A 56936-nucleotide genomic window follows, 5' to 3' on the forward strand; every position below is an offset into this window, starting at 1 on the left:
CCGAAGTGCACCGGCGTGCCTTCAGATGGGGAACGGATCGAACACGTCGATGGCATCTGGATTTGCTGTGGTTGTAAAAGGTAACTGCAGCGCCCCATCCCTTCGGGATGGTGGCTTAAGGATGAGCATTGGCAATGAGAACGATCAAGTGAAATAAGGGCAATTGGTGGATGCCTTGGCATGCACAGGCGATGAAGGACGTGATACGCTGCGATAAGCCGTGGGGAGCTGCGAATGAGCTTTGATCCATGGATTTCCGAATGGGGAAACCCACCTTAAATGCTTAGAAAATCCAAACTGTCAGCGATGACGGCTTGGGTTTCTAAGCATTGTGATAAGGTATCTTACCTTCGAATACATAGGGGTAAGAAGCGAACGCAGGGAACTGAAACATCTAAGTACCTGCAGGAAAGGACATCAACCGAGACTCCGCAAGTAGTGGCGAGCGAACGCGGACCAGGCCAGTGGCCTTGGGGAATAAAGTGGAACGGAATGGAAAGTCCGGCCGTAGCGGGTGATAGCCCCGTACATGTAGAACACCCAAGGTCCTTGAGTAAGGCGGGACACGTGAAATCCTGTTTGAAATTGGGGGGACCACCCTCCAAGCCTAAGTACTCGTGCATGACCGATAGCGAACAAGTACCGTGAGGGAAAGGTGAAAAGCACCCCGACAAGGGGAGTGAAATAGAACCTGAAACCGGTTGCCTACAAACAGTCGGAGCCCGCAAGGGTGACGGCGTACCTTTTGTATAATGGGTCAACGACTTAGTGTGACGAGCAAGCTTAAGCCGATAGGTGAAGGCGCAGCGAAAGCGAGTCTGAACAGGGCGTTCAGTTCGTCGCATTAGACCCGAAACCGAGTGATCTAGCCATGAGCAGGTTGAAGGTTGGGTAACACCAACTGGAGGACCGAACCCGCATCTGTTGCAATAGATTGGGATGACTTGTGGCTAGGGGTGAAAGGCCAATCAAACTCGGAAATAGCTGGTTCTCCGCGAAAACTATTTAGGTAGTGCGTCGACCGAATACCCTCGGGGGTAGAGCACTGGATGGGCTATGGGGACTCACCGTCTTACTGATCCTAACCAAACTCCGAATACCGAGGAGTACTAGTCGGCAGACACACGGCGGGTGCTAACGTCCGTCGTGAAGAGGGCAACAACCCTGACCTCCAGCTAAGGTCCCCAAGTCATGGCTAAGTGGGAAAGGATGTGAGGATCCCAAAACAACCAGGATGTTGGCTTAGAAGCAGCCATCATTTAAAGAAAGCGTAACAGCTCACTGGTCTAAATAAGGGTCTTTGCGCCGAAAATGTAACGGGGCTAAAGCCATGCACCGAAGCTGAGGATACGTAGTGATACGTGTGGTAGCGGAGCGTTCCGTAAGCCTGTGAAGGGAGACCCGTGAGGGCTCCTGGAGGTATCGGAAGTGCGAATGTTGACATGAGTAACGATAAAGGGAGTGAGAGACTCCCTCGCCGAAAGACCAAGGGTTCCTGCTTAAAGTTAATCTGAGCAGGGTTAGCCGGCCCCTAAGATGAGGCAGAAATGCGTAGTCGATGGGAACCACGTTAATATTCGTGGGCCTGGTGGTAGTGACGGATTGCTTAACTTGTTCAGCCTTATTGGATTGGCTGGGCGGGGACGCGGTTCCAGGAAATAGCTCCACCGTATAGACCGTACCCGAAACCGACACAGGTGGTCAGGTAGAGTATACCAAGGCGCTTGAGAGAACTATGCTGAAGGAACTCGGCAAATTGCACGCGTAACTTCGGAAGAAGCGTGACCCCATCGCACGCAAGTGTGTTGGGGTGGCACAGACCAGGGGGTAGCGACTGTTTATCAAAAACACAGGGCTCTGCGAAGTTGCAAAACGACGTATAGGGTCTGACGCCTGCCCGGTGCTGGAAGGTTAAGAGGAGAGGTGCAAGCTTTGAATCGAAGCCCCAGTAAACGGCGGCCGTAACTATAACGGTCCTAAGGTAGCGAAATTCCTTGTCGGGTAAGTTCCGACCTGCACGAATGGCGTAACGACTTCCCCGCTGTCTCCAGCATAGACTCAGTGAAATTGAATTCCCCGTGAAGATGCGGGGTTCCTGCGGTCAGACGGAAAGACCCCGTGCACCTTTACTATAGCTTTACACTGGCATTCGTGTCGGCATGTGTAGGATAGGTGGTAGGCTTTGAAGCGGGGACGCCAGTTCTCGTGGAGCCATCCTTGAAATACCACCCTTATCGTCATGGATGTCTAACCGCGGTCCGTTATCCGGATCCGGGACAGTGTATGGTGGGTAGTTTGACTGGGGCGGTCGCCTCCGAAAGAGTAACGGAGGCGCGCGATGGTGGGCTCAGACCGGTCGGAAATCGGTCGTCGAGTGCAATGGCATAAGCCCGCCTGACTGCGAGACTGACAAGTCGAGCAGAGACGAAAGTCGGTCATAGTGATCCGGTGGTCCCGTGTGGAAGGGCCATCGCTCAACGGATAAAAGGTACGCCGGGGATAACAGGCTGATGACCCCCAAGAGTCCATATCGACGGGGTTGTTTGGCACCTCGATGTCGGCTCATCGCATCCTGGGGCTGGAGCAGGTCCCAAGGGTTTGGCTGTTCGCCAATTAAAGCGGTACGTGAGCTGGGTTCAGAACGTCGTGAGACAGTTCGGTCCCTATCTGCCGTGGGTGTAGGAATATTGACAGGATCTGTCCCTAGTACGAGAGGACCGGGATGGACATATCTCTGGTGGACCTGTTGTGGCGCCAGCCGCATAGCAGGGTAGCTATATATGGAATGGATAACCGCTGAAGGCATCTAAGCGGGAAACCAACCTGAAAACGAGTATTCCCTTGAGAACCGTGGAAGACTACCACGTTGATAGGCCGGGTGTGGAAGCGCAGTAATGTGTGAAGCTTACCGGTACTAATCGTTCGATTGGCTTGATTGTTCTCATTGCTAGTGCTCATCGAAGCGCCCAAGGCGCTTCAATGATCCCGAGCTGTTTTGTTTTGTCCTGACGCTGTCGGCCCTTTAGGCCTGCGCTCCGGACGGGCCGGGCAACGTTGCCCGACGGCCCTTGGCCTTGCGGAGCTTTCGCTCCGGATGGGCTCAAAACAGCTCTGAAAAGACGTGTTCAAAAGATAAAAGAGGGTTTCCCTCGCCAGCTTCTCATTTTGGTTTTGCGCTGTCGCCAGCGCAATTCTTGCCCTTAGTTGACCTGGTGGTTATTGCGGGGTGGCTGCACCCGTTCCCATTCCGAACACGGCCGTGAAACGCCCCAGCGCCGATGGTACTCCGTCTCAAGACGCGGGAGAGTAGGTCGCTGCCAGGTCTATTAAAGGCAAGAAACAAACCAAACACAGGCGCCAGAAGCCGCTTTCGACGAGCCGCATGTGAAACAAAAATCTTCTCTTCAATCTCCGGCCCAGCCGAACAACCGGGCCGCCCTCAAGCGGCCTTTTTGCTTCGGTAATATATGCCGGTTAAAACCAACGGCATTTGGTTCGGCCAAATGCCGGATGCGACAAATCCCTCCGGGATTTGCACGGATGCGACAAGTCCTTCGGACTTGCACAGATAACGCGGGGTGGAGCAGCCCGGTAGCTCGTCAGGCTCATAACCTGAAGGCCGCAGGTTCAAATCCTGCCCCCGCAACCACTGAAACTTGCAAATTCTCCCACTCGGGGTATTTGCACCGAAGCTCCTCCGCGTAAGCGTCGAGGAGCTTTTTTTGTTTCTGCTCCGTGTCCAATTCGCCGGCTGCCAGCTTCTCGAGATAATCATTGTGTTTCTCGACCTGGAACCGCTTCTCCATCGCGGTTGCCGCATCCAACGCCGCCATGACGCTGGCGATACGGCCATGCACTTCGAGCGTCGCCGGCTGATGGCCGGGCGTCTTGCCGATGACGACGGTCTGGATGAGATCACGCACGATCGGCATCAGGCGTTGCTTGGCGTGTTCGTCGGCATTGTTGCGGGCGAGGAAGAGCAGCCTGCGGATGCTGATCTCGACATTGGCCGGATTGAACTGCGTCTTCAGATTGGCGATCTTCTCCTGAAAATCCTCCGCCGGCGCTTCGGCATCGGCGAGTTCCAGCACCAGCTTCTCACGCGTGACTTCCAGTTCATCGAGCTGGTCGTCCAGGATGGCGAGGCGGGGCCGGCCTTCGGCATGGCGGTCTTGGATCTGCTGCATGAGGCTCTTCTGGGTTGTCTTGATCGTCGCAAGCTCGGCGTTCAACGCATCTTTGCGGGAAGGCGCACGCTTCAACATGCCGACTTCATGCGCGATCATCTTCTCCGAAATCCGATCGAAGATGTCGAGGGAGTAGAAGGCAACGGGGATGCAGTTGAGCACCCGTTCCTCCAGGTCCTGGCGCTTGATGGTTTTGGTGTTGCGGCAGCATTCGCCGCCAAGCTCGTCGATCGGCAGCCGCTTGCGATGGTTGGTGCAGCTATAGTGGTCCTTGCCGGAGATTGCATAGGGGCCGCCGCATTCGGCGCATTCAAGCATGCGGCTGAGGAGATATTCCGGGCGCTGCGTCGCATTGAGCCGGTTACTCTGCCCGAAGTCGAACAAATCGCCGATCTCCTTTTGCCGGCTCTTCACGCGCTGCCACAGTTCGTCAGGGACAATGCGCATGGACGGTACATCACTCAGCACCCACTCGTTTGCATCGTTGACGCGGGCAGTTCTGCGCTCGGTGTCCGGGTTCTTGCGATAGTTGCGCTTGTTCCAGACCATGCGGCCGATGTAGCTCTCGTTGTTGAGGATGCCGGTGCCACGGCTGACATGGCCGCGAATGGCCGTGTCGCGCCATTTTTTGCCACGTGGACCGGTAACGCTTTCATTGTTCAACAGATGCGCGATGTCGCGCGGCGACATGCCGTCGGCACAGAGCTTGAAGATGCGCTGGACGATCTCTGCCTTGTCCGGGTCGATCTCGCGAAGCCCCCTGATCCGGTCGCCGTTTGCATCGCGCTGCTGGGACAGCATGTACCCATAGGCAAGGCAGGTGGACGCCTTGCCCTTGCGCACAGCCGTCTTCATGCCTTGTCCGGTAGCGGATCTGTTCAACCAGTTCATGGCTGAGCGCGGCACGCATCGCCAGCTCAAGGTCGGTGACCGGCGTGCCGGCATGGACGGTCCACAGCTCGACGTCACGATAGCGAAGCTTCCTTGAGGATCTTCGCGCTGTGCTCGACGTCACGCGACAGGCGATCGACAGTGACACAGAGGACGACATCGATGCGCTCACGCTTCACATGCGCAATAAGCTTCTGAATGCCGGGGCGAAGCTGATAGCTGGTTCCGCTGATCGCGGCGTCCGAATAGGTTTCCACCAGCTTCCAGCCCTGCCTTTTGGCAAAGGCCTCACCGAGTTCGATCTGCGTTTCGATCGACACTTCGTGCTGGCGGTCGGTGTAGCGGGCATAAAACAGGACAGTCTTGGTCATCGTGGTCTCTCATATCGAGATGAAAATCGGGGGACATGGTAGCCGGCGGGATGGGGTTTGGGAGCCCCGACGCCTTGCCAAGCCATCATGGCTCGGCGAGCGGCGGATGTTGGCGGCAATTATTGCCGCCGGCGCCTCTGGTGCTAATGGAGACAGGAGGCGGACTGCTCGTCAGGGATGGACTGAATATCGTCTTCGTCTACGATGCGCCCAAATGCAGCCGCAATGACTGCGTGCTGGACACCGAGCATCAGTTCCGGAAGCTCTTGCGCGATCTCCTGGACACGAGGATGTGTTTGGTCGGCTCCCGCCGCCAAAAGCATGTCCAGTTCACGCAGCAGGGATGCGATGTCAGGCAATACGAGGCTGAGCATGACCATCATGCGCTTGACGACATCATCGTCCGCAGACCCGTAGGAAAGCGAAAACGTGCAGTAAAACGTCTTCATCTTCTCGTCGATGTACGTCGCTGACATCACGGGATCGGCGTCGACTCCAGCGCCCAGTAAGTTGCTGCCGATCACGACCCAGACAGGCGATGCCAGACGGACGATGTTCGGGCGGGCTACGGGCGTGCTTGCCTTCAGCGAAGTGTGGAAGCCGGACAGAATCTGCCCGTGCTTGGCGGCGAAGGCTTCAGCCTTCGCACGCTCGAGTTCCAGGGAATACGAAGTCGATCCCAGAAACTGGGTTTTGTTCAAACGCGACATGGTTGGTCCTTTCCCTCGCGGTTCGTCGTCGTCTTCGACGACGGACCGCGCGGAGCACCTCATCGCGCATGCGGCCGGTGCAGATTCCGAAACCGGGATCATCCTCGCACTCGATGTCTCGCAACGGCTGGATCGTGGCGCCGTCGACATGGCATTCGTGAACCATGGGCGCCTCCTTTCCGTTGCGGGCTGGCCTGTTGAACACTTGCCGAACCGCTCGGATCTTGACGCTCGCCTAGCGAAATTTATCCCGAATCTCAAATTGGGACAGCGAGGGGCGTTGAGCTGCCAAGAGAGATTGCGCCGCGCCACTGCTAGTTAGTGATTTGGTAACTAGGTGCGGTTTGCGAACCGTTGTGGCTCATATGCAACGGTTTAAGCGGCGTAGCAGATGTCGAGGGGTGATCATGCCCCGCTTATGGTGCCAGCCTTCGAGCGACGAACGGTTGAAAGATCCGATTCAGAATCAAGCGGCGTTCTACGAAGTAATGGGGGGAGAAGTCAAAAAAACTATCAAACGCCGTTAGGCGTTCCAACGGCATCGTCGAGTGAAGAAGGCAGAAATCGGGAGAAGCAGGTCGCGCGCATCCGGTCAGCGCTCCTCATCGGCGCCGTCCGGATAAAGCAGGTGGACCTTGCGACGAAACGGCGAGGCGCCCGTCCGGTACTTCGCAACGAGATCATCGAAGACTTCATCCGAGGCCTGCTCATCGAAACCCTGCTGAACAAGCATGGCCACGACCCGCTGATGGAAATCGTCCAGCACATCTGTTGCACCTCTGACCGCCATGCTTGAGATCGTCATGAAGAGGGCCAACCGGCTGCATTGCGCCGTCATCCGCATCTCGTTCGCTTTCGTGATGTCGAGGCTGATCTCGATCTTTTGATCGATCGCGCCATCGCGGCGATTGCCGACGGCGAACCGGTCGAGGATGAGATCCTCGGCCATTATGTCCACATCGCCTCGCTGGTCCGTGCGGTATCGTTCCGGGAAGGCAAGCTTTTGGAGCAAGCGGTCGAACGTCTGGCGAAGGCGAACCCAAACGTCACCGTCTTGACCCAATCCTTGAAGCTGCCGCTGGTCAAGGCTGCACTCGAAGCCGTGTCCGGAAACGACTGGCAAAGCCTCGACGGGATCAAGCTTGATTGCGAGGCTCCGGCGAAGGGCAGCTACACGCCGGACCTCATTGTTGTGAACCGGGCACGGCACACGGCGTACATCCTCGACCTCAAACGGTCGCTTGCGTCCTACGGTGACACGAGCCGTCTCGAAGAGCTGAAGATGAAAATGATGACCGCGGCGATGGTTCTGCCGGACTGGCTCTACAAGAACCACAAGCGCGTGATGGTCGATACGGTCGAAGTCGCCATTGTTGATGGCGCCAGCCGTCCGAGCGATCATGCCACCGGTGTCTGGGCGGTGTCCGAGATTGACGATCTGCGGGAGATCGACGGAGTTGCTGTCTGCATGGCCGAGTTGCGGTCGCGCTTCGGCCGCCGGGTGCAGCAGCTTCTGGAAGCGGAAGCCCGAAAGGCGCTTGGCGTCGGCGACTGCGTTGCACACACCCGGCAAGCCGCTGGTCCAGTTGAATGGTCCGGCTCGCAGTTACGAGGAAGAGCAGGCAATCGCAGCGCGGGATGAAGATGGCGATCCCGATGACCTCGGCTGCTTCGACGAGGATCAGGATGACAAACCGGAACCGGTCCGCATCCGGGTCGGCTTCGCCCGCCGTCCTCGCCAGAACTGACAGGCCGTTAACCCGACGGCACTGACCGCGGCCGCGCCGTCAAGGCGTGGCCCGTTTCCTCCAGTCCTATCCATTCCAAGAACGCCGGAAGCTATACGCTCCGGCGAGGAGACAATCATGTCCACCGATAGCCACCGCCCGTCTGCGACCGGCTTCCGCTGCGAAGCGATCACGACCCATACCATCTCGCCGCCTTGCGTTCATGAAAGGCTGGAGAACGTTCGCCACCTTGAACCCCACGACAGTAAGGCCGGGCGAAGCGATTCCGATGATCCCGCCGTTCTGATCGGCCTGGCATTCGCCTTCATTCGGCAAGGCCGTTTGCTGGACGGCCATGTGCCTGAGCCCTTGATGCTTCGGTTGAGCGCGCTTGAAGACGAGGGCAACCCGGCATGCCGGTTGCTGATCGACTGGCTGCCGAATCGCAACCGGGATCTTGCTCGGCCTAAGAACGAGCGTTTGGCCTCGTCGATTCCGGCCATCGTGTCGGCAGATACCCTGCGTCTGCGCCGTTCGCCGCGCGATCGTGTTCTCGCTGCTTCCGCGAAATCTGGGCCCATTGATGGGCGCAGGCGCATCCGGAGGCGGCCGCGCGATCTGGTGCAAAATCCCGAAACGGCAATTATTGCCGCTGACACGGGAGGGCGCGTCGATGGATAAGGTCGCCCGCCTTTTTGTCAGCCGTCTTCGGCACTCGCCCGCCGCGAGGCGCGTGCTGCGCAATGGTTTGCTCGAGGGCAAGATCGTTGATGTCGATGGTCATCTGCTCTGCCGCTACAGTCCGGCTTTCGACACGGGAGCGTTGACGGGTTATCCGGCGCGTGACCGTGACTGGTTCCGGCGGTGCTTTGGTGCAGGGCTTGTTGCGCCCAAGGAGGCGTCCAGCGTTACATCCGGCATTGGTGGCGATGTCGTCGTTACGATGGAGACCGTGGACGAGAAGCGCGCATCGCCACTGGTCGCCTTTCCCCGAAAGCGTCGTGGTACGGCTGTGCAGAATGCCGCACTCGGCACAGGCGTCGATCGGCGTGCCTACGCGGTCGGCCTTGTTGGCAGGGCAGCCGATGCGCCGCTGGTCAGTCACGTTGTCGCCGCACTGGTGCTGGCGCGGAGCGTGGCGAAGGAGACGAAACCACTCCGCGACATCATTCGCACTGTGGCTCATGCGCCCCCCGTGATCACATTGAATGCACCGCTCGCCGGCTTCGAACGGGAAGTGCTGCGGCTTCTGCAGACGTCTGGGCTTGTACCCGGCAGCCCCTTCGCCATCGTCGATGCCGACCAGATGTTCGATGACAGCCATTTCGATATCTACGAAGGCGAAAGCCGCAAGCGGTTGGTCGTGTTCCAGGGCGAAGCGGCGCATCGGGTCACCGGCAAATCCCTGCGTCGTCGCGTGATCGGCGCGCTTTCCCGTGACTTTCCTATCCTCACGAATGCCGAAAAGCGATCGGCCATTCCCGCCATGCTGCAGATCTCCGCCGACCTGCCATTGGAGACAGGAAAACTTGATCGGCAGTTCGTCGGCGATCTGGTCGAAGCACTCTATCCGGGCACATTGGTCGACGACGAAGATCTCCCAGCCGATGGCGATGCGCGCTGGCTGTCGCTCGATGATTTGATCCTCGCCTTTCGTCCGGGCCGCGATCTCGGCGAAGCACTCAGCGTGCTTGCCGTGCTCGTCGAGTACAATCGCAAGGATGCGGAGGATGAGGACGGCGGCGATGCTGGCGATATCGCGACAACGTCCGGTTCCAAGGGTTCTGGATCGAAATCCTTAGCCGCGTCCCCGGAGAGAGCGGCAGGGTCGGACGAGAAGCCCAAGCCCTCCGACAGTGAGAACAACGGTCGCTGGAAGCGGGACAAGCCTTCCGGCGCCGAGGTTATCCAGCCGGAGCCTTTGCCATCAGCAGCCGAGATTGGCCACAAGCCGCCAGTGACCGTCGAGACCCTTTCCGGGTACGGCAAGGCGAAGGACTGGGCCCTCGATCTCAAGGCGGATCTGGACGATTACCAGGCGAGCGTACTGACATGGTCCGAGATGAGCACCAAGCTGCTGCTCTCAGGCCCGCCCGGCACCGGCAAGACGACCTTCGCCCGCGCACTCTGCAACAGCTTGCAGATCCCGCTGGTCGTGACCTCCGTCTCGACCTGGCTGCAGGGCGGCCACCTCAACGACGTGATCGACAAGATGAGCAAGACCTTCATCGAGGCACGCGCCATGGCGCCGGCGATCCTGTTCATTGACGAGATCGATGGCATCGGCAAACGCCAGCCCGCCGAACGCGAATATGCCGACTATTGGAATGCGGTGGTCAACAAGGCGTTGGAACTCCTGGACGGCGCGGTGAAAAGCGAGGGACTGATCATCGTCGGCGCCACCAACCGCCCCGACGATATCGACGAGGCGCTGAAGCGATCCGGAAGGTTGGAGACCCATATCGAAATCCCGAAGCCGGATGTCGCGACGCTGGCGGAAATCCTCGTCCATCATCTCGGCGACGATGTGCTGTCGCTGGTCCGCAAAACCATTCAGGACATGGCGCTGAATCCCGAGGGGCCGCGTGGGGATGAGGAGCCTTCGCTGGATGGTGATCCGCTGATCTCGAACCCGCAGCAGGACGACGTCCCGGAGAGAGAAGAAGGCCCCGGCGAACATGCCGTGGAACGAAAAGGAACAAGTCTATGACCGCGATGCAAAGCAACACCACCGTGGATTTGTCGGCAGTCGCGGATGAAGCCAATCCGGTCCAAACTATCCTAACGCGTCTGGCGACCCGAGCGATGGGTTTGACGGGCGCCGATATCGAGCGGATCGTCCGGCAGGCACGTCTCAAGGCTCGACGCGAGAGGCGGCTGATCCGTTACGAGGATATCGAGGAGGGCATCCGGCTTGATCGCCCGCCCGTCCCCTATGATCTGCGTTATCGCTTCGCCATTCACGAGGCCGGGCATGCTGTCGTCCATCATGTTCTCGACCTCGGGCCGATCCATGGTCTCAACATCGACACCGGGCAGGGCGGCTACAATCTGCTCGGCTTCAATCCGTCTGGGACTGCTACCCTGGAATGGTACAAAAACATGCTCGCCATGCTCATGGCGGGCCGGGCCGCCGAGGCCCTCGTCCTTAAGCGTCTATCGAGCGGATCCGCCGGCACGGATGATAGCGATCTGGCGCGGGCAACCCGGATGGCGATCGATATGGAGAGAACCCTCGGCTTTGGCGCCGAGCATCCGCTACTCTATCGGCCTCATCGCAGTCCGGCTGAAGTAATTGACCGCGATCCGCGGCTTGCGGCCCGCGTTCATCGCAGGTTGGAGGTGGCACTGGAAAGCGCAAGAGCGGTCCTGCAAGACCGCAGGGATGTGTTCAACGCTCTGATCCGAGCATTGTTCGATGCCCAGGCGCTCGATGGCGATGTCGTCATGAGCATTCTCAACGGCAGCGAAGACCGCGGTTGCAAGTGAGGGCAGGGAGGCTGACCGGCCTTGGCGGCTGATTGAAAGAATCCCACCGCCGATAGGCGACGGGGCTCGTGAGGAGAATAGGGGAGGACGGTGATGACAGTGCCATCGTGCTCGACGCCGAGTTTGCCGACATCGATGAAGTGCTGGCTCGATCTGATGCGGCGATCAAACGGGCAAGGGCTCTTGGAAATGCCATCGCTCGCGAAAAGGATCCGCTGGGCTATGATCTCGATTGGGATGAAGACGAGCGGCTCGACGAATGGCGCGGCGTGCTGGCTGGACGTCTATAATGGGTTACTGCTGTCGGCACTCTGGGGCGCAGCGTTTGATCGTGGGCTCGTTACCTTCGATGACGACGGACGACCGGTGTTTTCCGCTAACCTAAGTGAGATCGCGCGCGCTGAACTGCGCTGGCATTCGCCGATTCCTTTGACGGACGAACATCGCTGGCGGCTTGCGCACCATCGTGCCCGAGTTGCCGGCACAGCATTCTGAGGGGTTGTGCCGGCTTTGCGTAAGCCTCCTCACACGGCGCAGCGGACCAGTCTTCCGCGCAGTCGAGGATTTCGAGATTATGCTATTTCTGCATTTTTCAGTCCTCTTAAACTAAGGTCATTCCGCCATCGGCATGAAGCTCGATCCCGTTGACGAAGCTCCCAGCATCGGAAGCGAGGAAGAGTGCTGCCCGCGCCAGTTCTTCCGGCCGGCCCAGACGGCCCACCGGGATGAGCGAAGCCATATGATCTTCGAAGGCCGGGCGATCGTCTTCCGACACGCCGAGCTTGCCGAGGATTTCGGTCTCGACCGGTCCCGGGCTCAGGATGTTGACGCGGATCCGCCGCGACTTGAACTCGATCGCCCAGTTTTTCGCAAAGGCGGCGACAGCGGCCTTCGACCCGGCATAGATCGTATGGTCGGGCAGGACCTTTGTTGCCGCGAGCGAACTCGTGACGATGATGCTGCCTCCATCTCGCATTAGCGGCGCGATCGTCTGCACGCCGAAGAACACGCCGCGTGTATTGATAGCGAAGTGCCGGTCGTAATCTTCCGGCTTCACATCGGCGGACGCAGTAAGGTTGATGACACCGGCATTGGCCATGTAGATATCGAGCCCGCCAAAGCGGTTCTTCACAATGTCTGCCAGCTTGCCATGATCTGCAAGGTCGGCGACGTCGCCCACGAAACCAATGGTTGAATGGCCGATTTCATGCACGGCCCGGTCGATGACGTCCTGCCGCCGGCCGGTGATGACGACCTGCGCTCCTTCTTCCGCGAACAGCCGGGCAGTTGCCTTGCCGATGCCGCTATTGCCGCCGGTGATGACGGCGACCTTGTCTTTGAGGTACTGCATTGTTTATCTCCTTTTCAGCTGCAGACGAGATAATCGCTGCCACCCCGCGCCATTAGATCATGGGCGGGCACATGATCTGTGCCACGGAGAGGAAGATGCCGAACCTGTTGAACGAGACGTCGGGCTTGATGGCTTTCGTGCGGACGGTGGAGGCTGGCTCGTTCAGCGCCGCAGCGCGTAATCTGAACACGACGCCATCAGCGGTGTCGAAGAGCGTGGCGCGGTTGGAAAAGAAGATCGGCGCCCGCCTTTTCCTGCGCTCCACCCGTGCCCTCACGCTCACCCAGGACGGTCAGATTTTCTTCGAACGCGTTGCGCCATTATTGCGGGACCTGGACTCGAGCGACGAGGCGATTAGGTCTGAAGTCGCGCCTTCCGGCCGCTTGCGCATCAGCATGCCGAGTGAACTGGCACCTCTGCTATTGCCGCGTCTGTTTACCAGCTTTGCGGCCGACTATCCGAACCTGCATCTCGATATTGGTCTTACGGATCGGTTCGTTGATCTGATCAGGGAGGACTACGACGTTGCGCTGCGCGCAGGTAATCCCGCACAGGGAGATCTCATGGTTCGCCACCTGGCAGACTTGCCGATGGCGATCGTCGCGTCTCCGGTTTTTCTGGAGATCTGGGGCAATCCTGCGACCACCGAAGCCTTATCAGCTCTACCCTTCGCCCGCTATACATTGGGCGGCGTCACACAGCCTCTGCGTCTTGCGGATGAGACGAGCTTTATTCCCTCCGGGCGTATCGATTGCGACTCGGGAGCCGCGCTTATTCAGGCTGCGCTCGGCGGGTTAGGCGCGGCCTATCTTCTGCGATGCCTGGTCGCGAAGGAACTGGAGGCCGGCACGCTTGTCGCGATCGCGCCCGGAATTGCGCTTCCCAGACTCCCCTTCAATGCACTGCACGCCTTTGGCCGCACGGTACCGTTGCGGGTAAAGTTGTTTTGCGATTTCATGGTCCGCGAGGCAAGCATCGTCGAAAAGATCTGAGCAACGGGCATTATTGTTAACGCGGGCATCCGTGCGGATGTGGAGCGAGCCTGAGAACAGCCTCTTCCTTACCTACCGGATAGGTCGCTCAAAATCCGGGCGCGCCGACCTCGCGCTTCGCCGGAGGCAGGGTCTCCCACGCCCTGATCAGCTCTCCGATGGAGCCGGCCTCCATCTTGCGCATGACGTTGGAGCGATGCAGCTTGACCGTGACTTCGCTTATGCTCAGGTCGAAGGCGATCTGCTTGTTGAGGCGCCCGTGCGCGACTTCGCGAAGGATCTCGCGCTCGCGGTGTGTCAGCGTCTCAAGGCGCTCGAGATTGCGTTTGACGACCAGCGCCTCCGAGCGCCGTGCTGCATCCAGCGCAACACCGGCGATCACGGCATCGAGCAGTGTCTGGTCACGCACAGGCTTGGTGAGGAAGTCTACAGCGCCGGCTTTCATCGCCTCGACCGTCATCGGGATGTCGCCGTGCCCGGTCAGGAAGATGATCGGTTTGAGATTGCCGCTTCGTACTAGATGGTGTTGCAGATGCAGCCCGCTCGCTCCGGGCATGCGCACGTCGAGGATCAGGCAGCCTGGCCCGTCCAATATGTCGCCGTCCAGCACTTCGCGGGCCGAGGCGAAACCGACCGGCTGGAAGCCTGCCGAGAGAATCAACTCCGACAAAGCCTCCCGAACGGCTGCATCGTCATCGACAATAATGACGATCGGCTCTGTTGCATCACTCTTGCGCTGCGCTAACAACGGCGCCAATTTCCGGGACGGTTGGTCCACTCTCATGTCACCCTCCATTTCTCGATTTTTGCAAGGCCTCTGCGATGGCTACGAGCAGTGCAGGAGCGTCAAAAGGTTTGCGGAAAAAACCGCTAATGCCCTGGGCGCGGCCCTGGTCTGCGATTTCGTGGCGGCCGGTGATCAGGAAAACCGGCAGTTCCGGACGTGCCTTCTTCACGATGTCACGAAGTTCAAAGCCGTTCGTGTCGGGCATGCCAATGTCCGTTATAAGCACATCCAGGTCTGCCAATCCGCGGACAAGCAAATGCCCGGCCGAGTGGAAGGAGCAAGCCGCATAGCCGGCGGATTCCAGCAGCTCTTCCAGCGACTCGAGCAGCCTTGGATCATCATCGACAACCGCAATGATAGGTTTCTTTTTATCCATAGTTAGTTCCCTCCCGGCCAGCGCGAGTGGGTGATCGCTATTCCCAATCTCTCTGCGATACGCACGAGATCGGCGAGCGATGCTGCTCCCATTTTCTGCATCACTTTCCTTCGATGAATTTGCAGCGTGACTTCGCTGATCCCCAGTTCGGATGCTGCCTGCTTGTTGAGGAGACCGCTCACCACGAGCGGAAGCACCTCGCGCTCTCGTGTCGTCAATTCGAGATAGCGTTGCTTCAGCATGCCGAGTTCGGCTCGTTCCGAGCGGTTTTTTCGATCTTCGGCGATCGCCGTGTGGACTGCGGCCAGGACGTCGGTATCGGTGAACGGCTTGGTGAGAAAATCCACGGCGCCGTGCTTGATCGCCCGCACCGAGGACGGAATGTCGCCGTGCCCGGTAATGAAGACGATAGGCGGATGATCCCCCTCGGCGATCTGCCGCTGCAATTCGAGGCCGTTGATATCGGGCAATTCGACGTCAAGGATCAGGCAGGCGGGAACATCCGGTTTCTCGGCGTTCACATATTCGCCCGCCGACCCGAAGGCTATGGCGCGCATTCCGTGGGCCTCCAGGAGTTCGCCGAGCGCTTCCCGGATGCGTCCGTCATCGTCCACGATGAAAACAACATAGTCATCCGCCGTCATGGTGCCGCTTTCGTTGCAATCGGTAAGGTGAAAATGAATCGCGCGCCGTGCGGTTCATTCTTCTCGGCCCATAAACGCCCGCCATGTGCCTCGATGATCGAGCGGCAGATGGCGAGACCCATGCCCATTCCGTTTTCCTTCGTCGTAAAGAAGGGTTCGAAAATCCGGTCGGGAAATTCGATACCGCGCCCATGATCGTTGATTTCTGTCTGAACCTCGTTACCCAGGCGATGAGCCTGCACCTCAAGAACCTTTTCGCCTGCAATAAGATCCATCGCATCCATGCCGTTGCGGATGAGATTGATCAGGACCTGCTGAATCTGGACGGAATCCAGCGTGACGGGTGGCAGGTCGCTTTCGACGGAAATGTCCATGCGAACGCGACGCCGAGCCCCTTCCTCGGCCATAAGGCCGCCAGCCTCGGTAACGACACTCGCGAGCGTCGTGCTGTTCCTCGTCTCCGTGGATTGCCTGAAGAGGGCGCGGATGCGGCTGACAATATCGGCCGCCGCGTTGGCGTCCCGGATAATGCGCGCGGCGACGATCGTCGCGCGTTCCACGTTCGGAGGCTCGACCGACAGCCAGCGATGGCATGCATGCGAATTGGCGACGATGGCGGCCAGCGGTTGGTTCACCTCATGGGCGATCGATGCCGAGAGTTCCGCGAGGCTTGCGGCCTGCGACGCGACTGCAAGTCTCTCCTGCGTCCGGCGCAATTCCTCCTGCGTGCGCACGTCGTCGTCGATGTCGAAGCTCACTCCGTACCACTGCAGGATGGTGCCATCCGTATCGCGGAGCGGTTCTGCGCGACCGATGATCCAGCGGTAAGTGCCATCGGCCCGACGATGCCGATATTTCATGGTGAAGGTTTCGCCTGTCGTGAACGAGTGAGCGAGAGCCTGGCCGACCGAGGCGGCATCGTCGGGATGGACGGAGTTCTGGATCGCCATCTGCAACCGGCTGGCGTCGGGCGAATCGAGATCGACCAATGTCAAACCCACATATTCCGCCAGTCGCCTGTTCAAATAGGTTGGCTCTCCATCCGCAGCGGCGGCCCAGATTAATGTCGGCAGCGCATCAACGAGCCTCCGAAGCTGCCTCTCGCTCTCTCGCAGGGTTTCCTCCGCGCGGAGTTGATCGTCGATGTCGTGCGAAAGGCCGTACCACTGGACGATCCGCCCGCTTTCGTCGCGCAGCGGTTCGGCGCTACCGTCCACCCAGCGATAGACGCCGTCCGCCCTTCGCAACCGATAGCGCATGGAAAACCGCTTGCCGGTCGCCAAGCTATGGTTGAGCGCTTTCGCCATTTCCGCCGAGTCGTCGGGATGGATGGCCGATTCGATGATGGCTACTCTCCCGCTTGTGTCCAGCTTGTCCGCTTCCCTCGTGTCGACGCCGAAGAAGTCCATCATGCGTTTGTTGAAGAAGGTCGGCTCGCCGGTAGGACTAAGCCGCCAGAGAAGGCTCGGCACCATGTCCACGAGCTGCGAGAACTCTCGTTCACGGTTGCGCAACGCCTCCTGCGCCTGCATTTCGTCTTCGATGTCGATTGACGCGATGTACCATTGCACGATCGCGCCGTCGGCAGCGCGCAGAGGCTGGGCGCGCGCTTCTATCCAGCGATACACGCCATCCTTCGTGCGCCGGCGAAACCGATTCACGAAAGGCTGGCCGGTCGCGAAGCCATTCGTTGCTCTTCGAAACATGGTCGGAAAATCTTCAGGGTGAGCCACGTCTCGAGCCAGCGCATCGAAGTCTTTGATGTCCGCCGTCGGCGAACCAACGTCGTCGAGATATCGCTTGCTGGTGTAGGTCATCTCGCCTGAAGCGGCAAAGCTCAGGATATTGAAGGGCATGGCGTCGATCATTTGCTCCAATTGCCGCTTGCTGCTCTTCAGCTCCTCTTCGGCTTGCACCTGATCGTCGATGTCGATGGACACCTGATACCAGTGAACGATCGCTCCATCTTGATCGCGCAAAGGTTGCGCGCGCGCCTCTATCCAGCGATAGTTGCCATCTTTCCAACGCCGGCGATATCGCATCATGAAGGCGTCGCCAGTTTTAAGGGAGTTGGCTGACGCTCGCAGCACCGCGGGGGCATCTTCGGGATGAACCAGCTTTTGCGCCACTCGGACGGTATCTTCGAAGTTCGCCTTGGAAAGGCCGAGCTCCTCCAAAGATCGCTTATTGACGTACGCCAGCTTGCCAGCAGGCGTCCAGCTCCAGATGTGGACTGGCAAGGCGTCCACAAGCTGCGAGAGCTCCCGCTCCCGGTGGCGCAAGGCCTCCTGCGCCTGCACCTCGTCATCGATGTCGATTGAAATTGCAAACCATTGCACGATTTTGCCGCTGTCGTCCCGCAGCGGTTCCGCCCGGCCGTCCACCCAGCGATACACGCCGTCGGCGCGACGCATGCGATATTTCATCGAGTATGGTTCCCCGGTAGCGACGGCGTCGCGCACCGCTTGTAACAGGCTATGCGCATCATCTGGATGGACGAGAGTCTCAATGTTTGTCACCAGTTGGCTTGTGCCTGGCCTGTTCAACTGTTGCAGATCAAGCCCGAAAAAATCCACCAGGCGCTTGTTGAAGAAGGTCGGCTCGCCTTCGGGCGTCAGCCGTCTGATGTGGACTGGGACCATGTTCACTATCTGCGAGAGCTCTCGCTCTCTATCGCGCAGGGCCTCCACACTTTGGCGTAATGTCAGCAACGCGAGCTGGTGCTGCCGGGATATGGCGGCCACGACCAAGGCCGAAAATGCCGAGATCGCCAGGAAGAGTTGCAGCATGATCTGGTTGTGGCGTTGATTCTCGGCATTTCCGGCGAACTGGCTGGCGCCGGATATCGTGAAGATCGCGGTTATTAGCGCGAGGAGGGCGAGAGTAACAGCAGCCCCTTTAAACTCGAAACGCACGGCAGCCCAAAGCAGCGGCGGCATGATGATATAGGAAAAGGGCAGGTAGCCGCCGAGCGAAAGGGCCGCGACGCCGAGAAGGATCAGTCCCACGGCACACGCTTCTATCCATCGCGCAGCCGATAGCTCTGCCTTGCTGTTCCAGTTCTGGATCACGACCAGCGCGAGCGGCGCGACGATCAGGACGCCAGTGGCATCCCCGATCCACCAGAGAGGCCAGGCCCCCAAGAAAGTTTGCGAAAGTATGCCGAACCAGGCAAGCGTCGCACTTCCGACCGTCGCGCTGACCACCGGGGCAGCTCCAGCGCCCAATACGACGAATACAAGAACTTCCCGCAAGGTTTCGAGCCGAACCGGCCGACCCAAAGCCCGGTTTACGAGCCACGCGCCGACCATGGCTTCGAGCGCGTTGCCGGCATAAATCAGGACGGCGGCGGGCAGCGGGCTGTGGAACCACAGGACATTGCCGAACAGCTCGCCGAGGCAGCCGACCAACACCCACCACGGCCAGCTCTGTTTGGGTGCGAGGATAAGGGTCGCAATGAAAAGCCCACTCGGAGGCCATATGGAAATGCCTGTTCCGGGTACGATTGCAAGTGCCTGCGCAAAGCCGCAACCCAGGACATAGGCCGCAAAAAACAGACCCAGGTGCAGGAGTTGGGGGCGGTACGACCAGACGCGCGTCATCGGCGGCTCCTGCAGGGGAAATAAAGCTTGGGCGCCGCCAGCATATCGAGTGGCTAGCTCGATATCAGCGTCAGCGATCCCGTGTCGTACACTATTCGCGCCACTGCACGGCCGCAACCTATGGAAATCCATGTATTCGGCGATGCCGTCGCTTGGCCGCCCTGGTAGAAAACTGTCAAGCCTCAATAATATCCTACATTCGCTTGGAGGGTTCCTGTCTCAGTCCAAAAGCCGCAGGGGAGTGGCATTCTCGTCGAAATCCGGCGACCGGCTGACCTTGTTCCATTGGAGCGCGGCTGTCGATCGGACCACGTCGTTCTGGGCAATTCGCGCCAGCGCGTCGCTTCCCAGGACAAGCTGTTCCGGTAGATCATCCAAGCGTGAAAGATCGAAGATGACGGCGGCCACCTTGTCGGGATCGCCAGGCTCGGTGCCGGCATAGCCCTCCGTCATCTTCATGATCGCGCCGACGGTCGGTTCGTATTCCGGCAGCAGCGGCGGGATGTGGCCGCGAGCGACCCGCGTCCAGTTCGTGCGGATACTGCCCGGCTCGATGGCGACGGCCGTGACGCCGAACGGCTTGACCTCCTTGGCGAGCGAAGTGGTGAAGCCACTCACCGCCCATTTGGCGGCGGCGTAAGCGGTGGAGCCAGGACTGCCGAAGCGCGCCGAGCTGGACGAAATGTTGATGATATGTCCTGATTTCTGCCGGCGCATCACGGGGAGGGCGGCGCGTGTCAGATTGACAACGCCGTAGAAATTCGTGTCGATCTCGGCCTTGAAATCGTCTTCCGAGACCTGTTCAAAAGGGCTGAGATGCGCATAGCCGGCATTGTTCAGCAGGACGTCGAGGCGTCCGAACCGCTCTATTGCGGTGTCGACTGCGCCGCGCGATGCCGACATGTCCGTCACATCGAGTTCAATGAGGACAACCTGCTTGCCGTAGCGGCGCGCAAGGTCGAGGAGGCGGTTGACGTCTCGGGCTGTCGCGACAAGGTTGTCGCCGCGTGCGAGCACGAGTTCGGCCGTGCTACGGCCGATCCCGCTGGCGCTGCCGGTTATGAGCCAAGTCTTCGGCATGTTGGATGCCCTCTAAAACGGCGATGATGGAAAGGGCGTGAATGGAAATGGCGCGACTTGCCGCGCCAGGTACGGACGGGACGCGGAGCAGGGCAGCCTGCTCCGCAAGCCGTGGGGTCAGGCTTTGAGGAAGGCGAGCAGGTCGGCGTTGACCTGGTCCTGATGCGTGGCGGTAATGCCGTGCGGCGCGCCGGGATAGTAGATATCCTTGGCGCCCTTGATCAGCCGGGCAGACTTGACGGCGGAATCCTTGACCGGAACGATCTGGTCGTCCTCCCCGTGCAGGACGAGCGTCGGCACATCGAACTTCTTCAGATCTTCGGTGAAGTCGGTTTCCGAGAATGCCTTGACGCATTCATAGGCGCTCAGCAGGCCGGCTTGCATGCTCCAGAGCCAGAATTGGTCGAGCGTGCCCTGGGAAACGTTCGAGCCGGGTCGATTGGCTCCGTAGAATTGCGGGGCAAGGTCGCGGTAGAATTGCGAGCGATCCTTGACGAGGCCGGCGCGGATCGCGTCGAACGCCTCGATCGGCAGGCCTTCCGGATTGGCCGCCGATTTCACCATGACCGGTGGCACGGCGGCGATGAGGACGGCCTTGGCGACACGCTTCGTGCCGTGCCGACCGATATAGCGGGCGACCTCGCCGCCGCCGGTGGAGTGGCCGACCAGCGTTGCGTCCCTGAGGTCCAGCGCCTCGATAACGGCGGCGAGATCGTCGGCGTATCCGTTCATGTCGTTCCCCGACGTCGGCTTGCTGGAGCGTCCATGGCCGCGGCGATCGTGCGCCACAACGCGAAAACCGTGCTGGGCGAGGAAGAGCATCTGGCCGTCCCAGGCATCGGAGCTTAGCGGCCAGCCGTGCGAGAAGGTGACGACCGGGCCGGTACCCCAGTCCTTGTAATAGATTTCTGTGCCGTCCTTGGTGGTGATCGTGCTCATTGCTTGCTTTCCATGATTGATGGTGGCGGGAAGAGGCTGCTTCGAAGTCTTTGCGGCGGCAACCGCGGGCAGACCCGCTGCGATACCGGCGGTGAGGCTGCCGAGCAGAGCGTCGCGGCGTGAGAGGCTAACAGCCGATGGATTTGAAATGTCCTGCATATTTTATCCTTCACGATGGTTGAAATGCGAACGAGGATGGCGACCGCTGGCCCGGAAGACTATTGGCCGAAAGCATCTGCGGACTGTGCGAAAGTTTAGAGGCGAAACTTCTCCGGACCGACAAGGCGGCCGTTCACCGGGCGGATGCCGCTTCTTCGATGAGAGCGGTGACTTCGCCGGGATTCGAGACCATGAGCGCGTGCGAGGCCCCGTCGACCACGACAGTCTTCGCAGCGTGCGCGCGCTCGGCCATGAACCGCATGACCGCTGGCGGAATGTTGCGGTCGGCGGACCCGTAGATCATGTAGGAGGGCAGCAGCTTCCACGATGCGGCGCCGGAGGGTTCGGCGAGCGCAGCCTGGGCGACGGGACGCTGCGTTGAGGCCATCAGCGCCGCCTTGTCATCTGAAACGTCGGCGGCGAACTGGAGATGAAATTTGGACGGCTGGATGTAGAGGTCCTGCGTGCCATCCGGCAGCGTCACGGGCGCAAGCGCGCCGGCAAGTGTACCGCCCGGAAATTTACCCGACAGGGTGAGGCTGGATTCGCCGGTATCCGGCATGAAGCCTGCAACATAAACCAGGGCCTTCACGTTCGGATTGCCGTTTGCGGCTTCGGTGATGACCGGTCCACCATAGGAATGGCCCACCAGAACCACCGGTCCATGGATGGCGCGAACGACCGCCGCGACGGATGCGGCGTCCGACGCGACGCTGCGAAGCGGGTTGGCCGCCGCGATCGCAACATAGCCATCCTTGGTCAGGCGGGCAATCACAGCATCCCAGCTCGAGGATTCGGCAAAGGCGCCATGAACGAGAACGACTGTCGGCTTGAGATCGTGATCTTGGGACTGTGCGCTTGCGACAGTCAGCGTGGCGATCGCGGCGCCAAGCGCCAAGACCTTGATAATTTTGAGCATCTGCTTTCTCCTAACGCTGCGGTTGCCTATGCCGGAGAATGCAGGGGTTTGCGGTCGCAAACCATTCTACGTGGGACGCGCCTATCCACTGCCGAAGTATAGGAGGAGCTGGCCCAAACGGCGAGAAACCTGATCGATAGGCAAGGCTCAGCTCCATCAGATGTTAACCGGGCGTGCCTTCCGGACAGATGGATGATCCGCGATGCCGGGGATAGTTGGTGATCGGGGCGACGCGCGTAGCTTCGACCCGATCGCAATCAATCCACGGAGAGCAGGATGACCAAACGCTTGAACATATTGGCCAGGAAGAATGACGGCATCGATGGCCTCGTTGCCGTCGAGGCCTGGATTGCCAAGAGCTTCGATTCCAAACTGATGGAGCTCGTCAAGGTGCGGGTGTCGCAGATCAACGGCTGCGCTCATTGCCTGCACATGCATCGTCATGACGCGCTGAAACAGGGCGAGACGGAAGAGCGTATGCTTCTTCTGAGCGCCTGGCGCGAATCGCAGCTCTACAGCGACCGGGAGCGCGCAGCACTCGCCTGGGCCGAGTCGCTGACCAATATCGCCGAGAGCCGTGCGCCGGATGCGGATTATGAAGTTGCCAAAAGCACTTTCTCGGAAGACGAACTCCTGGCGCTGTCTATCGGCATCGCCATGATCAATGCCTGGAACCGGCTGGCAATCGGCTTTCGACTGCAGCATCCGGCAGACCACAAGCGCGCCGCTTGATCGTCGAGCAGACGCGAACGCGCCGGGCGGTTTCATCCGCCCGGCAAGGTCCAATGCAAAGCTCTGCTCCTTCGTGCCAGCCTCTTCACTGCCAAATCTCCGCTGCGACCGCATTGAGAGCATAGGCTACCCTATCCTCAGGTATGGCCTTTCCTCTTCCTTGGCCGGATCGACCGCCAAACGCGCCTCAGCATAAAATCCGCGCCGTGGCTTGTAACCGACACATTTCAATCACCCAAAACAGGAGCGCATTATGTTGCAGACAGAAACGAAACTCCCGATTGCTCAGCAGGAGACCAACATGAGCTTGGACAACAACTCACAACTCGGCAGAACGGGACCCGAAGAGTTGGTCCCGTCGCGCTACGCGGTGCGGGTCGGCGAGATTGACGTGCTGGTGGTCAGCGATGGAGTGCTACCGCTCCCAACTGAAATGCTGGGACACAACGCTGATCCAGCCGCCCGGGCGGCCTGGCTGGACGAGATGTTCTTGCCAGCGGATGCTTTCGACTGGTCGCTCAACGTCGCCCTGGTGCGCAGCGGGGATCGGACCATCCTGATCGACGCCGGGCTGGGACTGGATCCGAATTTGAACCTCCCGCGAGCTGGCCAGTTGGTCAGGCGACTGGACTCAGCCGGCATTGATCTTGGGTCTGTGACCGATATTGTGCTTACCCATTTGCACATGGACCATATCGGCGGTCTCCTCGTCGAAGGTGTGAAGGACCGGCTGCGACCAGATCTGCAGATTCATGTGGCAGCCGCTGAGGTCAAGTTTTGGGAGGCGCCCGACTTTACCCACGTCCACATGCCGCAGGGATTCCCGGACGCGCTTAAGGCAACCGCCAAGCGTTTCATGGAAGAATACCGGAGCCATCTGCGGCAGTTCGATGAACGACATGAGGTGGCACCAGGCGTGGTCGTTCAGCGCACCGGCGGCCATACGCCGGGGCACAGCGTAGTTCGTCTGGCATCTGGTGGTGACCGGCTAACATTTGCTGGCGATGCCGTTTTCACGGTCGGCTTCGATCACCCCGACTGGTTCAACGGTTTCGAGCACGATCCCGAGGAGGCGGCTCGCGTTCGCGTCCGTCTTCTGACGGAGCTGGCACGGACTGGCGAACAGCTCGTCGCCACTCACCTGCCGTTCCCGTCCGTTGGCCGGGTGGCGATCGACGGCGATGCGTTTCGCTGGGTTCCGGTCTTCTGGGATTACTGACCACTTATTGGTTCAGAGCGCGCCCGGCTCTGCCGACAGATCCACGGCTTCGCAGGGCCGGCCTGGACCAAAGACCTTCGAAAACGAACAAACAAAGCGGCGCATCGAGTGGCCGCGCATGGAGAAGCTCATGAAAATCGTCATCATCGGCGGAACCGGCCTGATCGGTTCAAAGACAGCCGACCGCCTTCGCAAGCAAGGCCATGAAGTCATTGCCGCCGCTCCGAACACCGGCGTCAATACGATCACGGGTGAAGGTCTCCCCGAGGCTCTCGCCGGGGCCTCCGTCGTTATCGACCTCGCAAACTCGCCGTCCTTCGAAGATAAGGCCGTGCTCGAATTCTTTGAGACGTCGGGCCGCAATCTGATGGCTGCGGAAAAGGCAGCCGGCGTAAAGCACCACATCGCGCTTTCCATCGTCGGCGTCGATCGGTTGCCGGACAGCGGCTACATGCGGGCCAAGGTCGCCCAGGAAAAGATCATCCGGGAATCCGGCGTCCCCTATACGATCGTCCACTCGACGCAATTCATGGAATTTCTCAGCGGCATCGCCCAGTCCGGCACGATCGGCGACACGGTGCATCTGTCGCCAGCCTACGTCCAGCCCATCGCCTCGGACGATGTGGCCGACAACATGGCCGCCATTGCGACGGTCGCGCCGATCAATGGCGTTGTGGAGATCTCGGGGCCGGAGCGTGTCCGGCTGAACGAGCTCGTCGCCCGCTACCTCAAAGCAATGGGCGATGCCCGCAAGGTCGAGGCAGATCCGGAGGCGCGCTACTTCGGCGCCAAACTGGAAGATGGCTCGCTCGTTTCCGATAACAATCCTCTCCTCGGCCGGATCACCTTCGAGCAGTGGTTCGCAACCTCTGCCCGCAAATGAATGGATGACGGTGTGCCGCCCCATGCGGTGCACCATCCAGCCCTCAAGAAAGGAATTCGACATGATGAAGCCAATCCTTGCCCTTGCCGTAGCTGCCCTCTTGTCTACGACGGCTACTGCCCACGATGCCGGTGAGAAGGACGCCAAAGTCACCCTAGTCTACGAGCACGAATTGCCGAACGCCCGGGGCAAAAGCATGAAAAGTGTTCTCGTTGAATATGGTCCAGGCGGCTTTTCCTCGGCCCACACTCACCCAAGCTCCGCCTTCATCTATGCGACTGTCCTAGAGGGTGCCATCCGCAGCCAAGTCAATGACGGTCCTGTAAAGGTCTACAAGGCGGGCGAAAGCTTCTCCGAGATGCCGGGCGATCGGCATGGCGTCAGCGAAAATGCCAGCACGACCAAGCCTGCCAAGCTGTTGGCTGTTTTCGTCGTCGACAGCAGCGAGAAGGAACTGACTTTCCCGATCAAGAAGTAGGCGAAAGGGCCAGCGGTTGTCTGCGGCATCCGGCCCTTTCCCCATCGTTAAAAATCACCGCTGGTGAGCTCGGCCATGTTCGGCGAAGATCATTTCCTGCCGCTTGTCCTGATCAATATTCTGGGGCTCGCCGGCATTCTCATATGGCACATTCAGGGACGCAGCCGTCCGACCGGACGGCTGATCGTGCAAATTCTGTTCTTCGCCACGATGAGCCTCGTGCTCGGGCTGGGCGGAATTTCACCTTACCAGCTCGACCAGACCGAGCTTGAGGGCACCGGCCCATTAATTGCCAAGTCGGCGAGGATCCTCTGGTGGACCCATCTTGCGTGGACGATCATCGGCTTCGTGCACATCTATATCGGTCTCAACCGTAGGCCGCGGGAGGCACATCTCCTGCAGGATCTGATCGTCGCCGTCGTTTATCTCGGCGTGGCGCTGTCGATCATTGGCTTCGTCTTTGGCGCGCCAATAGGCCCATTGGTTGCCACCTCGGGCGTGGTCGCCGTCATCATCGGCCTGGCGCTGCAGAATACGCTTGCCGACGTCTTTTCGGGGATCGCGCTCACGCTCGGGCGGGCTTATGTCATCGGCGACTGGATCCGACTCAGCGACGGCACGGAAGGGCGCGTCGCCGAAACCAACTGGCGCTCGACGAATCTGCTGACCGGCGCGCACAATGTGGTGGTGGTACCCAACGGCGTCCTGGCGAAGCAAGGGGTAACCAATCTCAGCCGTCCTGACGAAACGCACTGGATTGCGTTTACCGTGCACATTGCCGCCACTCACGCGCCGTCCGTCGTTGAAGAAGTCATGCTGGGCGTTCTGCGGGACTGCGAGCGAATCGTCAAGGTTCCGCCGCCGGCCATCGCGCTCAAAGCGATTGATGCGATGGCTATCGAGGTCGAGCTGCAGTTCTGCGTGGCGAGCCCGGCGAACCGAATGCCGGCCAAAAATGAGGTCATCGATCTCGTCTATCGCGATTGCGAGACGAACGGCCTTTCTCTGGCAATGCCGCCCGAGAGCCTGCTCTGGGGGCCAGCCGTTAGGGGCGGTGAGCCCGCAGCTATCGTCAGGCCGCTCTCATCCGGCAATGCGCATGCTTCAGACTATAAATGATCAGCCATGGACATCGAACTGAGACGCAGGATTGACGAGCTTGAGCAGCAACTGCGCTCCGCAGCGGCCGAGAATGCCAACCTGCAATCGGAGCTTGCGATTGCGCTGGAACGCCAGACCATCACCGCGCAAATTCTCAACGTCATCTCCATGTCGCGAACCGACGTGCAACCGGTTTTCGACGTCATTTCTGAGAGCTCCCGGCGGCTACTCGGCGGTCAAACGGCGCTTGTGACGCGCGTCGTAGGTGGCATGCTTCATCTGGCGGCATGCACGGCGGGAAGCCGGGCCAGCCACGAGGAGATCCGGGCCTCATTTCCTACTCCGCTGACATCCTCAGGGATCCACAGCCGAGCCGCAATGAATTCGGCCATGGCGTTCCGCTCCGATATCGAAACCGAACCCGGCGTCCCTCAAGCGGTCAAGGAGATGGCGCGCGTCAGGGGATACCGAAGCATCATCGTAGTGCCCATGCTTCGCGAGGGCATCGCTATCGGCACGATCGGTGTTTCGCGTGTCGAGCCGGGGACCTTCAGCGACAGCCAGATCAACCTTCTCAACACGTTCGCCGATCAGGCCGTAATCGCGATCGAGAACGCGCGGCTGTTCGAAGAAATCCAGGCACGGACCGCGCTGCTCGCCAAGTCTCTTGACGATCTGCGCGCCGCACAGGACCGTCTGGTGCAGACCGAAAAGCTGACCTCGCTCGGCCAGCTCACTGCAGGCATCGCGCACGAGATCAAGAACCCGCTCAACTTCGTCAACAATTTCGCAGCCCTCTCAGCCGAACTGACGGATGAGTTGAATGATGCGCTCGCGCCCCTCGCGCTCCCGAATGATGTTCGCGACGAACTCGACGAATTACGCGGGCTCTTGAAGGACAATCTGCAAAAGATCGTGCAGCACGGCAAGCGAGCCGATTCCATCGTCACGAACATGCTCTTGCATTCGCGCGGAGGCGGCGGCGAACACCGGCCAACGGACGTGAATGCTCTGGTCGAAGAGAGCCTCAACCTCGCTTATCACGGCGCGCGTGCCGAGAAGCCGCTGTTCAACGTGACCCTCCGACGCGAGTTCGATCCCGACGCCGGCATCGCCGAGATGTTCCCGCAGGAGATCACGCGCGTGCTGCTGAACCTGATGTCCAATGGCTTCTATGCCGTGGCAAAACGCAGAGGCGAAAACAGCCTCGGCTTTGAAGCCGAGCTCAGCGCCAGCACACGCAACCGTGGCGAACATGTCGAAATCCGCATCCGCGACAACGGCGTCGGCATTCCGCCAGAGGTCAAGGAGAAGATGTTCAATCCATTTTTCACAACCAAGCCGCCTGGCGAAGGCACTGGCCTCGGGCTTTCTATGAGCCACGACATCATCGTGAAGCAACACGGCGGCAGCATCGATGTCGAGACCGAGCCCGGTGTGTTTACCGAGTTCACCATCCTGCTGCCGCGCGGGAGCAATTTTTCGCACATTCGGAGAGGTGAGCCGTGACTGAATTGGTTCTGGTGGTGGATGACGAAGCGGACGTCGAGGTCTTGTTCCGTCAGCAATTCCGCCGCGACCTTCGCGCCCGACGCTTCGTGATGGATTTTGCCGCCTCAGCAGCGCAGGCCCTGACCCGCATTGCCGACACTGGCGAGCAAACGCTGGTTCTGATTTTCTCCGACATTAACATGCCTGGGATGAACGGTCTCGACATGCTGTCGGAGATGCGCGCACGGCGGCCAGATGTTCCTGTCATCATGATCACCGCCTATGGAGCTGCCGAGACGCGCAGGACTGCGCTGGATCGAGGCGCGGAGGGCCTGCTGACCAAGCCGATCGACTTCGGCCAGCTCCGCCAGGTCATCGATGCGAGACTGGGACCGGCCGCATGACTGCAACTATTCTCGTGGTCGATGACGAGCCAGACCTGGCGACGCTTATTCTGCGGAAATTCCGAAGGCAAGTTCGCGACGGGCACATCAGTTTCGTGTTCGCGCTTGACGGTGTAGAGGCGCTCCACGCGATCGAGCAGCATCCCCATGTCGATCTTGTAATCATGGACATCAACATGCCGCGGATGGATGGGCTCTCACTGCTGGCGAAATTGCAGGAACGAGAGGACAAGAAGTCGGCCATCATCGTCTCGGCCTACAGTGATATGAGTAATATACGCACCGCGATGAATCGCGGTGCGTTCGACTTCCTAACCAAACCGATCGATTTCGCCGATCTGGAAGCAACGATCCTGAAGACCATCCGTCACGTCGAGGTCTTGCGTGAGGCACGGCGCCTCCAGGCGGAAGCGGAGCGCGCGCATGCGTCGTTGTCGCGCTATTTTTCGCCCGAACTTGCTAGGCGCCTTGCCGCCGGCGGCGATGACGATGACATGCAGGTACGCTGGCGCGACATCGCTGTGATCTTCACGGACATCACAGGCTTCACCTCGCTCGTCGAGACAGCCGTTCCCGAGGTGCTGGCGGAATTGCTCAACGAATATATCGGCGGCCTGACGGATGTCGTCTTCGCGCATGAAGGAACGGTGGCCAAAGTGATCGGCGATGCCGTTCAGGTGCTGTTCAATGCACCTGGCGACCAGGCCGATTATGCAACCCGCGCGATCGCCTGCGCACAAGCGCTCGACCAATGGGCAGAGGCGTTTCGCGAGCGCTGGAAGCAGAAAGGCGTTGGTTTCGGGACCACACGTATTGGCGTTCACGCAGGCCCCGCGCTGGTCGGCAATTTCGGCGGCGATCGCTTCTTCGATTTCACTGCCTATGGCGACACAATCAACACTGCCGCGAGGCTAGAAGCCGCGAACAAGACGCTGGGCACGCGGATTTGCGTCAGCGACAGTGTCGCGAGCGGGGCAAGGAAATTCAGTGGGCGGCCGATAGGCGATCTTGTCCTGCGCGGACGCAACGAGCCGTTGCGCGCTCACGAGCCCTTGTCGGCGGCGCAGTTCAATGCGCCGGTCACGGCGCAGTATATGACAGCATTTACCAAGCTCGAGCAGAATTGCGCCGCCGCCATGCCGGCTTTCGCCGCGCTGGTTGGCATGCACTCCGATGATCCGCTCGCCAGCTATCATTTGAGGCGGCTGCTCAACGGTGCCACGGGTACTCGCATACAGGTGGGATGATTGACCATGAGCTTAACGACCCATGTCATGCCCTCTCATACGACGCCAAGCTCTTTCAAAGGTTAGGACGAAAGCTCCGTTCCAGCGAAACGTATCGCAGGGGTTCTCGATTTGCGCTCAAAAGATCGCATAAAGTATCGCTTGGAGCTACCGGTCGATCGCGCACGAATGGCAAACCTCTCGAATAACAATTCTAAGATCGTTTTATCGAATGGCGACGATGTTGGGATCCGACTGTCGCGCGAAAGCACAAGTCTCCGCGCCATCAGGCCCGAGACCCGCACCTGGGACCATTGCGTGGGCCGGAAATAAGTCCAATGGTAACCTTTATTATCAGCGTTGCGAATGACAGCAATGCGCCGTCATAATGGTCATCGAGCCACCCGTCGCTGTTGCTGCAAAGCGGACATGACGCAGTGACAACGCGGGTCGCAGTTGCGCCAAAAGCCGCCATTCCGCCCTATGCGGGTGATTAGATCACGAATTCCTCCTCGTACGTCTGTGGCTCGGGAACGACCGTAACCTCCACCGGAACGATCCAATTGGCCGCGTAGCTCTCGCAGTCGGAACGCTGGAGGTCAGGCTGCACGCACCCCGCCCCATCGATCGCGCGACATCGCAGTATATATCGCCCCACTTCTTCAGGGGTCCACATGTACTCCCACAAGCGCCATGCAAAGGGACGTTCTGTTTCGAGGAGCCTTCCCTCGCGCCAGCCCCTGCCATCTCCGGTGCAGACCTGCACCTGCCGGATAACAGCCTCTCCGCTCCAGGCGGCTCCGAAAATCCGGTACGGTTGGCCGGCGATGAGATGCGCCCCCTGTACGGGACGCGCGATCTGCGCTTTGACCTCCATCTCCGCAAGGGGGACCAGCCTGGGTTCCCCGAGGCTGCGCTCCCAACGGAAATAGTCGCGCGCCTGCCAGTAGCCAAGGAACGGTTGCTCCACAACCGTGATATGCGTGATCCACTTGACCCAAGCCATGCCGAACCAGCCACCCACGACCGCGCGCAGCGGGTAGCCGTGATCGCGCGTCAACGGCTCCTCGTTCATCGAATAGGCAAGGATCGTGCTGTCAGCGATGGCCTTCTCAAGCGGTAAACTGCGCGCAAAAGCGATGGGGCCGGGAGAAGCCGTTTTCTTGTTCGTGTCGACGACGCCGCTGTCGGCGCCTGCGAGCAGAACCTCACGTGCGGTTCGCTTAACGCCCGCCATTTCCAAAATCTCGCGCAGAAGAACACCTGTCCACGCGGCATTGCCGACGGCTCCGTTCTGCCACTGCAACCCCTCCTTCGGCGGCACATAGTAGACGCGCCCGTTCCCTGCACACTCGACGACGGCGGTGAAAGTCGTGCTCCGCATCGCCTTGATGCTGTCGAGGTCAAGTTCGATCGGCCGCTCCACCGCCCCGCCAACGCGCAATCTCCAGTCTCGCGCATCGAGGTCCGGCGACGGGAAATGGTTTCGCACGAAGAACAGCTCGGTTGGGATCAGCCAATCGGAGAGCGACGCAAACGGAAACTCGATGTTCTCTGGGGATTTCTGTCGAACTATTAGACTGGGTTGCTGTGGTGTCGGCATCGTCCTCGTCTCCCCTTTCAAGAGCACAACGTCGGCTCTCGGTCGCGCGAATTCCGGTACGATCACACCGCCCCTCGCAGTGCGTCTGTCGCATTCCGCCTTCGGTCCGCATTCTAGCACATACCGCACGTTCCTCGGATCGACCTAGAACGGCAGCAAAGGGGCCGACGGCGGTCTTGACCGCTTTGCGCCGTCATATCAGTCTTAGAGTCAGCCGTTGCCTCTGCCCGAAAGCAGACACCACATTGCTTTCTGCCTGACGGCATCTGTGCACGCCAGAACCAGACAACGCGCCGCAGACTTACAACATCCGATATCAATTTCCGATCGTTTACGCGACATTCGATAGCTTCACGCCTTCAACGCTGCGATCAGCATGTCGACAAACACGGAAACTTTGGGCGGCCGAAATCGTGCCGCGGGATAGACTGTGTAAACGCCGCCCGATGGGAGCTGCCATTCAGGCAGGACGGGAATGAGGTCTCCAGCCAACAGGTCGGATGTCGCGAGAAAATCTGGAAGGACCGATAGACCTGCGCCTTGTCGGACCGCCTCCATGACCGCTGGCGTGGTATTGATCGCGATGTCCGCGTTAAAGCGGACACTCCTGATGCCTCCATCGCTGCGAGTGAACGTCCATTCAAGCGGCTCTCTCAAAGCGTTGTTGGCCACGAAGGGCAGAGGCGTGCAGTCATTCGGGTCACGCAGCGCCGCTATCTCCCCGGCGAAGGCTTGTGATCCCACCAGGAGTTGGCGGAACGAGCCGATCCGTCGCGCCTGCATGCTGGAATCCGCCAGCCAACCGACGCGGACGGCAAGGTCCATGTTCTCGGCAACCAGATCAACCATGGTGTCACTGAGGTTTAGCTCTACCTTGCAATCATCATAGCGCCGGCTGAAGGCTGTGACCAAGGGTACAACAACCGAGGTGCCGTAGTCGTAGGGGGCGGTGATCCTCAGAAGGCCCTTGGGTTCCGTCCTGCCTTGAGCCAACTCTCCCAAGGCGTCCTCTGCCTCGCGAAGGATCGAGACGCATCGGGCGTGAAACAACAGCCCGGCTTCGGTCGCCTGCACCCGCCGCGTGGTGCGCATCAGCAAGGTGGTGCCGATCTCCTGTTCAAGCTTCGCGACCTGCTGGCTGACAACCGCCTTGGTGATGCCCAGATATTCCGCAGCTCTCGTGAACGATCCCGCGTCGACGACGGCCACGAAATAGGCCAGCCGATTGAGATTGGTTGCTTCCTGCATAGTACCCTCCGATTTTATTGTCAGCTTTTAGCATACATTCTGTCATTTTTCTCGATCTTCTCGTTCCAATCGGATCATGTCATCTATGGCTCAAGAAGGAGCCGACATGACTGGCAAGATCCACATCACCTATCTCTTCGATCCACTTTGCGGCTGGTGTTATGGCGCATCGCCGCTGCTCGCACAGCTCGCCGCGGCACCTGATCTGACAGTGTCGCTCGCCCCGACCGGACTGTTTTCCGATTCCGGGGCCAGGGCGATGGACGAACAGTTCGCCGCCTTCGCCTGGTCAAACGACCAGCGCATTGGGAGTCTCACGGGGCAGCGGTTTACCGATGTCTACCGGAGCCAGGTTCTGGCAAAAGGCAGCATGCTGGATTCTGGTCCAGCCACGCTGGCACTGACTGCCGTTGCCCTGACAGCGGGGCAGCACGAACTCGATGCGCTCCGGTTCATCCAGGAGGCTCGCTATATTTCGGGCCGCGATGTCACGGACATGTCCGAACTGCAGAGCGTGCTGGTCAGTGTTGGACTTGATGCGGCAGCCTCCCGCCTCGCTTCTCCCGATTCCGATCTGCTGGCCGCCAATCGAGCGCGCATGGCCTCGGCGCGCGCCCTGATGCGGGAGTTCTCAGTCAATGGCGTACCGGGATTGATCGTGGATGACGGCGCGCACCGGACTTTGCTCAAGGCGCAGGACCTATTCAGCGGCGGCGATCTCCTCGCCAGGCTGTCCAACACAGGCGCTTCACCTGCGGGTCTCGCTCGCAATAGCCATCCGATGAAAGGATAACCCGGTGATGATCAAGCGTACGATCCATACAGTACTGGCTGTCTTCATGCTCGGGGCAGCATCGGCGACGCACGGTTTCGCCCAGAGTGTGCCACCCTACGGAGCGCCGATTAGCATCGACCGCGGCAAGCAGGTCGCCGCGGCCGCCCTCGCGGAAATGCGCAAGAAAGGCTTTGAGATGACGATCGCCATCGTCGATTCTGGCAGTAACCTCGTCTATCTCGAACGCTCCAATCAGGCGGGCATCGGCACGATCGACGCCGCGCTCGGTAAGGCGAAGGCCGCCAACGGTATCAAAACGCCGACCAAGGCGATCGAGGATATGATCCTTCAGAACAACCAGAGCAATCTGCTTGCCGTGCCGGGAGCTTTTCCGGTCGAAGGCGGAGTGCCTCTCGTTGCCGATGGCCAGGTAATCGGTGCGATCGGCGTCAGTGGCGGCATGCCCGCTGATGATGGCGCGATCGCCAATGCCGGCGCGAAGGCGCTCTAGCCCAGCCGCCAATCCACATCGTTAAGACGCATGAATAAACCAAGACAGGACACCAGGACCATGTTCACCAGGAGAACCATCATGAAAACCACTCTCGCCGCTGGCGTGACTGCCGTACTTGCACCCGCAGGCCTCGGCCACGCAGCAGGAAGCCTCACTTGGAAGCATTTCCCTGCAGGGCAGAATGGCTTCTTCCGCGCCCCCGTTCTGGTTTCCGGCGCGAACGAAGCTGTGCTGATCGATGGCGGCTTCACGCTGCCCGATGGAAAGGCGCTCGCCGACACCATCAAGGCGACGGGCAAAAAGCTGACCACGATTTACATCAGCCAGTCCGATCCAGACTATTACTTCAGCCTCGGCCCGATCAAGGTAGCTTTCCCCGATGCCAAGGTGATCGCTGCCTCGGCGACAGTCGATGCAATCAAGGCGAGCGTCGAAAAGAAGCTGACCGTCTGGGGGCCGCAGCTCAAGGAAAACGGTCCCCAGACCCTGGCTGACATCGTCATGCCGGAAACCTTTGACGGAAAGACGCTGACTGTTGATGGCGAGACCATCGAGATTGTCGATGCGGAAGGCATGGCCAATCGTCGCTACCTCTTCGTTCCATCGCTGAATGCCGTGTTCGGCGGCGTGATGATCTTCAACGGCGTCCACGTCTGGACGGCAGATACCAACAGCGCGGAACTGCGCGCCGCCTGGGTTGCCAATCTCGAAAAGCTCGCGGCGCGCAAGCCGGCCGTCGTCGTGGCCGGACACATGACGTCCGACGCCAAGACCGACCTCGCGGGTGTGGAACATACTATCGCCTACCTGAAGGCCTTCGAGGAAGAACTGGCCAAGGCAAAGGACTCCGCAACGCTGAAGGCCGCCATGGATGGCCGTTTCCCCAACCTCGGCATGGGTGTTGCGCTCGATATTGGCTCCAAGGTCGCGACCGGCGAAATGAAGTGGGGCTGATCGCCATGAGCGCTAATCTCGAAATCATCCGGGCCAGCTATGAGGGCTCATCGGAAGACAATGGCCGCAATCTACTTGCGGTCCTGGCACCCGATGCGACGTGGACGGAAGCCGAAGGTTTCCCCTACGCTGGTACCTATGCGGGACCCGACGCGATCGTCGCCGGCGTGTTTCACCGGCTTGGCACCGAGTGGATCGGTTATCGCGCCGACGTTCACACCTACATGGAGGATGGTGACCGTGTTGCGGCCTTCGGTGTCTATTCCGGCACATACAAGGCGACCGGAAAGTCTATGACGGCAAGCTTCGCTCACCTGTACCAAGTGCGGGACGGCAAGATTGCCAGCATGGTCCAATATGTCGATAGCCATATGGCAATGAAGGCGCTAACTCCCGACTGACGATCGCTGTCGCGCCCGTAGAAACCTGACAATACCCTTACTGATATGGATGTCAGGTTTCAGGTCATCTCAACGACATGTCGTCCGCTTAGGGCCGAAGCCAGATGTCGCCACACGACGGTTGCATGACCGCTTTCGTTTTCTACACCCCAGAAGCGGACAGTCCGCAGACGGCCCCAAGTCGGAAGTAATTTCCGCTTAGCGCCGTCATATCGGTCGTTTAGAGCACCCGCTCGAGTTCTTGAAAGCCGTCAGTCTGCTTCACCCAGCCGCTTCTGCAAAGCATGACCAGCCGACGTTGGGGCAAGGTCAGCCTCAGATCGGTAGTTTCATCACCGTCTTGTCCAAGCGCTGGAGCTTGATGTGGAGTCGAAATACAACAACGAGATCTTGGGTTCTGACCCGTTCAACAGCTAGCTTATTCGCTTGATAGTAATTTTGCCCGTGGTCGTTTGAGCAGCGCCGAGTGCCACATTATTACGGATCGTTTCCGCTATCCGGTAGCAATTGCCACCAGCATAGGGGAGAGCGACGGCAGCTTTGCGGGCGCGAAGTTGCCGTTCTCTGCCGTCCTGGGAACATCACCAAAGCCACGAAGATAAGACCTCCGTTGTGTCTGTCCACGAAGTGGGCATCGCAGGATCAAGCCGTACTCGCTGGTCCGAGTTGATCCGTTCTAGGCCGAAATCGACCACCGTCGAATTTCGGTCGAGTCAGACTTTTAGATGCTGGCCCCCACAAATCGCAGATGGCGATGACTCTTTTCACCTCGTTGGAACGTCGTTGTTGCGACCGTCGTCGAGCGGTCGGACTCGACCCAAATGAGGACTGAGAGATGGATCTGGAAGGAAAGCGAATCGTGGTTGTCGGCGGGAGCCGCGGCTTGGGGAGGGGGCTCGCCGAGGCATTTGTGGTTCGCGCGGCCGAAGTCACCGTGGTAGCCCGAAACGCGGCTGCCGTGCAGGGGGCAGGCGAGCAACCGGCCGTCACCGCCATATCGGCTGATGCAACCGATGTCGATGCGGCATGGCGGATCATGGAGCAGACGCGACCCGATCTCGTCATCATGAATGCCGGTGCGGAACCGCCCATGGAACGGATCGACCGGATTGGCTGGGAGGCATTCACGACCAACTGGAATGTGGACGTCAAGGCAGCGCTGCACTGGGTACAGGCTGCTCTGACGTTGCCGATGACGCCGGGCGGGCTTGTCGTCCTGGTCTCCAGTGGGGCCGCCGTGCAGGGGTCGCCGCTATCGGGCGGTTATGCGGGAGCCAAGCGCGCGCAGTGGTTCATTGCAAAATATGCCGAGAGCCTGTCGGCGGAACTCGGCCTGGGTCTGCGCTTCCGGGTCATCGTTCCCCGGCAGATCTTCGCCGGAACCGGTGTGGGCGATACCGGCATCGCGGCCTATGCCGCGGCGGCGGGTCGGACATTTGCCGAACAGGCCGCCACCTGGCCGGACATGACGCCGCGGGCTTTTGGCGATATGGTCGCCGACCTGATCGGTAGGACAGGCCTCGCCGAGGCTATGGTCTACGCGGTGCGTGGGGATACGGGTGTGACGGTCATCGAATGACAGAAGACGCTGCTCTCGAAGACGAAGAGAGGAAAACTCTGCTCGCAGCCCTGGCCAGGGAAGCGGACGCGCTTCGCCCCGAACTGCACCGCTATGCTGCTCGTCTGGTGGGTTCGGTGATCGACGGCGAGGATGTGATTCAGGACGCGTTTGCCAGGGTATTTGCGACGGCTGGCTCGATCCCGCCGGGTATGCCGCTGCGACCCTGGCTATTTCGCATTGTCCACAATCGAGCCATAGATGCCCTGCGCCTGCGCAGTACGCGCCGATCGGAGCCTCTTGAGATGGCTTTCGATCTGGCCGATATCAGCGCCGTCGGCCCGGAGGACGCGCTGATCCGGCAGGACGCGGTGCGGGTCGCCCTGGGCCACTTTGCAGAATTGCCGGTGCCGCAACGCAGCGCGGTGATCCTCAAGGATGTGTTGGGAGAGTCACTTGCGGACATAGCAGCGCTGCTGGAACTGAGTGTCGATGCCGTCAAGGCCCATCTGTCGCGCGGTCGGGCGAGATTGCGCGCCATCTCCGACGTGCGGTCCGAGGTTCCGCCACCGCCGAGTCCAGAGGTCCTGAACTTTGCAGCGCTCTTCAACGCCCGAGACTGGGACACTTTGCGTCGCATGCTGGCGCAGGATGTTCGGCTTCGTCAGGCGCGCCGGCCGGAAATCTCTGACGCCGCCAATGTCGGTCGATTTTTCACCTTTTATGCCGAGTATCCACCGGTCAGGATCGAACCGGCTTGGCTGGAAGGCCGGGAAATATTGCTGGTATCAGCCGAACCGTCGGGCGGTCCTTCATATTTCATGCTGCTCGAATGGCTGGGGCAAAAGATAACGCTGATCCGCGACCATCGCTATGCGACCTATGTCATGGACGGTGCGGACGTAATGCTGGCATCACGGTGACCTACATTGATTAAGACGCGCTTTCTCGAGGTCCAATTGCGGTCATTGGCTGTCTGCGCTTTCTAGGGGTCCGGCCCCACCCTTCGATATGATTGCCTCGGTCGACGCTAACAGTCCCAAAGGTGCCGCTTCCCGCCAAGGAGTGATCGGTCGGCTCAGACCGATCACTCGTATCTGATTGGCGGGAACGCGGAACAGTGGCGGGTCCTTCTGGACTGCCTTTTTGCTGCGATCGTTAGGGTCAAATCGTTCTATGCGGGCGCGGTTTCAATTACTTTGTTGGGACGGTATGCGCAGTTATCGTATAGCCAAATGGATCGACGAAGGCGGAATAGCGCCCGAACGGACCGTCCTTCGGCGGGAAAGCTATAGGACTCGGTCGCGGCATGCGCCCGCGAGCTGCTTGATTCGCTGGAGACTTCTCAACCCCTCGCGATCGCGAGGAAGTAGCCGCAAAGGCGCGCGCGAGAACAGCGGTCCGGTTCGCGTAAGGGAGTCCTGTCACGGCCGCCGGCTCACCGAAGGGGCAGGAAACTCAAAGCGGCCGTCGCTCAACCATATCGGCGCTTTGCGGCCTCTAGGTAAGAATGATTGTTGTCCCTCGCCGGCGGTAGCCACCTCGACAAGACCGGCGTCGCCGTATGGAGATCACGCCGGTCAGACGCTTGTTGCGATTGACAGCCGACAGAGGGAGAACTTGAACCTTGCACATGTTGCGCACACCGTCATCAATATCCTCGTACAAGCAATATTTGACATCTGCATCGCCGCCCAGGCCGTCGGCCAAGGCGTATTCGGACGGCCGTTCAAAGGTAATGTGGCCGATCTCCGGCACCATCACGAATTGCTCAAATGTCTGGAATGCAGCCGCGGCTTTGGTCGCTGTGTGGTAGGCGGCGGTTGGCGTATTGTCGGCAAAGTTCGTCTGCGTCGACCAGAGGGACTGACCGTCGCGCCGCAAATGGTCGTCCTTCGACTGCTTCGAGGCCACCATCAGGCCGGTTGCGATCTGAGGCTCCGGGTTGACGGCCGGGAAGCGATCACTCTGCTTGATGTAGGAGGCCATGAGATAGGGCATATCGTGTCCGCCCAGGCGGGCGCGGCCCACATACTGCACCTGAACGGTGCCCGTGCCACGGTGCTTCAGGTCCAGCATGTCGGCTGCCTTGCTGGAAACGTCGATGATGCGACCCCGATGAAAGGGACCGCGATCGTTGACGCGCACGATGAGCGAAGTACCGTTTTCAAGATTGGTCACCCGCACATAGCTGGGCAAGGGAACGGTCGGATGCGCGGCGGAAAGGTGATCCGGGTCGTAGATTTCGCCGTTTGCGGTCATGCGGCCGCGAAACGCCTTGCCGTACCAGGAAGCCACTCCCTTCTTGTCGTAGTTCGGGTCTTCCTTCGGATAATAGCGCTTGCCTTTCACCACATAGGGCTTGCCGACCACATAGCGGCCACCGCCCTTGCGAATCTTGCCGTGGGCGACCCGCGGGCTCGCCTTAACGCCGTGCACCCTTTCGGAAACATATCCTTTGCTGCGGTTCGTGTTCGGCCTTGCGTGGTCGTACAGGCAGCACAACTGGCGCAAACCATCGTGATTGCCAGCCAACGCAAGCCTTTGACAGCCGTACTTACATCAATAGCCATCCGTCCAACGCTAGCGACGGCCTTCCGTGCATCTGCGAGAGCCAGGGGGAATAGCAGCGGAGGCACGCGTCGATGCGTTGCTGCATTCTGGGGTCGGCCATTAATTCGCTCCTTTCATAATTGTAGAATCGGACCTGATACCAAAAGTTCCATTAGGACATGCGAATTTACACAGCCCCTCTGCTTCGGCCGGCGTTGGCAACGCTATCGCGGACGCCAACCCGCGACAGTGACAAGACTGCAACTTCGCCTCGACGCACGGAGCGGTTGCCGTGCAAATTTGCCACGGCGCTTGACTGGATCGTCGCAACTGGCGAAGAAATTCTTCACGATCGCCGCCATACTCGAGGACCAGGCTGTGCAGAAATTCGTCGCGTGGATAAAGAGCAAGCCGCCAGGCTTCTCCGACTTGGCGAAGGATTCGCGGCAATCATCCGTTTCGGGCCGAGGGCGGAAGGCGTGACCCGTCGCCCAAATCACATCCACTTCTGCATACTTGTGACAGAACCTGCGACCTAGGGGGTCTTAGTAGATTGCGACGGGGCGGCGGGATTGCGCCAGAAGCGGTCGCCGGATCTTGTCGCCGAACTGTGCAACACAGGCTCAAACTAGGCACAGACCAAATTATTCTCTATATAGACATAATGAATGCCGCTGTGCTGAAAAATGGATAACGCGGGACTGTCTCTCGACAGGATGCGCACATTTGTCCGCGTTGCCGAACGCGGCAATCTGTCGATGGTCGCGCGAGAACTCAGCGTCGGCCAATCGACGGTGACGCGGCATCTCAATGAGCTTGAGGAAGCTGTTGGCGTACCACTTCTCAGCCGGACGACGCGTCGCGTGACGCTTACGGACGAAGGCAGCCGCTATTACACGAATTGCCTTCAAATTCTGCGCCTGGTCGAACAGGCCGCTGAAGAAGCGCGAGATGCACGCCAAGCTCCCGCAGGTGCCGTTCGGCTTTCTTGTACAGCGGCGCTCGGCGTGATGCACATCACCCGCCTCATTTTCGAATTCCAGGACAAGCACCCAGACATCAGAGTCGACCTCAATCTCACCGACGAGCGTATCGACCTGGTTCGCGAAGGCATTGACGTGGCATTGCGTCTTGGGCCTCTAGCCGATAGCTCGATGAAACTTCATGCTCTCGGAGACAGCCATCGCTTGCTGGTGGGCGCTCCAAGTTATTTGTCTGTCTACGGACGGCCAGAGCGTCCGGCCGATCTGTCACGCTATGAAAGCGTGGTGATGTCCAATGTCGCGGGGAGCGATCAAATCATTCTCTCCTCTCACGATGGGACTAGTCTAATGGTACCAGTCAGTGGGAAGTTGCGTGTCGATCACGGACTTGCTGCGCGCGAGGCCTTCGCCACCGGACGCGGCATTGGCCCTGCACACCTTTGGTTGGTCCACGATCTTCTAGACAATGGTCAGCTCGAAGTCCTTCTTGGGGACTATGGCCTTGCCCCGGTCCCCGTGAGCTTGCTTATCGTTCCAGAGCGTGCAGCCATTGCCCGCGTTCGGCTTCTCGTCGATTTTCTCGCCGCCGAAATTTCCAAATTGCCTGGAATCCGGAGGGCGTGATTTAGAGCCCGAAAGATCTCTTATCGCCTCGCCACCCCGTAGCACGCAGATACTGCTCCCAATTGAGCGTATCGGGGTTCAGGCGACGGCTCCACTCGAGATCGTGCTGATTGCCGAAATAGCCATATTCGACCGCATACTCGACCATCCCGAGAATTTCTTGCACAAGCAGTTCGTTAGCGGCGAACTCTGGAAAATATTGCAGCAGGCCCTCCCTAGTGAAAGCGTTTCGATATTCGGCCTTGAGGCCGGTCACGCGCTGAAAGGTTTCGACCATTTCGCGCGGTGAGATGATATCGCCAACGATCGGGAGCGTTTTTCCATTGTAAAGCTCGGGGTTTGAGAAAATTTCGAGCACCACCGGCCCAGTCGCCGTCAGCGGATCAACAAAAGGTGCTCGGAAATTTTCGGGAAGATAGACCGGCAGCAAGAGGGTGTCGCCCTCCATGCGCGGCACATAGTACTCGAGAAGATTCGTATAGAAGAACGCCAGCATTATGAAGGAATGGGAGATCGGCAGGCTACTAATGTAGTCTGCTACACGCGCTTTGTCGGTAAAATGCGGAGCATACTTGGTCCCGCCGGTGATCTTGTCGACACCCTCAAGGGTGCTAAAAACAATATGCCCGACGCCAGCCTCAACTGCGGCATCCGCCAGTTGCCTGCCAAGAGGAGCCTCAATTGTCGCCGGCGGAGCGATGGGCGGCGTCATCAGGAATGCGCCATCCGCGCCTTTGAACGCAGCAACGAGGTCCTTTTGAAGGCCGAGTTCGAGCGGGACCCTTACGATTTCAGCGCCGAGCTTCTCCAGGCTTCGAGCCTCTAGCGAATCCTTTTTCCGGGTAAGCGCGCGTACGCGGAAACGTTGGCTCTGGAGGAGTGTCGCGGCTACGCTTCGCCCCTGTTTGCTGGTTGCACCGACAATCACGATAAGTGGCTTTTCAATTGTAGACATAGTTGTTTAAATCCTTTTCTCTGTCACTGACGGTCGACTGCGCAGCCAAGCATCCTGCCGCGCGAGAGTCTGTGGGGCACGGCAGATTGCTCCCTGCTTCGATGTGGATGCGAGCCTCATGCAGCACCAACGGCCCTTGGCTTTTAGGACGCACCATTCACGGCGATACCGCCCGATAGCCCATCCCAATGACGGGCACTCTATCCGACCAAATTTTGTTGCTCCAGATATATGCAATGCATAACATAATGCCATTTTATGGATAAGTTGTGCCGGCCTGCGGCGCAAATCGTGAGACAATGCTGCTCTATCCCGGAAAATCAGAGAAAAGCTGTTTCCGCTGCAAAGGCAAAACGTATGCAGCGGCGACGGGTGTTCCAGGATGGCTGGATCAGAACGTTAAAACCTTATTGACGCCCAGACGAATGACCGCATAGGGGCCGCAAGGCGACAGCCCCTCGACCGCCACACGCCAAAAGCAGACGACGAGGCGAACGCTTCGTCGCCTGTCTGACTTCATAGAAAGGTTTCACGAAGCCGAGTATTTTACCGTCACACCGCGCTGCCGAAAGTAGGCCTGCATTAGCCCAGTTGGGGACAGTGTGAAGGCACCGGGGGTTTTGGCCCCGGTATTTGTTCAACACATGCACTTCCTCGGAGAGCACGTATCTAGCCGAGAGACGGGTCGGATATCTTGCCGAGCCAAGCAAGAAACTGGCGAGCGGCTTCAGACTGTCGGCGTCGCTTTGGTATCACGACAAAATAAGCGTTGCGGGTTTTTACGGTGGCGTCTGTGAGCTGGACCAGTCTTCCCTGAAGCAGGAGATCTTCGACGAGCCGCCTCCACCCAAGTGCAATACCTTGCCCGTTAAGGGCCGCAGAAATGGCCTCGGTATAAAAGCTGCAACGGAGTCCAAACGTTTTCTTGGGCAACTCGACCGAAAACGCGGCAAGCCACTCACTCCACCCAGTCCATGTCTGATCGCTCGTCACATTGGCAATGAGCGGATGCGCTACCAGGTCGGCCGGAGCCTCGATTTTACCTGCCGTCCTCATGAAGTCCTGGCTGCAAACTGGAAAGATTTCGTCATCGAATAACAGCTCGGCCTGGCCATCGGACCACATGCCGTTCCCAAAACGAATAGCAATGTCAAGATCGCTCGATTCTATGTTTGGCATGCTGTCTTGCGTAACAATGCGAAGGTTGATGTCTGGATGCTCGCGTGAGAAGTCCGGCATTCGTGGTAGGAGCCAGAACTGAGAAAAAGCAACCGACGCAGCTATCGTGAGCTCGCCGACATGATCCTCTTTCGTGATCTCCGACACCGATGCGGCTATAAGATCGAATGCTTCCTGCGCTGCAGACACCAGCGTCTTGCCCTTCTCGGTTAATTCTATCCTTCGATGGAGTCTTATGAACATCGGAAAACCAAGCGTCTCTTCCAGGAGGTGAACTTGGCGACTGACGGCGGCTTGCGTCACACCGAGCTCGCTGGCGGCCTTGGTGAAACTCGCCAAGCGCGCTGCAGCTTCGAATGCTGTCAGAGCCGTGAGCGGGGGGAGCTTTCGTCTGGCTACCATGTAAGATTTCCTGTTCACGAACCCAAGCGTTCTAGCATTACATATAATTATGGCAACGTGAATTATTTATGCCGTTGAACGATCCCTGTTTCCCGAGCAATCTCGGCTCTACAACAGGTAAGGCGAGACCATGCTCAACAAATTTCCATCCTCGATTACAGCTTTGCTTGATGCCAGGACTGACGGCCACACGCTTCCCGCCGGGCTTTATACCCGGGAGGACGTGTTTCAGGCTGATCTGGATGTTTTCTTTTCCAATCACTGGATTTACGTCGGTCTGGAATGTGATGTTCCGGAACCGGGTGACGCGGTGGTGATCGACATCGGCAATACGAGCTTGATCGTCCTGCGCGACGACGACAACGAAATCCGCGTTGTGCGAAACGTCTGTCGTCATCGCGGTTCCAGGCTTCTCCAGGAAGGCCCGACGGTTATTTCCAAGCTGGTCTGCCCATACCATCAGTGGACTTACGAGCTGTCCGGTGAACTCAGTTACGCACCCCACATGGGCAAGGACTTCGACAGGAGCTGCAAGAGCCTCAAAGCTGTAAATTTCAAGTCGATCTCCGGGCTGCTCTACGTTTGCCTTTCCGACACTCCACCCAATGATATCGCCGAGCTTGAGCGGGTCATGCTGGACCGCCTTGTGCCTTATGATATTAGCAATGCCAAAGTTGCCCATCAGGTCGATGTCGTTGAGAAGGGCAATTGGAAGCTCACGATAGAGAACAATCGTGAATGCTACCACTGCTCTGCCAATCATCCGGAACTCTGCGTTTCCTTTGTAGATCTCGACTTCGGATATGATCCAGAAAGCCTGAGCGCAGAGGATCGCGAAGAGGCAGAAGCGCATTTCGCGATGTACGAAGAGCGCACGAAGGCTTGGGAAGCGGACGGGTTTCCCTCCGCAGTGATCGAGCACACCCGGAATGTCGAAACCAATTTCCGCAGCCAACGCCTCATCATCGCCGGGGCCGGCGAGTCACAGACCGAAGACGCCACAGCTGCCTCATCCAAGCTGCTCGGAGACATCACCAGGAAAGACCTTGGCGACTTGCATCTTTGGGGGATCAACAGCTGGAACCACTTCATGGGTGACCACGCCGTGACTTCAATCGTGATTCCGCTCTCGGCCGACACGACGCTGGTTAGGACCAAGTGGCTCGTCCACAAGGACGCCGTCGAAGGTGTCGACTATGATCTCGACAAACTCACGCATGTCTGGATCGAGACGACCAATCAGGACGCCGAGCTCGTCGCGCGTTCTCACGCAGGCATTCTGGACCCGGCCTATGAACCCGGACCTTATTCAAAGTTCAGTGAACGTGCGCTCATCGACTTTGGTACCTGGTATGTTGATCGGATGCGCGCCCATGGCTACTGAGCTCCTCACTCTGCCGGGCGGGAATACCCGGAACATGGATCACTGGAATCCGGAAACTGACGACAAGCTAGTCTGCGTCGACGTTCACGAGGAAACGCACGACGTCAAAAGCTTCACTTTCGTGTCACCCGACCGGAAGCAGTTCGCCTTCAGTGCCGGGCAGTATTTCATGTTTGAACTCGGGCTCGAAAACGAGGTGGACGGGCGATGCTACAGCATTTCGTCTTCCCCCCATCGAAAGAACGCAATCACGATTACGGTAAAGCGCGTTCCAGGTGGAAGAGTGTCCAACTGGCTACATGACAACCTGGTTCCGAACGCGGTTGTCCGCGCTTCGGGGCCACTGGGAAGGTTCGTTAAGCCTGCGGCCAAGAAATATCTATTTCTCTCCGGAGGCTCCGGTATCACTCCGGTGATGTCGATGGCACGCGAATTTGCCGATGCTGCCGAACCTGCCGACGTCATCTTCCTTCATGCTGGCAGAACGCCGAAGGACTTTGTTTTCCGGACGGAACTGTCCAACCTCGCCGAGAGGATCAAGGGCTTCCGGTTGCTGCTGTTGCCGGAAGATGTGGCGAATGAGCGCTCGTGGCCGGGCATCACTGGGCGCATATCGAAGGAGCTGCTTTCACTGGCAGTTCCCGACATCGCGGATCGCGAGGTCATGTGCTGCGGGCCAGCACCGTTCATGCGCGCCGCGAAACACATCAGCGCGGAACTCGGAGTGCCGTCCACCAATTACCACGAGGAGAGCTTCGACGCAGCTGTCATCGAAGAGATTTCATCTCCGATTACCGAAGCGGTAGAGACGCAGACCTTCAGCGTTCAGTTCGCGAAACAGGGAAAGTCGATTGACATCCGGACAGACCAGACAGTGCTCTCCTGCGCGAAAAAGCTTGGAGTCAGAATGCCGTCGTCTTGTGCCAGCGGCATCTGCGGATCCTGCAAGTCGAAGCTTGTGAGCGGATCGGTCGATATGAAGCACGATGGCGGTATAAGGCAGCGGGAAATTGACGCGGGCTTTTTCTTGCCGTGCTGTTCAAAACCGCTATCCGACCTAATCATTGACCGATAGCGCAATTCCAAGACCATTGGAGACTTGACTACATGATATTGTGATCATCGGCGCGGGCTTTGCGGGGCTGGCCAGCGCCGTGCGCAGCGTTACACGACCACCACTTCCGACGCCTTGCCAGCTTCCTTCAGCCGCAACGCCTCTTCGACCGAGATCGTGTCGAACGGGTTCATCGACATCTTGGCAAGCTCAACACCGGATCTTCACGTTGTAGTCGACGACCCGCTTGACTGGCACCATGATCTAATTGGCTGCACTCCACAAACGTCGGGCTTTCGATCAATGTTTCTGCTGGTCGGGCAATAGCGCCCAGAAGGCGAAAAGTGGTTTCGCGCCGGAGCGCATGGCATGCTTGATTCCGGGCGGATTGTAGAAGGAGCCACCGACACCGGGCGTGAACCAGCCCGAGTCGCCTTGTATGAACTCTCCATCCGACAGAACGAGATAGGTTTCTTCTGGCGCATGATCGTGGTCCGGATACCGCACGTTTGGCGCCATCAACGTTGTGCCCAGCCACACGTCCGAACGATCCTCCAGGCCGCCTGGCCCGACAATCAGGGTGTTGGCGTGGCTCATCAGGAAATTTGCGCTGGCCGAATTGTCATAAGTCGATCGCCATTTCCATCGGAGCAAAGGCTCAAGCGTTTCGAACTGTTCGATCAGGATGTTCAACGATGGGTGCTTCGTTTTTTCGGCTAAAACATCCCCAAGATAGCGGGTGCAAACCGGAAGCCGCTTTCCGATATTCATCCGCTCCGGCTGCGGTGCTTCCAGGTGAGCGAATATCTGCATCAAGGACTGCCGTGCCCGCAGGTCTTTGGCAAACTGATCGAAGGCGACGAACGCGGTATCAAGGAAAGTTTGCAAGGCGTCGCTGCGAGCCATTGTCAAATATCCTTGGCAAGGCGCAATGCGTCATAGATAGCGGCATGCGTGTTGCGGGCGGCGACGGCGTCACCAATCCGGAAGAGTTGGTAGGTACCAGCCGGATTGCGCTCGGTGGTTTGCGACACGCCGGCAAGCAGCTGGTCGTAGGAGACTTCACCGAGGTTCTTCGAGCCGGGCTTCAACTCAAAATAAAGGTCGTCCAGCGGAATCGTGCCGTGATTGACCACGATCTGGTCGATTGACCGCTGCTTCGCTACGCCGCCGTAATCGCTGCCGACATGGGCGGTTATCTCATTGCCGCTTTTCTCCGCCGACTCAAGGCGATAGGTGACGGTGAAAGTCACGTCGAGCTTCTGCAGCGAGCGCATGTAGGGAACGAGATTCATCGCCATGACTTCCGGCGCAAAGGAGCGGTCGGGCGTCATGATCTCGACCTTCGCACCGGTCTTGGCGATGAACTCCGCGGCCTGCAAGCCGGCATGGTCGCCGGCATCGTCGAAGATGAGCACATTGGTGCCCGGTTTCACATCGCCCGATATGATGTCCCAGCTGGAGACGACAAGATCATTCCCCTTCGATAGAACCTCAGTATGCGGCAGTCCACCTGTCGCGATGATGACGACGTCCGGCTCTTCCGCCGTGATCGTTTCCGCTTCCGCCCAGCTGTTGAAATGGAAGGTGACGCCGAGCTTTTCGCACTGGCTCATGCGCCAATCGATGATGCTGATCATTTCACGGCGGCGCTCGCTCTGCGCGGTGAGGCGGATCTGTCCGCCGGGCTTATTGGCTGCTTCGAAGACCACCACCGCATGGCCGCGCTCGGCCGCGACGCGCGCGGCTTCTAGTCCGGCCGGCCCGGCTCCGACGATGACCACCTTCCTGCGGATGTCGGCTTTCGGAATGGTGTGCGGCATGGTCTGTTCACGGCCAGTCGCGGCATTGTGGATGCAGAAGGCCATACCGCCCTGGTAGATGCGATCGAGACAGTAATTCGCGCCGACGCAAGGGCGGATGTCGTCCTCGCGTTTCTCGATGATCTTTCGAACGATATGCGGATCCGTCATGTGGGCGCGCGTCATTCCGACCATGTCCACCTTGCCCGCCGCAATTGCGTGACGTGCTGTCGCCACATCCGGAATTTTTGCCGCGTGAAAGGTCGGAAATTGGGTCGCGGCACGGATTTCTCCGGCAAAATCGAGATGCGGCGCGTTGGCCATCCCCTGGATCGGAATGACGTCGGTGAGGCCGGCGTCCGTATCGATGTGACCCCGGATAACGTTCAGGTAGTCGATCAGGCCGCTGTCGCGCAGGCGCCGGGATATCTCGATGCCTTCGGCCTTCCCGTTGCCGCCGGGAAGACATTCGTCGGCGGTGTAGCGAACGCCCAGGATGAAATCGTCGCCCACCCTCTCGCGCATCGCCCTGAACACATCGAGACAGAAGCGCATGCGGTTGTCGAGCGAGCCGCCATATGGCCCGTCGAGTTCATTTGTGAGCGGTGAATTGAACTGATCGATCAGATGTCCGTAGGCCTCCAGCTCAACTCCGTCCATGCCGCCCGCCTTCATGCGTTCAGCCGCATCCGCGAAGTCTTTGATGACGCGCGCGATGTCCCAATCTTCCATTTTCTTAGGAAAAGAGCGATGCGATGCCTCTCGGTGATGGGAGGGCGCTACCACCGGAAGCCAATCCCCCTTGTCCCAACGTGTGCGGCGACCCAGGTGGGTGAGCTGGATCATGATGGCCGCGCCCTCATCGTGCACCGCGTCGGTCATTTCCCGGATCCACGGAACAATCTCGTCCTTATAGGCGAGCAGGTTGTTGAAGACGGGCGGACTATCTTTCGACACCGCTGCCGATCCAGCCGTCATCGTCAGCGCCACTCCGCCCTTTGCGCGTTCCACGGTATAGGCGCGATAGCGCTCCTTGGGCATGCCGTCTTCGGGATAGGCAGGCTCGTGCGACGTGACGATGATGCGGTTTCGCAGTGTCAGGTGCTTGAGCTGGTAAGGCTGAAGGAGTGGGTCGTTCGACATCGTTGCGTCTCCGGAATAGGACTGTCATGCGGGATGCTATGTGGAAATGTACATCAGTGTCAACAATGAAAACACATAAGTCGTTTGAGTTGACATCGATGTACATTTTTCTTGCGAACCCTTTCGCGTTTTGTTAGGAGATGAGCATGGAGCAGATTTTGAGCGATAGCGGTTGGCGAGGTTCTCCAGAGGTATGGCTGGAGGCGGCCTACGACTCGTTACTGGAATCCGGTGTCGATGCAGTGAAAATCCAACCGCTTGCCAAGAAACTTGGGCTGTCGCGGACAAGTTTTTACTGGTTTTTCAAGGACCGGGAGGAATTGCTGAACGCGCTACTTGTGCGATGGCGAGAAAAAAATACCGGAAATCTTATTAGGAGGTCCGAGGCTTACGCAGAGACGTTGGTCGAGGCCATGCTGAACGTCTTCGACTGCTGGCTGGACCACGAGTTGTTTGACGCGAAGTTCGAATTCGCCATTCGCAGTTGGGCGATCCAGTCCGAAGAAATCCAGAAAGAGGTTCAGCAAGCCGATAAACTTCGTCTTGAAGCCCTCAAACGCATGTTCATGCGCTTTGGCTACGAAGAGGTTGCCGCCGACGTACGCGCCCGAACAACCTACCTGGTTCAAATCGGCTACATTTCGATGCAGTCGCGCGAAGACATCACCATGCGCATGAAGCGTATCCCACACTATATCGCCATCTACACGGGCGAGGTGCCGCAGCAGAGGGAACTCGATCGCTTCTTCTCAAGGCACGGGCACGTTCCCGAACCAGGAGACATCTAACCGTGCGCGGTTCGTTCACGGTTGGCGTGATTGGAGGCGGCGGTTGGCTGGGTGGAGCCCTGGCCAGCTCGCTTCTCGGTTCCGGGCTGCTTCAGTCGCAGGATCTTTCGTTGTCATACCGAGGACAAAAACCGCAGCGTGATCCAGGGGCGTTTTGGACGCCGGACAATCAGCAGCTTTGCGACCGCTCCGACGTCGTCATTTTTTGTGTCCGACCAGTCGATTGGCCGTCCCTCGCCGTCGACTGTAGCGGCAAGCTGGTTGTCTCCGTCATGGCAGGCATCTGTCTGGAACAGCTTGCCCGAAATCATAAAACGGATCGTGTCGTTCGTGCTCTTCCGAATGCGGCGGCTGAAGTTGGAAAATCCTACACACCATGGATTGCATCCGCGGGCGCCACCGTGGCCGATCGCTCGCTCACGCGCCAGATTTTCCAAGCTTGCGGCGTCGAGGATGAAGTCGCGAGCGAGAGCGACATCGATTATCTGACGGGCCTGACGGGTTCGGGGCCGGCGTTTCCGGCGCTCTTGGCCGCGGCGATGATGGAAGACGCCGTCCGTCGCGGCATCAGCCCGGACGTCGCCCGCAGATGCGTAAATGCCGTACTGGTCGGCACGGGTCGACTTGTGGAACTGCGCTCGGAGTGTCCCCACGTCGTCGTTGAGACTTTCATGGACTATCGCGGAACGACCGCGGCCGCGCTCGAAACCATGCGCGCGGCGGGATTCGAAAGTGCCGTTCGCGACGGACTGGCAGCAGCGCTTCGGAAATCGGTGAGTATGGGACAATCGTCCTGATTACCGCTGGAGGCGGGTTTCGCGGTGTCCCGCCCTTCCTGTTATTAGCCGCAAACAGAGGGAACGAGAATGAAAACACTACTTGCATCGACCTGCCTGATGTTCGGCCTGTTCGGAGGAGCTTCCTTCGCCAGCGCCGAATGCGGCAGCCTCACCATCGCCAGCATGAATTGGCAGAGCGCTGAGGTCCTTTCGAACCTCGACAAGATTATCCTGAACGAAGGCTATGGCTGCCAGGCCGAAATCACTGTCGGCGACACCGTCCCGACCATCACCTCGATGGCCGAAAAGGGTCAGCCAGACATCGCTCCTGAAGCATGGATCGATCTCCTTCCAGATGTCGTGAAGAAAGGAACCGAAGAGGGCAAGATAGTCCAGGTAGGCTCCCCATTGCCCGACGGTGGCAATCAGGGCTGGTGGATTCCGAAATACTTTTCGGACGCTCATCCTGACATCAAGACCATCCCTGACCTCCTGAAGCATCCAGAGCTCTTCCCGGATCCCGAAGATCCGTCAAAGGGAGCTATATTCAACGGCCCGCAGGGGTGGGGCGGTACCGTCGTCACCTCACAGCTCTTCAAAGGCTTCGAAGCTGAAAAAGCCGGCTTCAAGCTGGTGGACACTGGGTCAGCAGCCGGTCTTGATGGCTCCATCGCCAAGGCTTACGAAAATAAGGAACCATGGGTAGGTTACTACTGGGCACCCACCGCTTTGCTCGGCAAATATCCCATGGTGAAGCTGGAGGCAGGCGTACCTGCTGACGCCGCGGAATGGAAACGCTGCAACACGGTGGAGAGCTGCCCCGACCCTAAACCGAATGCATGGCCAGTCGACACGATCGTCACTCTCGTTGCCAAGCCCTTTTCTGAAAAAGCCGGGCCGGAAGTCATGGACTACCTCGCGAAGCGCTCCTGGAGCAATGAGACTGTCAACAAGCTGATGGCGTGGATGACGGACAATCAGGCGAGCGGTGAAGATGGCGCAAAGCACTTCCTGGAAGAAAACAAGGACATCTGGAGCAAGTGGGTGTCCCCTGAAGCCGCCGAAAAGATCACGGCTGCCCTCTGATCGAAACACTTGGGCGGTGCGCATGCGCACCGCCTTCCGCCGCCAAAACAATAAAAGACCTGGTGCGGCCTCAACAAAAAATGGGGAATAAATGGATTGGTTTTTTAACTTCCCGCATATGGACGACGACGCGCTTAGGAACCTGAAGAAGTTCATAGATGAGTCTTTTCGGGCATTCACGCGAGCCTACGGGGATGCGATCGAGGGGTTCTTCTCCCCGCTGCAGACGTTTCTCATATACTCAGAGCGTCTCATGACGAAGACGCCTTGGCCGATAGTCACCTTGATCGTCCTGGCCATCGCTTGGACTGCAAGTCGAAATTGGAAAATCGTGGGAGGCTGTCTTTTCAGCCTACTTGCCATCGGTTATTTCGACATGTGGGACGACACCATGCGAACGATCTCGATGATCTTCGTCTGCACGATCTTGTCGATCGCCATTGGCATCCCCATTGGCATAATGATGTCCCGTTCGGACCGCCTGCAGCGCGTCGTGAATCCCGTGCTTGACGTGATGCAGACGATGCCGAGCTTCGTCTATCTCATCCCGGTCGTCATGCTTCTTGGCATCGGCAAGGTCCCGGGACTCATCGCGGTCGTGATTTACGCCATCCCGCCGATGATCCGCCTCACGAACCTCGGAATTCGTTTGGTCGACAAGGATGTTCTGGAGGCCGCGGACGCGTTCGGTTCGTCGAGCTGGCAGAAGCTCGTCTGGGTGCAACTGCCGCTTGCCCTACCTACGATCATGGCTGGAATAAACCAGTGCATCATGATGGCGCTTGCGATGGTGGTGATCGCCTCGATGATCGGGGTGCAAGGACTGGGTCAGCCTGTTCTGAAGGCAATCGCGAACCAGTACTTCACACTCGGCGTTTTCAACGGCCTTGCGATCGTTGGCATCGCCATCATTTTCGACCGCGTCAGTCAGTCCTACGGTCAACGGCTGCAGAAGCACCGGGAGATCGTCCATGGGTGATCAGGGCTTCAAAGGTATCAAGATACGAAATCTCTACAAGATTTTCGGTCCAAATGCCGCTTCGCACGTCGAAGCGGTTCGCAATGGGCTTTCAAAAACGGAGCTCAACGAAAAGTTCGGAATGGTCCTTGGGCTGAAAGACATTAACATCGAGATGCCCGCAGGCGGCATCCAGGTGATCATGGGTCTTTCGGGCTCAGGCAAGTCCACACTGATCCGACACATCAATCGCCTGATCGATCCAACCGCCGGTGAGGTGCTCGTCAACGGTGTCGACGTCGTCAAGATGAACGAAACCGAGCTGAGGGACTTCCGCCGCCACCAGACCGCGATGGTATTCCAGAAGTTCGCGCTGCTGCCACATCGCAACGTGCTGGAGAATACGGTGTACGGTCTTGACGTTCAGAAGATTGACCGAACGAAAAGCACTGACATCGCTATGCAGTGGCTCGATCGGGTTGGGCTGAAAGGATTCGAGAAAAAATATCCTAACCAGTTGTCCGGCGGGATGCAGCAACGCGTCGGACTTGCTCGAGCGCTTTCAAACGATGCTCCCGTTCTTCTGATGGATGAAGCCTATTCGGCACTTGATCCTTTGATCAGAATGGACATGCAGAGCGTGCTGCTGGATCTGCAGATGGAGATCAAGAAGACGATCGTGTTCATCACACATGATCTGGACGAGGCGCTTCGTCTGGGCGATCAGATCGCCATCCTGCGGGACGGCGAGGTCATTCAGCAGGGCACCAGCCAGGACATCGTTCTCCGTCCTGCCGACGAATACATCGCCAACTTCGTCAAGGAGGTGAATCGCGGCCGGGTGATCCACGTGGACGCGGTCATGACCCCGGTCGCAGCCAACCACGCTGTGAATGGCGCAACGGTGTTTTCCGGAAGCTCGATCGATGACGCCATGAAGCTTCTCGCTCACGGAAGCGTAAGCGACGTCACTGTAACCGATCCGGCAGGAAAGCCGCTTGGCACTGTAGATCTCAAGCGTCTCGCTGCTGCCGTTGTGTCGTCGCACTACAGCGCCGCGCGTCAAACCTGACGCGCAAAGGACGCTGTAGCGCTTTGAAAAATCCTTAAATCGATTCCGATTTAAGGAATTATGCAGTAGCGAACTCACCTGATAGAGAGGACGGTGGACGTTTCTTCACCGTCCGCATCAAGGTCCTCACATCGTGATATTCACGACGGGCTTTCCGGACGGCGATGCCGCTTTTTGTCGTTTTTCCCGTTTATCGGACCAGCCAGCCGCCATCGACGGGCAGGATGGTTCCAGTCACATAGCTGGAGGCCGGCGCTGCGAAAAACAGGACCGTCGTGGCGAGATCGTCCGGCGTGCCCCATCGGCCCATCGGGATGCGGGCGGAAATCTGGGCATTGCGGTCGGGGTCGTTGCGCAATGCCTCGGTATTGTCGGTCGCCATGTAGCCGGGGGCGATGGCGTTGACGGTGATGCCGTGCGGCGCCAGTTCATTGGCCATCGCCTTTGTCAGCCCGGCAATGCCGTGCTTGGACGCGGAATAGGCGGGCACGCGGATGCCGCCCTGGAAGGTCAGCATGGAGGCGATGTTGACGATGCGTCCTTTCCGTTTCGTTTCGACCATGTGGCGGGCGACCGCCTGCGACAGGAGAAAGGCCGCCTTCAGATTGACGTCGATGACATCGTCCCAATCCTTTTCGGCGTAATCGAGCAGGTCGGCGCGGCGGATGATGCCCGCATTGTTGATAAGAATGTCGATGCCGCCGAAGGCTGCCGCGGCTTCGGCGGCCACCGCTTTCGCGTCGAACCTTTTCGACAGGTCGACCTCCAGCGCCTGAAAGCGGCGGCCGACTTGGCGGACGCGTTCGGCTGTTTCCGGCATGGGCGAAGAGCCGAGCGCGACGATGTCGGCTCCGGCAGCGGCGAGCGCCAATGCCATGCCCCGGCCGAGGCCTGTTCGTGCGCCGGTGACCAGTGCGACTTTTCCGGAAAGATCAAACAACATGGTCAAGGCGCAGGCCCTTCTCGTTGAACAGATGGAGCGGTGCGGCCGAGAGTGACAGGCGCAGTTCGGTCCCCGGCGTCAGACTATGCTGGCCGGGCGCCACCACCAGAACCTTTTGGCCCGCGACGTCGGCGTGGATCACGGTTTCGGAGCCGAGCGCTTCGACGAGCTTGATCCTGGCCGCCATGCCGGATCCGTCGCTGCCGACTGCAATATGCTGGGGGCGGACGCCGATGGTGATGCGCGAGCCGCCGGTGACGTTGGCGCCATTGACCGGAAGCTCGATCCGGTGACCGCCGGTCAAGGCTGCAACGGCTTTCCCGGACTGCACGGATTCGACGGTTCCCTCGAGGAAGTTCATGTGCGGCGAGCCTATGAAGCCGGCGACGAAGCGGTTTGCAGGCGAATTGTAGAGTTCGAGCGGCGTGCCGATCTGCTCGATACGGCCGGCGCGCAGCACGACGATCCGGTCTGCGAGCGTCATCGCCTCGACCTGGTCATGCGTGACATAGATCATCGTGGCGGAAAGCCGCGCATGGAGGGCAGAGAGCTCGGCGCGGGTGGAGCCGCGCAGCTCGGCGTCGAGGTTGGACAGCGGCTCGTCGAGCAGGAAGGCGACGGGCCGGCGCACGATGGCGCGGCCAATGGCGACACGCTGGCGCTGGCCGCCCGAGAGCTGGCCCGGCCGCCGGTCGAGATAGGCGTCGATCTCCAGCATGCGCGCGGCTTCGGCGATGCGCTGGGTGATCTCGGCCTTCGGCATCTTGGTGTTCTCGAGGCCGAAGGCGAGGTTCTGGCGCACGCTCATATGCGGATAGAGCGCATAGGACTGGAACACCATGGCAAGGCCGCGGTCGGCCGCCGGGGTGTCGTTGACCACCTTGCCGTCGATCGCAAGTTCCCCGCCCGTCGGCTTTTCCAGCCCGGCGATGATGCGCAGCAATGTCGACTTGCCGCAACCGGACGGGCCGACGAAGACGACGAGTTCGCCATTGGCAATCTCCAGGTTGATGCCGTGAATGACGTCCACCGCCCCGAAGGATTTCGTCACATTGGTAAGCTTGATATGACCCATGACGGCCTCCTCTATTTCAATCCGGAGCCGGCGATGCCGGTGGTGATGAAGCGCTGCAGGAAGATGAAGACGAGGACGACGGGGATCATCGTCACCACCGTCATCGCAAGAATGAAATGCCACTGCACGTTCAGCTCGCCGGAATAGATGCTGAGGCCCACCTGCAGCGTATAGAGCTCCTTGCGAGACAGCACGATCAGCGGCCAGAGGAAGTCGTTCCAGCGCCAGACGACGGAAAAGATCGCCAAAACGGCAAGTGCCGGTGCCGTCAGCGGCAGGACGATGCGCCAGTAGATCTGCCATTCCGATGCCTTGTCCATGCGGGCGGCGTCGAGCAGTTCGTCGGGGATCGACAGCATGTACTGGCGCAGGATGAACACGCCGGTCGGCGTTGCGACCGTCGGCAGGATCACGCCCCAGAGATTGTTGAACAGGCCGAGCGCCGAGACGATCGAATAGAGCGGCACCATGATGACCGACAAGGGTACCATCAGCGTTGCAAGGATCAGCAGCATGGCGAATGTCCGTCCGCGGAATTCATACTTGCTGAGTGCAAAGGCGGCCATGGAGTTGACGACAAGAGTGATGAGCGTCGCTGTCACCGTCACGAAGACGGAGTTCCAGAGATAACGAACGAAATCGAAATGGGTGAAGGGTTCGGTATAGTTCTGTGTCGCGAAGGACATCTCGCGGACCGGCGTGCGCTCCGCGATGTTGACCTTGATGATCTCGCCGGGCTTTTGCGGGTCGACCATCTGGCTGACGATGCCGATGCGCCGGACTTCGGCGAGCGTCGCCTTTGTGCCGTCGGGCAGGGTCGCCTCGTAGAGATCGAGCGGCTTGTCATAACCACCGACTGTCACCTTCTGCGTGACGTAGGGCAGGATGGTCGGCGGAAACTCTGCGAGTGCCGCCGGTGTCTTGAAGGACGATCCGACGAGCCAGACGGCGGGGCCGAACATGACGAACAGGCCGCCAATAAGCCAAAGCCACGTCACGACGTCCGTCCAGTGCCAACCCTTGCCGCCCTTGCGGCGAAAGACGAATTCCGCGACCCGGCTCATTTGCGGGCTCCCTTCTTTTCACTGGACCGGCTGAGGCTGAGCTGCACCAACGTGAGCACGACAAGCACCACGCCCATGAGGATCGAGGCGGCCGCGGCAAGCCCGGGGTTGCGCAGTTGCGCGGCAAAGCCGGTCTCGTAGATGTACTGGGTGAGATAGAGCGTGCTGGTGCCCGGTCCGCCACCCGTCAGGACGTAGATCTCATCGAAGATCTGCACCGCCTTGATCAGGACGAGGACGACGACGACGAGAAGGTTGGGTGCAAGCAGCGGCATGGTGAT

The 56936-nt window shown here is 59.2% G+C and carries 49 protein-coding genes, 1 tRNA gene, 2 rRNA genes and 4 pseudogenes (1 of these 56 only partly in view); 32 read left to right on the forward strand and 24 right to left on the reverse strand.

Annotated features, from left to right (window positions below; genetic code table 11):
* Nucleotides 1-142 precede the first annotated feature (142 nt).
* From ACSQ2W_RS11905 to ACSQ2W_RS11915, 3 genes are all read left to right on the forward strand, one after another.
* Nucleotides 143-2939, forward strand: a 23S ribosomal RNA gene (locus ACSQ2W_RS11905).
* A gap of 269 nt (nt 2940-3208) precedes the next feature.
* Nucleotides 3209-3323: ribosomal RNA gene (rrf, locus tag ACSQ2W_RS11910) — 5S ribosomal RNA — on the forward strand.
* Between the two features lie 249 nt (nt 3324-3572).
* Nucleotides 3573-3649, forward strand: a tRNA-Met gene (locus ACSQ2W_RS11915).
* Here the strand turns inward: ACSQ2W_RS11915 and ACSQ2W_RS11920 are convergent.
* From ACSQ2W_RS11920 to ACSQ2W_RS11935, 4 genes are all read right to left on the reverse strand, one after another.
* A complete protein-coding gene (locus tag ACSQ2W_RS11920; RefSeq protein WP_436087765.1) occupies nt 3606-5132 on the reverse strand; it encodes a recombinase family protein in 1527 nt (508 codons plus the stop codon). The genes ACSQ2W_RS11915 and ACSQ2W_RS11920 overlap by 44 nt on opposite strands.
* Before the next feature lie 20 nt (nt 5133-5152).
* A complete protein-coding gene (locus tag ACSQ2W_RS11925) occupies nt 5153-5449 on the reverse strand; it encodes a recombinase family protein (protein ID WP_436086416.1) in 297 nt (98 codons plus the stop codon).
* A 143-nt stretch (nt 5450-5592) separates the two neighbouring features.
* On the reverse strand, nt 5593-6159 hold the full coding sequence (locus ACSQ2W_RS11930) for a hypothetical protein (protein WP_436086417.1): 567 nt from the start codon (nt 6157-6159) through the stop codon (nt 5593-5595).
* 592 nt (nt 6160-6751) lie between these two features.
* Entirely contained in the window at nt 6752-7108 is a 357-nt protein-coding gene (locus ACSQ2W_RS11935; protein WP_436086418.1) for a hypothetical protein, read from the reverse strand.
* 54 nt (nt 7109-7162) lie between these two features.
* Between ACSQ2W_RS11935 and ACSQ2W_RS11940 the strand changes: the two genes are divergently transcribed.
* The 5 genes and pseudogenes from ACSQ2W_RS11940 to ACSQ2W_RS11960 all read left to right on the forward strand — a co-directional run.
* Nucleotides 7163-7801 carry a hypothetical protein gene (locus ACSQ2W_RS11940; RefSeq protein WP_436086419.1) on the forward strand — a complete coding sequence of 213 codons (639 nt, stop codon included), beginning with the start codon at nt 7163-7165 and terminating at the stop codon, nt 7799-7801.
* 223 nt (nt 7802-8024) lie between these two features.
* Nucleotides 8025-8567: a hypothetical protein gene (locus ACSQ2W_RS11945; RefSeq protein ID WP_436086420.1), complete on the forward strand. Its 543-nt coding sequence runs from the start codon at nt 8025-8027 to the stop codon at nt 8565-8567.
* Complete coding sequence (locus ACSQ2W_RS11950; RefSeq protein WP_436086421.1) at nt 8560-10596, forward strand: AAA family ATPase; 2037 nt, start codon at nt 8560-8562, stop codon at nt 10594-10596. The genes ACSQ2W_RS11945 and ACSQ2W_RS11950 overlap by 8 nt, the downstream gene beginning before the upstream one ends.
* Nucleotides 10593-11375, forward strand: coding sequence for an ATP-dependent Zn protease (locus ACSQ2W_RS11955; RefSeq protein ID WP_436086422.1), 783 nt, complete (start codon nt 10593-10595; stop codon nt 11373-11375). Before ACSQ2W_RS11950 ends, ACSQ2W_RS11955 begins: the two co-directional genes overlap by 4 nt.
* Nucleotides 11376-11455: 80 nt before the next feature.
* A pseudogene (locus tag ACSQ2W_RS11960) lies at nt 11456-11650 on the forward strand (RHE_PE00001 family protein); the annotation flags it as partial.
* A gap of 326 nt (nt 11651-11976) precedes the next feature.
* Here the strand turns inward: ACSQ2W_RS11960 and ACSQ2W_RS11965 are convergent.
* Nucleotides 11977-12726, reverse strand: coding sequence for an SDR family NAD(P)-dependent oxidoreductase (locus ACSQ2W_RS11965; RefSeq protein WP_436086423.1), 750 nt, complete (start codon nt 12724-12726; stop codon nt 11977-11979).
* A 59-nt stretch (nt 12727-12785) separates the two neighbouring features.
* Here ACSQ2W_RS11965 and ACSQ2W_RS11970 point away from each other — a divergent pair, with 59 nt between their 5' ends.
* Nucleotides 12786-13718 carry a LysR substrate-binding domain-containing protein gene (locus ACSQ2W_RS11970; RefSeq protein ID WP_436086424.1) on the forward strand — a complete coding sequence of 311 codons (933 nt, stop codon included), beginning with the start codon at nt 12786-12788 and terminating at the stop codon, nt 13716-13718.
* Nucleotides 13719-13806: 88 nt separating this feature from the next.
* On the opposite strand, the gene ACSQ2W_RS11975 is transcribed toward ACSQ2W_RS11970, so the two are convergent.
* From ACSQ2W_RS11975 to ACSQ2W_RS12005, 7 genes are all read right to left on the reverse strand, one after another.
* The gene (locus tag ACSQ2W_RS11975) at nt 13807-14502 is read right to left on the reverse strand and encodes a response regulator transcription factor (protein ID WP_436086425.1); all 696 of its coding nucleotides are present in this window, start codon (nt 14500-14502) and stop codon (nt 13807-13809) included.
* A 1-nt stretch (nt 14503) separates the two neighbouring features.
* Nucleotides 14504-14881: a response regulator gene (locus tag ACSQ2W_RS11980; protein ID WP_436086426.1), complete on the reverse strand. Its 378-nt coding sequence runs from the start codon at nt 14879-14881 to the stop codon at nt 14504-14506.
* A 2-nt stretch (nt 14882-14883) separates the two neighbouring features.
* A complete protein-coding gene (locus tag ACSQ2W_RS11985; protein WP_436086427.1) occupies nt 14884-15525 on the reverse strand; it encodes a response regulator transcription factor in 642 nt (213 codons plus the stop codon).
* Nucleotides 15522-19127: a PAS domain-containing protein gene (locus ACSQ2W_RS11990; RefSeq protein ID WP_436086428.1), complete on the reverse strand. Its 3606-nt coding sequence runs from the start codon at nt 19125-19127 to the stop codon at nt 15522-15524. The genes ACSQ2W_RS11985 and ACSQ2W_RS11990 overlap by 4 nt, the downstream gene beginning before the upstream one ends.
* Before the next feature lie 219 nt (nt 19128-19346).
* Entirely contained in the window at nt 19347-20207 is an 861-nt protein-coding gene (locus ACSQ2W_RS11995) for an SDR family oxidoreductase (RefSeq protein ID WP_436086429.1), read from the reverse strand.
* A 117-nt stretch (nt 20208-20324) separates the two neighbouring features.
* Nucleotides 20325-21305: an alpha/beta fold hydrolase gene (locus ACSQ2W_RS12000; RefSeq protein ID WP_436086430.1), complete on the reverse strand. Its 981-nt coding sequence runs from the start codon at nt 21303-21305 to the stop codon at nt 20325-20327.
* A 133-nt stretch (nt 21306-21438) separates the two neighbouring features.
* Nucleotides 21439-22224 carry an alpha/beta fold hydrolase gene (locus tag ACSQ2W_RS12005; protein ID WP_436086431.1) on the reverse strand — a complete coding sequence of 262 codons (786 nt, stop codon included), beginning with the start codon at nt 22222-22224 and terminating at the stop codon, nt 21439-21441.
* A 276-nt stretch (nt 22225-22500) separates the two neighbouring features.
* Between ACSQ2W_RS12005 and ACSQ2W_RS12010 the strand changes: the two genes are divergently transcribed.
* From ACSQ2W_RS12010 to ACSQ2W_RS12045, 8 genes are all read left to right on the forward strand, one after another.
* On the forward strand, nt 22501-22956 hold the full coding sequence (locus tag ACSQ2W_RS12010; RefSeq protein WP_436082448.1) for a carboxymuconolactone decarboxylase family protein: 456 nt from the start codon (nt 22501-22503) through the stop codon (nt 22954-22956).
* 253 nt (nt 22957-23209) lie between these two features.
* Complete coding sequence (locus ACSQ2W_RS12015) at nt 23210-24175, forward strand: MBL fold metallo-hydrolase (protein WP_436086432.1); 966 nt, start codon at nt 23210-23212, stop codon at nt 24173-24175.
* Nucleotides 24176-24305: 130 nt separating this feature from the next.
* Nucleotides 24306-25058 (forward strand): SDR family oxidoreductase, encoded by a 753-nt coding sequence (locus tag ACSQ2W_RS12020; RefSeq protein ID WP_436086433.1) that lies wholly within the window; start codon nt 24306-24308, stop codon nt 25056-25058.
* Nucleotides 25059-25119: 61 nt separating this feature from the next.
* Entirely contained in the window at nt 25120-25536 is a 417-nt protein-coding gene (locus tag ACSQ2W_RS12025; RefSeq protein ID WP_436086434.1) for a cupin domain-containing protein, read from the forward strand.
* Nucleotides 25537-25611: 75 nt separating this feature from the next.
* Nucleotides 25612-26655 carry a mechanosensitive ion channel family protein gene (locus ACSQ2W_RS12030; RefSeq protein WP_436086435.1) on the forward strand — a complete coding sequence of 348 codons (1044 nt, stop codon included), beginning with the start codon at nt 25612-25614 and terminating at the stop codon, nt 26653-26655.
* Nucleotides 26656-26661: 6 nt separating this feature from the next.
* Complete coding sequence (locus tag ACSQ2W_RS12035; RefSeq protein ID WP_436086436.1) at nt 26662-28146, forward strand: ATP-binding protein; 1485 nt, start codon at nt 26662-26664, stop codon at nt 28144-28146.
* Nucleotides 28143-28532 (forward strand): response regulator, encoded by a 390-nt coding sequence (locus tag ACSQ2W_RS12040; protein ID WP_436086437.1) that lies wholly within the window; start codon nt 28143-28145, stop codon nt 28530-28532. The genes ACSQ2W_RS12035 and ACSQ2W_RS12040 overlap by 4 nt, the downstream gene beginning before the upstream one ends.
* The gene (locus tag ACSQ2W_RS12045) at nt 28529-29779 is read left to right on the forward strand and encodes an adenylate/guanylate cyclase domain-containing protein (RefSeq protein ID WP_436086438.1); all 1251 of its coding nucleotides are present in this window, start codon (nt 28529-28531) and stop codon (nt 29777-29779) included. Before ACSQ2W_RS12040 ends, ACSQ2W_RS12045 begins: the two co-directional genes overlap by 4 nt.
* 472 nt (nt 29780-30251) lie before the next feature.
* Here the strand turns inward: ACSQ2W_RS12045 and ACSQ2W_RS12050 are convergent, their stop codons facing one another.
* Nucleotides 30252-31361 carry a sulfite oxidase gene (locus ACSQ2W_RS12050; protein ID WP_436086439.1) on the reverse strand — a complete coding sequence of 370 codons (1110 nt, stop codon included), beginning with the start codon at nt 31359-31361 and terminating at the stop codon, nt 30252-30254.
* Between the two features lie 351 nt (nt 31362-31712).
* Nucleotides 31713-32609, reverse strand: coding sequence for a LysR family transcriptional regulator (locus tag ACSQ2W_RS12055; protein WP_436086440.1), 897 nt, complete (start codon nt 32607-32609; stop codon nt 31713-31715).
* Nucleotides 32610-32715: 106 nt separating this feature from the next.
* Between ACSQ2W_RS12055 and ACSQ2W_RS12060 the strand changes: the two genes are divergently transcribed.
* From ACSQ2W_RS12060 to ACSQ2W_RS12090, 7 genes and pseudogenes are all read left to right on the forward strand, one after another.
* Nucleotides 32716-33402, forward strand: coding sequence for a DsbA family protein (locus ACSQ2W_RS12060; protein WP_436086441.1), 687 nt, complete (start codon nt 32716-32718; stop codon nt 33400-33402).
* Nucleotides 33403-33409: 7 nt separating this feature from the next.
* Nucleotides 33410-33895 (forward strand): GlcG/HbpS family heme-binding protein, encoded by a 486-nt coding sequence (locus ACSQ2W_RS12065; RefSeq protein ID WP_436086442.1) that lies wholly within the window; start codon nt 33410-33412, stop codon nt 33893-33895.
* 60 nt (nt 33896-33955) lie between these two features.
* Nucleotides 33956-34852 (forward strand): MBL fold metallo-hydrolase, encoded by an 897-nt coding sequence (locus tag ACSQ2W_RS12070; RefSeq protein ID WP_436086443.1) that lies wholly within the window; start codon nt 33956-33958, stop codon nt 34850-34852.
* 5 nt (nt 34853-34857) lie between these two features.
* The gene (locus ACSQ2W_RS12075) at nt 34858-35253 is read left to right on the forward strand and encodes a nuclear transport factor 2 family protein (protein ID WP_436086444.1); all 396 of its coding nucleotides are present in this window, start codon (nt 34858-34860) and stop codon (nt 35251-35253) included.
* A gap of 835 nt (nt 35254-36088) precedes the next feature.
* Nucleotides 36089-36832 carry an SDR family NAD(P)-dependent oxidoreductase gene (locus ACSQ2W_RS12080; RefSeq protein WP_436086445.1) on the forward strand — a complete coding sequence of 248 codons (744 nt, stop codon included), beginning with the start codon at nt 36089-36091 and terminating at the stop codon, nt 36830-36832.
* Complete coding sequence (locus ACSQ2W_RS12085) at nt 36829-37734, forward strand: RNA polymerase sigma factor (protein WP_436086446.1); 906 nt, start codon at nt 36829-36831, stop codon at nt 37732-37734. Before ACSQ2W_RS12080 ends, ACSQ2W_RS12085 begins: the two co-directional genes overlap by 4 nt.
* A gap of 375 nt (nt 37735-38109) precedes the next feature.
* A pseudogene (locus tag ACSQ2W_RS12090) lies at nt 38110-38225 on the forward strand (DUF2277 domain-containing protein); the annotation flags it as partial.
* A gap of 86 nt (nt 38226-38311) precedes the next feature.
* On the opposite strand, the pseudogene ACSQ2W_RS12095 reads toward ACSQ2W_RS12090, so the two are convergent.
* Nucleotides 38312-39384, reverse strand: a pseudogene (locus tag ACSQ2W_RS12095) (septal ring lytic transglycosylase RlpA family protein).
* 666 nt (nt 39385-40050) lie between these two features.
* Between ACSQ2W_RS12095 and ACSQ2W_RS12100 the strand changes: the two are divergent.
* Nucleotides 40051-40971: a LysR family transcriptional regulator gene (locus tag ACSQ2W_RS12100; RefSeq protein WP_436086447.1), complete on the forward strand. Its 921-nt coding sequence runs from the start codon at nt 40051-40053 to the stop codon at nt 40969-40971.
* A gap of 1 nt (nt 40972) precedes the next feature.
* On the opposite strand, the gene ACSQ2W_RS12105 is transcribed toward ACSQ2W_RS12100, so the two are convergent.
* Both ACSQ2W_RS12105 and ACSQ2W_RS12110 read right to left on the reverse strand, forming a co-directional pair.
* Entirely contained in the window at nt 40973-41926 is a 954-nt protein-coding gene (locus ACSQ2W_RS12105) for an NmrA/HSCARG family protein (RefSeq protein WP_436086448.1), read from the reverse strand.
* A gap of 669 nt (nt 41927-42595) precedes the next feature.
* Nucleotides 42596-43507, reverse strand: coding sequence for a LysR substrate-binding domain-containing protein (locus ACSQ2W_RS12110; protein WP_436086449.1), 912 nt, complete (start codon nt 43505-43507; stop codon nt 42596-42598).
* Between the two features lie 130 nt (nt 43508-43637).
* Here ACSQ2W_RS12110 and ACSQ2W_RS12115 point away from each other — a divergent pair, with 130 nt between their 5' ends.
* Both ACSQ2W_RS12115 and ACSQ2W_RS12120 read left to right on the forward strand, forming a co-directional pair.
* On the forward strand, nt 43638-44891 hold the full coding sequence (locus ACSQ2W_RS12115) for an aromatic ring-hydroxylating oxygenase subunit alpha (RefSeq protein ID WP_436086450.1): 1254 nt from the start codon (nt 43638-43640) through the stop codon (nt 44889-44891).
* Complete coding sequence (locus ACSQ2W_RS12120) at nt 44881-45966, forward strand: FAD-binding oxidoreductase (RefSeq protein ID WP_436086451.1); 1086 nt, start codon at nt 44881-44883, stop codon at nt 45964-45966. The genes ACSQ2W_RS12115 and ACSQ2W_RS12120 overlap by 11 nt, the downstream gene beginning before the upstream one ends.
* 92 nt (nt 45967-46058) lie before the next feature.
* Here the strand turns inward: ACSQ2W_RS12120 and ACSQ2W_RS12125 are convergent.
* The 3 genes and pseudogenes from ACSQ2W_RS12125 to ACSQ2W_RS12135 form a co-directional block, all read right to left on the reverse strand.
* Nucleotides 46059-46206: pseudogene (locus ACSQ2W_RS12125) on the reverse strand (electron transfer flavoprotein subunit beta/FixA family protein); the annotation flags it as partial.
* A 39-nt stretch (nt 46207-46245) separates the two neighbouring features.
* Nucleotides 46246-46851 (reverse strand): dimethylsulfonioproprionate lyase family protein, encoded by a 606-nt coding sequence (locus ACSQ2W_RS12130; RefSeq protein ID WP_436086452.1) that lies wholly within the window; start codon nt 46849-46851, stop codon nt 46246-46248.
* A 2-nt stretch (nt 46852-46853) separates the two neighbouring features.
* Complete coding sequence (locus ACSQ2W_RS12135) at nt 46854-48890, reverse strand: FAD-dependent oxidoreductase (protein WP_436086453.1); 2037 nt, start codon at nt 48888-48890, stop codon at nt 46854-46856.
* A 146-nt stretch (nt 48891-49036) separates the two neighbouring features.
* On the opposite strand from ACSQ2W_RS12135, the gene ACSQ2W_RS12140 reads away from it, so the two are divergent.
* The 5 genes from ACSQ2W_RS12140 to ACSQ2W_RS12160 all read left to right on the forward strand — a co-directional run bounded on the left by ACSQ2W_RS12140 (nt 49037) and on the right by ACSQ2W_RS12160 (nt 53573).
* Complete coding sequence (locus tag ACSQ2W_RS12140; RefSeq protein WP_436086454.1) at nt 49037-49678, forward strand: TetR/AcrR family transcriptional regulator; 642 nt, start codon at nt 49037-49039, stop codon at nt 49676-49678.
* Between the two features lie 2 nt (nt 49679-49680).
* A complete protein-coding gene (locus ACSQ2W_RS12145) occupies nt 49681-50475 on the forward strand; it encodes a pyrroline-5-carboxylate reductase family protein (protein ID WP_436086455.1) in 795 nt (264 codons plus the stop codon).
* 69 nt (nt 50476-50544) lie between these two features.
* Nucleotides 50545-51543: an ABC transporter substrate-binding protein gene (locus ACSQ2W_RS12150; protein ID WP_436086456.1), complete on the forward strand. Its 999-nt coding sequence runs from the start codon at nt 50545-50547 to the stop codon at nt 51541-51543.
* A gap of 91 nt (nt 51544-51634) precedes the next feature.
* Nucleotides 51635-52522: an ABC transporter permease gene (locus ACSQ2W_RS12155; RefSeq protein WP_436086457.1), complete on the forward strand. Its 888-nt coding sequence runs from the start codon at nt 51635-51637 to the stop codon at nt 52520-52522.
* Nucleotides 52515-53573 (forward strand): quaternary amine ABC transporter ATP-binding protein, encoded by a 1059-nt coding sequence (locus tag ACSQ2W_RS12160; RefSeq protein ID WP_436086458.1) that lies wholly within the window; start codon nt 52515-52517, stop codon nt 53571-53573. The genes ACSQ2W_RS12155 and ACSQ2W_RS12160 overlap by 8 nt, the downstream gene beginning before the upstream one ends.
* Before the next feature lie 190 nt (nt 53574-53763).
* Here the strand turns inward: ACSQ2W_RS12160 and kduD are convergent, their stop codons facing one another.
* The 4 genes in view from kduD to ACSQ2W_RS12180 are tightly spaced (at most 11 nt apart) and all read right to left on the reverse strand, a layout consistent with a single transcriptional unit that may run on beyond the window.
* Nucleotides 53764-54516, reverse strand: a complete 753-nt coding sequence (kduD, locus tag ACSQ2W_RS12165) for a 2-dehydro-3-deoxy-D-gluconate 5-dehydrogenase KduD (protein ID WP_436087766.1) — start codon at nt 54514-54516, stop codon at nt 53764-53766.
* Complete coding sequence (locus ACSQ2W_RS12170; protein ID WP_436086459.1) at nt 54506-55591, reverse strand: ABC transporter ATP-binding protein; 1086 nt, start codon at nt 55589-55591, stop codon at nt 54506-54508. The genes kduD and ACSQ2W_RS12170 overlap by 11 nt, the downstream gene beginning before the upstream one ends.
* A gap of 11 nt (nt 55592-55602) precedes the next feature.
* Complete coding sequence (locus ACSQ2W_RS12175) at nt 55603-56655, reverse strand: carbohydrate ABC transporter permease (protein ID WP_436086460.1); 1053 nt, start codon at nt 56653-56655, stop codon at nt 55603-55605.
* Nucleotides 56652-56936: the end of a carbohydrate ABC transporter permease gene (locus ACSQ2W_RS12180; protein ID WP_436086461.1), read on the reverse strand. The gene runs 744 nt beyond the window's last position; only the last 285 of its 1029 coding nucleotides appear in the window; its start codon lies off the right edge, out of view; it ends in the stop codon at nt 56652-56654. The genes ACSQ2W_RS12175 and ACSQ2W_RS12180 overlap by 4 nt, the downstream gene beginning before the upstream one ends.

It is taken from the genome of Pararhizobium sp. LjRoot255 (assembly GCF_964252905.1).
Lineage (GTDB): Bacteria > Pseudomonadota > Alphaproteobacteria > Rhizobiales > Rhizobiaceae > Pararhizobium.

Excerpts from the sequence above, each read along its gene's own strand:
- ACSQ2W_RS12060 (WP_436086441.1), top strand. The coding sequence starts at position 32,716 with ATGACTGGCAAGATCCACATCACCTATCTCTTCGATCCACTTTGCGGC.
- ACSQ2W_RS12045 (WP_436086438.1), top strand. The coding sequence starts at position 28,529 with ATGACTGCAACTATTCTCGTGGTCGATGACGAGCCAGACCTGGCGACG.
- ACSQ2W_RS11935 (WP_436086418.1), bottom strand. The coding sequence starts at position 7,108 with ATGGCCGAGGATCTCATCCTCGACCGGTTCGCCGTCGGCAATCGCCGC.
- ACSQ2W_RS11975 (WP_436086425.1), bottom strand. The coding sequence starts at position 14,502 with ATGAGAGTGGACCAACCGTCCCGGAAATTGGCGCCGTTGTTAGCGCAG.
- ACSQ2W_RS11985 (WP_436086427.1), bottom strand. The coding sequence starts at position 15,525 with ATGACGGCGGATGACTATGTTGTTTTCATCGTGGACGATGACGGACGC.
- ACSQ2W_RS12035 (WP_436086436.1), top strand. The coding sequence starts at position 26,662 with ATGGACATCGAACTGAGACGCAGGATTGACGAGCTTGAGCAGCAACTG.
- ACSQ2W_RS12065 (WP_436086442.1), top strand. The coding sequence starts at position 33,410 with ATGATCAAGCGTACGATCCATACAGTACTGGCTGTCTTCATGCTCGGG.
- ACSQ2W_RS12115 (WP_436086450.1), top strand. The coding sequence starts at position 43,638 with ATGCTCAACAAATTTCCATCCTCGATTACAGCTTTGCTTGATGCCAGG.
- ACSQ2W_RS11995 (WP_436086429.1), bottom strand. The coding sequence starts at position 20,207 with ATGCCGAAGACTTGGCTCATAACCGGCAGCGCCAGCGGGATCGGCCGT.
- ACSQ2W_RS12085 (WP_436086446.1), top strand. The coding sequence starts at position 36,829 with ATGACAGAAGACGCTGCTCTCGAAGACGAAGAGAGGAAAACTCTGCTC.
- ACSQ2W_RS12020 (WP_436086433.1), top strand. The coding sequence starts at position 24,306 with ATGAAAATCGTCATCATCGGCGGAACCGGCCTGATCGGTTCAAAGACA.
- ACSQ2W_RS11950 (WP_436086421.1), top strand. The coding sequence starts at position 8,560 with ATGGATAAGGTCGCCCGCCTTTTTGTCAGCCGTCTTCGGCACTCGCCC.
- ACSQ2W_RS12005 (WP_436086431.1), bottom strand. The coding sequence starts at position 22,224 with ATGCTCAAAATTATCAAGGTCTTGGCGCTTGGCGCCGCGATCGCCACG.
- kduD (WP_436087766.1), bottom strand. The coding sequence starts at position 54,516 with ATGTTGTTTGATCTTTCCGGAAAAGTCGCACTGGTCACCGGCGCACGA.
- ACSQ2W_RS11990 (WP_436086428.1), bottom strand. The coding sequence starts at position 19,127 with ATGACGCGCGTCTGGTCGTACCGCCCCCAACTCCTGCACCTGGGTCTG.
- ACSQ2W_RS12100 (WP_436086447.1), top strand. The coding sequence starts at position 40,051 with ATGGATAACGCGGGACTGTCTCTCGACAGGATGCGCACATTTGTCCGC.
- ACSQ2W_RS12135 (WP_436086453.1), bottom strand. The coding sequence starts at position 48,890 with ATGTCGAACGACCCACTCCTTCAGCCTTACCAGCTCAAGCACCTGACA.
- ACSQ2W_RS12000 (WP_436086430.1), bottom strand. The coding sequence starts at position 21,305 with ATGCAGGACATTTCAAATCCATCGGCTGTTAGCCTCTCACGCCGCGAC.
- ACSQ2W_RS12070 (WP_436086443.1), top strand. The coding sequence starts at position 33,956 with ATGTTCACCAGGAGAACCATCATGAAAACCACTCTCGCCGCTGGCGTG.
- ACSQ2W_RS12105 (WP_436086448.1), bottom strand. The coding sequence starts at position 41,926 with ATGTCTACAATTGAAAAGCCACTTATCGTGATTGTCGGTGCAACCAGC.
- ACSQ2W_RS12175 (WP_436086460.1), bottom strand. The coding sequence starts at position 56,655 with ATGAGCCGGGTCGCGGAATTCGTCTTTCGCCGCAAGGGCGGCAAGGGT.
- ACSQ2W_RS11925 (WP_436086416.1), bottom strand. The coding sequence starts at position 5,449 with ATGACCAAGACTGTCCTGTTTTATGCCCGCTACACCGACCGCCAGCAC.
- ACSQ2W_RS12050 (WP_436086439.1), bottom strand. The coding sequence starts at position 31,361 with ATGCCGACACCACAGCAACCCAGTCTAATAGTTCGACAGAAATCCCCA.
- ACSQ2W_RS11930 (WP_436086417.1), bottom strand. The coding sequence starts at position 6,159 with ATGTCGCGTTTGAACAAAACCCAGTTTCTGGGATCGACTTCGTATTCC.
- ACSQ2W_RS12025 (WP_436086434.1), top strand. The coding sequence starts at position 25,120 with ATGATGAAGCCAATCCTTGCCCTTGCCGTAGCTGCCCTCTTGTCTACG.
- ACSQ2W_RS12130 (WP_436086452.1), bottom strand. The coding sequence starts at position 46,851 with ATGGCTCGCAGCGACGCCTTGCAAACTTTCCTTGATACCGCGTTCGTC.
- ACSQ2W_RS12015 (WP_436086432.1), top strand. The coding sequence starts at position 23,210 with ATGTTGCAGACAGAAACGAAACTCCCGATTGCTCAGCAGGAGACCAAC.
- ACSQ2W_RS12160 (WP_436086458.1), top strand. The coding sequence starts at position 52,515 with ATGGGTGATCAGGGCTTCAAAGGTATCAAGATACGAAATCTCTACAAG.
- ACSQ2W_RS12010 (WP_436082448.1), top strand. The coding sequence starts at position 22,501 with ATGACCAAACGCTTGAACATATTGGCCAGGAAGAATGACGGCATCGAT.
- ACSQ2W_RS11965 (WP_436086423.1), bottom strand. The coding sequence starts at position 12,726 with ATGCAGTACCTCAAAGACAAGGTCGCCGTCATCACCGGCGGCAATAGC.
- ACSQ2W_RS12030 (WP_436086435.1), top strand. The coding sequence starts at position 25,612 with ATGTTCGGCGAAGATCATTTCCTGCCGCTTGTCCTGATCAATATTCTG.
- ACSQ2W_RS11945 (WP_436086420.1), top strand. The coding sequence starts at position 8,025 with ATGTCCACCGATAGCCACCGCCCGTCTGCGACCGGCTTCCGCTGCGAA.
- ACSQ2W_RS11980 (WP_436086426.1), bottom strand. The coding sequence starts at position 14,881 with ATGGATAAAAAGAAACCTATCATTGCGGTTGTCGATGATGATCCAAGG.
- ACSQ2W_RS11955 (WP_436086422.1), top strand. The coding sequence starts at position 10,593 with ATGACCGCGATGCAAAGCAACACCACCGTGGATTTGTCGGCAGTCGCG.
- ACSQ2W_RS11920 (WP_436087765.1), bottom strand. The coding sequence starts at position 5,132 with ATGCCGGCACGCCGGTCACCGACCTTGAGCTGGCGATGCGTGCCGCGC.
- ACSQ2W_RS12155 (WP_436086457.1), top strand. The coding sequence starts at position 51,635 with ATGGATTGGTTTTTTAACTTCCCGCATATGGACGACGACGCGCTTAGG.
- ACSQ2W_RS12150 (WP_436086456.1), top strand. The coding sequence starts at position 50,545 with ATGAAAACACTACTTGCATCGACCTGCCTGATGTTCGGCCTGTTCGGA.
- ACSQ2W_RS12080 (WP_436086445.1), top strand. The coding sequence starts at position 36,089 with ATGGATCTGGAAGGAAAGCGAATCGTGGTTGTCGGCGGGAGCCGCGGC.
- ACSQ2W_RS12110 (WP_436086449.1), bottom strand. The coding sequence starts at position 43,507 with ATGGTAGCCAGACGAAAGCTCCCCCCGCTCACGGCTCTGACAGCATTC.
- ACSQ2W_RS12120 (WP_436086451.1), top strand. The coding sequence starts at position 44,881 with ATGGCTACTGAGCTCCTCACTCTGCCGGGCGGGAATACCCGGAACATG.
- ACSQ2W_RS12075 (WP_436086444.1), top strand. The coding sequence starts at position 34,858 with ATGAGCGCTAATCTCGAAATCATCCGGGCCAGCTATGAGGGCTCATCG.
- ACSQ2W_RS12140 (WP_436086454.1), top strand. The coding sequence starts at position 49,037 with ATGGAGCAGATTTTGAGCGATAGCGGTTGGCGAGGTTCTCCAGAGGTA.
- ACSQ2W_RS12055 (WP_436086440.1), bottom strand. The coding sequence starts at position 32,609 with ATGCAGGAAGCAACCAATCTCAATCGGCTGGCCTATTTCGTGGCCGTC.
- ACSQ2W_RS11970 (WP_436086424.1), top strand. The coding sequence starts at position 12,786 with ATGGGCGGGCACATGATCTGTGCCACGGAGAGGAAGATGCCGAACCTG.
- ACSQ2W_RS12170 (WP_436086459.1), bottom strand. The coding sequence starts at position 55,591 with ATGGGTCATATCAAGCTTACCAATGTGACGAAATCCTTCGGGGCGGTG.